This window comes from Nocardia puris (assembly GCF_003315035.1).
GTDB lineage: Bacteria > Actinomycetota > Actinomycetes > Mycobacteriales > Mycobacteriaceae > Nocardia > Nocardia puris.
In genome coordinates this window covers 1-54,999 of record NZ_QNRE01000002.1, presented here as the reverse complement: position 1 = coordinate 54,999, position 54,999 = coordinate 1, and the positions used below count along the sequence as shown (strand labels likewise).

General features: G+C 70.5%; 59 protein-coding genes (1 of these 59 only partly in view). 20 read left to right on the top strand and 39 right to left on the bottom strand.

The features are described 5' to 3' along the window. On the bottom strand, positions 1 to 740 hold the 5' portion of the coding sequence (gene glpK / locus DFR74_RS05810; RefSeq protein WP_067512127.1) for a glycerol kinase GlpK. The gene continues 775 nt to the left of window position 1, outside the view; 740 of the gene's 1,515 nt are visible here — the first part of the coding sequence; it begins with the start codon at positions 738 to 740; its stop codon lies off the left edge, out of view. A 132-nt stretch (positions 741 to 872) separates the two neighbouring features. On the opposite strand from glpK (DFR74_RS05810), the gene DFR74_RS05805 reads away from it, so the two are divergent. From DFR74_RS05805 to DFR74_RS05795, 3 genes are all read left to right on the top strand, one after another. Next, positions 873 to 1,640 (top strand): IclR family transcriptional regulator, encoded by a 768-nt coding sequence (locus tag DFR74_RS05805; protein WP_067512129.1) that lies wholly within the window; start codon positions 873 to 875, stop codon positions 1,638 to 1,640. Further along, a complete protein-coding gene (glpK, locus tag DFR74_RS05800) occupies positions 1,637 to 3,151 on the top strand; it encodes a glycerol kinase GlpK (RefSeq protein WP_067512131.1) in 1,515 nt (504 codons plus the stop codon). The genes DFR74_RS05805 and glpK (DFR74_RS05800) overlap by 4 nt, the downstream gene beginning before the upstream one ends. Positions 3,152 to 3,293: 142 nt before the next feature. Beyond that, positions 3,294 to 3,674 (top strand): DUF1304 domain-containing protein, encoded by a 381-nt coding sequence (locus DFR74_RS05795; RefSeq protein ID WP_067512133.1) that lies wholly within the window; start codon positions 3,294 to 3,296, stop codon positions 3,672 to 3,674. A gap of 83 nt (positions 3,675 to 3,757) precedes the next feature. Here the strand turns inward: DFR74_RS05795 and DFR74_RS05790 are convergent, their stop codons facing one another. From DFR74_RS05790 to DFR74_RS05765, 6 genes are read right to left on the bottom strand one after another with little or no spacing between them, the layout of a single operon-like run. Then, positions 3,758 to 4,981 (bottom strand): cytochrome P450 family protein, encoded by a 1,224-nt coding sequence (locus DFR74_RS05790; protein WP_067512135.1) that lies wholly within the window; start codon positions 4,979 to 4,981, stop codon positions 3,758 to 3,760. A 10-nt stretch (positions 4,982 to 4,991) separates the two neighbouring features. Then, positions 4,992 to 6,248 (bottom strand): cytochrome P450, encoded by a 1,257-nt coding sequence (locus DFR74_RS05785; RefSeq protein WP_067512136.1) that lies wholly within the window; start codon positions 6,246 to 6,248, stop codon positions 4,992 to 4,994. Then, positions 6,245 to 6,850 (bottom strand): GTP-binding protein, encoded by a 606-nt coding sequence (locus DFR74_RS05780; protein ID WP_067512138.1) that lies wholly within the window; start codon positions 6,848 to 6,850, stop codon positions 6,245 to 6,247. The genes DFR74_RS05785 and DFR74_RS05780 overlap by 4 nt, the downstream gene beginning before the upstream one ends. Then, entirely contained in the window at positions 6,825 to 7,175 is a 351-nt protein-coding gene (locus tag DFR74_RS05775) for a DUF742 domain-containing protein (RefSeq protein ID WP_067512140.1), read from the bottom strand. Before DFR74_RS05775 ends, DFR74_RS05780 begins: the two co-directional genes overlap by 26 nt. Further along, positions 7,172 to 7,603: a roadblock/LC7 domain-containing protein gene (locus DFR74_RS05770; protein ID WP_067512142.1), complete on the bottom strand. Its 432-nt coding sequence runs from the start codon at positions 7,601 to 7,603 to the stop codon at positions 7,172 to 7,174. Before DFR74_RS05770 ends, DFR74_RS05775 begins: the two co-directional genes overlap by 4 nt. Further along, the gene (locus tag DFR74_RS05765; protein ID WP_067512144.1) at positions 7,603 to 9,018 is read right to left on the bottom strand and encodes an ATP-binding protein; all 1,416 of its coding nucleotides are present in this window, start codon (positions 9,016 to 9,018) and stop codon (positions 7,603 to 7,605) included. The genes DFR74_RS05770 and DFR74_RS05765 overlap by 1 nt, the downstream gene beginning before the upstream one ends. A gap of 466 nt (positions 9,019 to 9,484) precedes the next feature. Between DFR74_RS05765 and pepN the strand changes: the two genes are divergently transcribed. Further along, positions 9,485 to 11,974: an aminopeptidase N gene (gene pepN / locus DFR74_RS05760; protein WP_113974983.1), complete on the top strand. Its 2,490-nt coding sequence runs from the start codon at positions 9,485 to 9,487 to the stop codon at positions 11,972 to 11,974. Positions 11,975 to 12,142: 168 nt separating this feature from the next. Here pepN and DFR74_RS05755 read toward each other — a convergent pair whose 3' ends face one another. From DFR74_RS05755 to DFR74_RS05745, 3 genes are all read right to left on the bottom strand, one after another. Next, positions 12,143 to 12,691 carry a YceI family protein gene (locus DFR74_RS05755; protein ID WP_067514631.1) on the bottom strand — a complete coding sequence of 183 codons (549 nt, stop codon included), beginning with the start codon at positions 12,689 to 12,691 and terminating at the stop codon, positions 12,143 to 12,145. Between the two features lie 73 nt (positions 12,692 to 12,764). Beyond that, a complete protein-coding gene (locus DFR74_RS05750) occupies positions 12,765 to 13,388 on the bottom strand; it encodes an FMN reductase (RefSeq protein WP_067514629.1) in 624 nt (207 codons plus the stop codon). A 2-nt stretch (positions 13,389 to 13,390) separates the two neighbouring features. Continuing rightward, entirely contained in the window at positions 13,391 to 14,476 is a 1,086-nt protein-coding gene (locus tag DFR74_RS05745; RefSeq protein ID WP_067514627.1) for an LLM class flavin-dependent oxidoreductase, read from the bottom strand. Positions 14,477 to 14,616: 140 nt separating this feature from the next. Between DFR74_RS05745 and DFR74_RS05740 the strand changes: the two genes are divergently transcribed. Further along, positions 14,617 to 15,048, top strand: a complete 432-nt coding sequence (locus DFR74_RS05740) for a type II toxin-antitoxin system Rv0910 family toxin (RefSeq protein WP_067514625.1) — start codon at positions 14,617 to 14,619, stop codon at positions 15,046 to 15,048. Positions 15,049 to 15,108: 60 nt separating this feature from the next. Here DFR74_RS05740 and DFR74_RS05735 read toward each other — a convergent pair whose 3' ends face one another. The 10 genes from DFR74_RS05735 to DFR74_RS05690 all read right to left on the bottom strand — a co-directional run bounded on the left by DFR74_RS05735 (position 15,109) and on the right by DFR74_RS05690 (position 20,874). Next, a complete protein-coding gene (locus DFR74_RS05735) occupies positions 15,109 to 16,641 on the bottom strand; it encodes a DHA2 family efflux MFS transporter permease subunit (protein ID WP_195124101.1) in 1,533 nt (510 codons plus the stop codon). Positions 16,642 to 16,782: 141 nt separating this feature from the next. Then, positions 16,783 to 17,358 carry an Asp23/Gls24 family envelope stress response protein gene (locus DFR74_RS05730; protein ID WP_067514623.1) on the bottom strand — a complete coding sequence of 192 codons (576 nt, stop codon included), beginning with the start codon at positions 17,356 to 17,358 and terminating at the stop codon, positions 16,783 to 16,785. Further along, on the bottom strand, positions 17,355 to 17,894 hold the full coding sequence (locus tag DFR74_RS05725) for a DUF6286 domain-containing protein (RefSeq protein ID WP_067514621.1): 540 nt from the start codon (positions 17,892 to 17,894) through the stop codon (positions 17,355 to 17,357). Before DFR74_RS05725 ends, DFR74_RS05730 begins: the two co-directional genes overlap by 4 nt. Then, positions 17,891 to 18,220, bottom strand: a complete 330-nt coding sequence (locus DFR74_RS05720; RefSeq protein WP_067514620.1) for an Asp23/Gls24 family envelope stress response protein — start codon at positions 18,218 to 18,220, stop codon at positions 17,891 to 17,893. Before DFR74_RS05720 ends, DFR74_RS05725 begins: the two co-directional genes overlap by 4 nt. Then, positions 18,217 to 18,405, bottom strand: a complete 189-nt coding sequence (locus DFR74_RS05715; RefSeq protein WP_067514618.1) for a hypothetical protein — start codon at positions 18,403 to 18,405, stop codon at positions 18,217 to 18,219. Before DFR74_RS05715 ends, DFR74_RS05720 begins: the two co-directional genes overlap by 4 nt. A gap of 33 nt (positions 18,406 to 18,438) precedes the next feature. Then, positions 18,439 to 18,930: an Asp23/Gls24 family envelope stress response protein gene (locus DFR74_RS05710; RefSeq protein ID WP_067514616.1), complete on the bottom strand. Its 492-nt coding sequence runs from the start codon at positions 18,928 to 18,930 to the stop codon at positions 18,439 to 18,441. A 108-nt stretch (positions 18,931 to 19,038) separates the two neighbouring features. After that, a complete protein-coding gene (locus DFR74_RS05705) occupies positions 19,039 to 19,353 on the bottom strand; it encodes a hypothetical protein (RefSeq protein ID WP_067514614.1) in 315 nt (104 codons plus the stop codon). After that, positions 19,353 to 19,724 carry an Asp23/Gls24 family envelope stress response protein gene (locus DFR74_RS05700; RefSeq protein ID WP_067514612.1) on the bottom strand — a complete coding sequence of 124 codons (372 nt, stop codon included), beginning with the start codon at positions 19,722 to 19,724 and terminating at the stop codon, positions 19,353 to 19,355. Before DFR74_RS05700 ends, DFR74_RS05705 begins: the two co-directional genes overlap by 1 nt. Further along, positions 19,721 to 20,317: an Asp23/Gls24 family envelope stress response protein gene (locus DFR74_RS05695; RefSeq protein WP_067514610.1), complete on the bottom strand. Its 597-nt coding sequence runs from the start codon at positions 20,315 to 20,317 to the stop codon at positions 19,721 to 19,723. The genes DFR74_RS05700 and DFR74_RS05695 overlap by 4 nt, the downstream gene beginning before the upstream one ends. Continuing rightward, positions 20,308 to 20,874, bottom strand: coding sequence for an RNA polymerase sigma factor (locus DFR74_RS05690; protein ID WP_084538249.1), 567 nt, complete (start codon positions 20,872 to 20,874; stop codon positions 20,308 to 20,310). The genes DFR74_RS05695 and DFR74_RS05690 overlap by 10 nt, the downstream gene beginning before the upstream one ends. Positions 20,875 to 21,046: 172 nt before the next feature. Here DFR74_RS05690 and DFR74_RS05685 point away from each other — a divergent pair, with 172 nt between their 5' ends. The 3 genes from DFR74_RS05685 (at position 21,047) to DFR74_RS05675 (ending at position 23,363) form a co-directional block, all read left to right on the top strand. After that, a complete protein-coding gene (locus DFR74_RS05685; protein ID WP_067514633.1) occupies positions 21,047 to 21,253 on the top strand; it encodes a CsbD family protein in 207 nt (68 codons plus the stop codon). 334 nt (positions 21,254 to 21,587) lie between these two features. After that, positions 21,588 to 22,151 carry a hypothetical protein gene (locus DFR74_RS05680; RefSeq protein ID WP_067514609.1) on the top strand — a complete coding sequence of 188 codons (564 nt, stop codon included), beginning with the start codon at positions 21,588 to 21,590 and terminating at the stop codon, positions 22,149 to 22,151. A gap of 171 nt (positions 22,152 to 22,322) precedes the next feature. After that, positions 22,323 to 23,363 carry an acyl-CoA dehydrogenase family protein gene (locus DFR74_RS05675; protein WP_233444432.1) on the top strand — a complete coding sequence of 347 codons (1,041 nt, stop codon included), beginning with the start codon at positions 22,323 to 22,325 and terminating at the stop codon, positions 23,361 to 23,363. A gap of 277 nt (positions 23,364 to 23,640) precedes the next feature. Here the strand turns inward: DFR74_RS05675 and DFR74_RS05670 are convergent, their stop codons facing one another. Further along, positions 23,641 to 25,014 (bottom strand): WS/DGAT/MGAT family O-acyltransferase, encoded by a 1,374-nt coding sequence (locus DFR74_RS05670; protein ID WP_067514447.1) that lies wholly within the window; start codon positions 25,012 to 25,014, stop codon positions 23,641 to 23,643. A gap of 196 nt (positions 25,015 to 25,210) precedes the next feature. Here DFR74_RS05670 and pip point away from each other — a divergent pair, with 196 nt between their 5' ends. Together pip and DFR74_RS05660 are read left to right on the top strand one after the other, a co-directional pair. Then, positions 25,211 to 26,188 carry a prolyl aminopeptidase gene (gene pip, locus DFR74_RS05665; protein ID WP_067514445.1) on the top strand — a complete coding sequence of 326 codons (978 nt, stop codon included), beginning with the start codon at positions 25,211 to 25,213 and terminating at the stop codon, positions 26,186 to 26,188. Between the two features lie 609 nt (positions 26,189 to 26,797). After that, the gene (locus tag DFR74_RS05660; RefSeq protein ID WP_407675261.1) at positions 26,798 to 27,985 is read left to right on the top strand and encodes a lipase family protein; all 1,188 of its coding nucleotides are present in this window, start codon (positions 26,798 to 26,800) and stop codon (positions 27,983 to 27,985) included. A 469-nt stretch (positions 27,986 to 28,454) separates the two neighbouring features. On the opposite strand, the gene DFR74_RS05655 is transcribed toward DFR74_RS05660, so the two are convergent. The 3 genes from DFR74_RS05655 to DFR74_RS05645 form a co-directional block, all read right to left on the bottom strand. After that, positions 28,455 to 29,228: a DUF262 domain-containing protein gene (locus DFR74_RS05655; protein ID WP_232331937.1), complete on the bottom strand. Its 774-nt coding sequence runs from the start codon at positions 29,226 to 29,228 to the stop codon at positions 28,455 to 28,457. Further along, positions 29,225 to 29,497 (bottom strand): hypothetical protein, encoded by a 273-nt coding sequence (locus tag DFR74_RS05650; protein WP_147265744.1) that lies wholly within the window; start codon positions 29,495 to 29,497, stop codon positions 29,225 to 29,227. The genes DFR74_RS05655 and DFR74_RS05650 overlap by 4 nt, the downstream gene beginning before the upstream one ends. A gap of 171 nt (positions 29,498 to 29,668) precedes the next feature. Further along, on the bottom strand, positions 29,669 to 30,337 hold the full coding sequence (locus DFR74_RS05645; RefSeq protein WP_067514449.1) for a class I SAM-dependent methyltransferase: 669 nt from the start codon (positions 30,335 to 30,337) through the stop codon (positions 29,669 to 29,671). 74 nt (positions 30,338 to 30,411) lie between these two features. Between DFR74_RS05645 and DFR74_RS05640 the strand changes: the two genes are divergently transcribed. Further along, positions 30,412 to 31,332: a helix-turn-helix transcriptional regulator gene (locus tag DFR74_RS05640; protein ID WP_067514441.1), complete on the top strand. Its 921-nt coding sequence runs from the start codon at positions 30,412 to 30,414 to the stop codon at positions 31,330 to 31,332. Between the two features lie 371 nt (positions 31,333 to 31,703). Here the strand turns inward: DFR74_RS05640 and DFR74_RS36965 are convergent, their stop codons facing one another. Continuing rightward, the gene (locus tag DFR74_RS36965; protein WP_067514438.1) at positions 31,704 to 32,246 is read right to left on the bottom strand and encodes a helix-hairpin-helix domain-containing protein; all 543 of its coding nucleotides are present in this window, start codon (positions 32,244 to 32,246) and stop codon (positions 31,704 to 31,706) included. 152 nt (positions 32,247 to 32,398) lie between these two features. On the opposite strand from DFR74_RS36965, the gene DFR74_RS35840 reads away from it, so the two are divergent. After that, positions 32,399 to 32,566 carry a hypothetical protein gene (locus DFR74_RS35840; RefSeq protein ID WP_170160705.1) on the top strand — a complete coding sequence of 56 codons (168 nt, stop codon included), beginning with the start codon at positions 32,399 to 32,401 and terminating at the stop codon, positions 32,564 to 32,566. Between the two features lie 4 nt (positions 32,567 to 32,570). Here DFR74_RS35840 and DFR74_RS05625 read toward each other — a convergent pair whose 3' ends face one another. The 3 genes from DFR74_RS05625 to DFR74_RS05615 form a co-directional block, all read right to left on the bottom strand. After that, positions 32,571 to 33,014 carry a hypothetical protein gene (locus DFR74_RS05625; RefSeq protein WP_067514436.1) on the bottom strand — a complete coding sequence of 148 codons (444 nt, stop codon included), beginning with the start codon at positions 33,012 to 33,014 and terminating at the stop codon, positions 32,571 to 32,573. A 212-nt stretch (positions 33,015 to 33,226) separates the two neighbouring features. Next, positions 33,227 to 34,039: an RNA polymerase sigma factor SigF gene (locus tag DFR74_RS05620; protein ID WP_067514434.1), complete on the bottom strand. Its 813-nt coding sequence runs from the start codon at positions 34,037 to 34,039 to the stop codon at positions 33,227 to 33,229. A gap of 221 nt (positions 34,040 to 34,260) precedes the next feature. Further along, a complete protein-coding gene (locus DFR74_RS05615; protein WP_067514432.1) occupies positions 34,261 to 35,994 on the bottom strand; it encodes a hypothetical protein in 1,734 nt (577 codons plus the stop codon). 226 nt (positions 35,995 to 36,220) lie between these two features. On the opposite strand from DFR74_RS05615, the gene DFR74_RS05610 reads away from it, so the two are divergent. Then, complete coding sequence (locus DFR74_RS05610) at positions 36,221 to 36,619, top strand: hypothetical protein (RefSeq protein ID WP_067514430.1); 399 nt, start codon at positions 36,221 to 36,223, stop codon at positions 36,617 to 36,619. Between the two features lie 37 nt (positions 36,620 to 36,656). Here DFR74_RS05610 and DFR74_RS05605 read toward each other — a convergent pair whose 3' ends face one another. Then, positions 36,657 to 37,103, bottom strand: a complete 447-nt coding sequence (locus DFR74_RS05605; protein ID WP_170160704.1) for a DUF4254 domain-containing protein — start codon at positions 37,101 to 37,103, stop codon at positions 36,657 to 36,659. 352 nt (positions 37,104 to 37,455) lie between these two features. Between DFR74_RS05605 and DFR74_RS05595 the strand changes: the two genes are divergently transcribed. Then, positions 37,456 to 38,304 (top strand): universal stress protein, encoded by an 849-nt coding sequence (locus DFR74_RS05595; RefSeq protein ID WP_067514427.1) that lies wholly within the window; start codon positions 37,456 to 37,458, stop codon positions 38,302 to 38,304. A gap of 10 nt (positions 38,305 to 38,314) precedes the next feature. Here the strand turns inward: DFR74_RS05595 and DFR74_RS05590 are convergent, their stop codons facing one another. Further along, positions 38,315 to 38,569 carry a cold shock domain-containing protein gene (locus tag DFR74_RS05590; RefSeq protein ID WP_067514425.1) on the bottom strand — a complete coding sequence of 85 codons (255 nt, stop codon included), beginning with the start codon at positions 38,567 to 38,569 and terminating at the stop codon, positions 38,315 to 38,317. Positions 38,570 to 38,672: 103 nt separating this feature from the next. Further along, on the bottom strand, positions 38,673 to 39,080 hold the full coding sequence (locus DFR74_RS05585; protein WP_067514423.1) for a RidA family protein: 408 nt from the start codon (positions 39,078 to 39,080) through the stop codon (positions 38,673 to 38,675). A gap of 77 nt (positions 39,081 to 39,157) precedes the next feature. Here DFR74_RS05585 and DFR74_RS05580 point away from each other — a divergent pair, with 77 nt between their 5' ends. Beyond that, positions 39,158 to 39,796, top strand: coding sequence for a TetR/AcrR family transcriptional regulator (locus DFR74_RS05580; protein WP_067514421.1), 639 nt, complete (start codon positions 39,158 to 39,160; stop codon positions 39,794 to 39,796). A 19-nt stretch (positions 39,797 to 39,815) separates the two neighbouring features. On the opposite strand, the gene ptsP is transcribed toward DFR74_RS05580, so the two are convergent. Next, on the bottom strand, positions 39,816 to 41,501 hold the full coding sequence (gene ptsP / locus DFR74_RS05575; protein ID WP_113974981.1) for a phosphoenolpyruvate--protein phosphotransferase: 1,686 nt from the start codon (positions 41,499 to 41,501) through the stop codon (positions 39,816 to 39,818). Between the two features lie 143 nt (positions 41,502 to 41,644). Between ptsP and DFR74_RS05570 the strand changes: the two genes are divergently transcribed. The 5 genes from DFR74_RS05570 to DFR74_RS05550 all read left to right on the top strand — a co-directional run bounded on the left by DFR74_RS05570 (position 41,645) and on the right by DFR74_RS05550 (position 47,786). After that, positions 41,645 to 42,412: a DeoR/GlpR family DNA-binding transcription regulator gene (locus DFR74_RS05570; protein WP_067514879.1), complete on the top strand. Its 768-nt coding sequence runs from the start codon at positions 41,645 to 41,647 to the stop codon at positions 42,410 to 42,412. Continuing rightward, positions 42,409 to 43,359: a 1-phosphofructokinase family hexose kinase gene (locus tag DFR74_RS05565; protein WP_113974980.1), complete on the top strand. Its 951-nt coding sequence runs from the start codon at positions 42,409 to 42,411 to the stop codon at positions 43,357 to 43,359. Before DFR74_RS05570 ends, DFR74_RS05565 begins: the two co-directional genes overlap by 4 nt. A gap of 88 nt (positions 43,360 to 43,447) precedes the next feature. Further along, positions 43,448 to 45,448 (top strand): PTS fructose transporter subunit IIABC, encoded by a 2,001-nt coding sequence (locus DFR74_RS05560; protein ID WP_067514586.1) that lies wholly within the window; start codon positions 43,448 to 43,450, stop codon positions 45,446 to 45,448. 33 nt (positions 45,449 to 45,481) lie between these two features. After that, the gene (locus DFR74_RS05555; RefSeq protein WP_067514588.1) at positions 45,482 to 45,739 is read left to right on the top strand and encodes an HPr family phosphocarrier protein; all 258 of its coding nucleotides are present in this window, start codon (positions 45,482 to 45,484) and stop codon (positions 45,737 to 45,739) included. A gap of 817 nt (positions 45,740 to 46,556) precedes the next feature. After that, complete coding sequence (locus DFR74_RS05550) at positions 46,557 to 47,786, top strand: serine hydrolase domain-containing protein (RefSeq protein WP_232331947.1); 1,230 nt, start codon at positions 46,557 to 46,559, stop codon at positions 47,784 to 47,786. A gap of 102 nt (positions 47,787 to 47,888) precedes the next feature. Here the strand turns inward: DFR74_RS05550 and DFR74_RS05545 are convergent, their stop codons facing one another. The 7 genes from DFR74_RS05545 to DFR74_RS05515 are packed head-to-tail and all read right to left on the bottom strand — an operon-like array spanning position 47,889 to position 54,924. Next, positions 47,889 to 48,848 (bottom strand): MlaD family protein, encoded by a 960-nt coding sequence (locus tag DFR74_RS05545; RefSeq protein WP_067514591.1) that lies wholly within the window; start codon positions 48,846 to 48,848, stop codon positions 47,889 to 47,891. After that, positions 48,845 to 49,900, bottom strand: coding sequence for an MlaD family protein (locus DFR74_RS05540; protein ID WP_084538248.1), 1,056 nt, complete (start codon positions 49,898 to 49,900; stop codon positions 48,845 to 48,847). The genes DFR74_RS05545 and DFR74_RS05540 overlap by 4 nt, the downstream gene beginning before the upstream one ends. A 5-nt stretch (positions 49,901 to 49,905) precedes the next feature. After that, positions 49,906 to 51,033, bottom strand: a complete 1,128-nt coding sequence (locus tag DFR74_RS05535) for an MlaD family protein (protein WP_232331948.1) — start codon at positions 51,031 to 51,033, stop codon at positions 49,906 to 49,908. Continuing rightward, positions 51,003 to 52,040 (bottom strand): MCE family protein, encoded by a 1,038-nt coding sequence (locus DFR74_RS05530; RefSeq protein ID WP_228788426.1) that lies wholly within the window; start codon positions 52,038 to 52,040, stop codon positions 51,003 to 51,005. Before DFR74_RS05530 ends, DFR74_RS05535 begins: the two co-directional genes overlap by 31 nt. Beyond that, positions 52,028 to 53,032, bottom strand: coding sequence for an MlaD family protein (locus DFR74_RS05525; protein ID WP_067514595.1), 1,005 nt, complete (start codon positions 53,030 to 53,032; stop codon positions 52,028 to 52,030). Before DFR74_RS05525 ends, DFR74_RS05530 begins: the two co-directional genes overlap by 13 nt. Continuing rightward, a complete protein-coding gene (locus DFR74_RS05520; RefSeq protein WP_067514597.1) occupies positions 53,029 to 54,057 on the bottom strand; it encodes an MlaD family protein in 1,029 nt (342 codons plus the stop codon). Before DFR74_RS05520 ends, DFR74_RS05525 begins: the two co-directional genes overlap by 4 nt. Before the next feature lie 3 nt (positions 54,058 to 54,060). Further along, on the bottom strand, positions 54,061 to 54,924 hold the full coding sequence (locus tag DFR74_RS05515; protein ID WP_113974979.1) for an ABC transporter permease: 864 nt from the start codon (positions 54,922 to 54,924) through the stop codon (positions 54,061 to 54,063). Positions 54,925 to 54,999: the final 75 nt, after the last annotated feature.

The following is a 54,999-nucleotide window of genomic DNA, read 5'->3' as shown; positions in this document are numbered from 1 at the left end:
CCCACGGCGGCGGCCAGCGCCACCTCGCCGTCGAGCGGGCCGTGGGCGGCGGTGTGCCCATAGAGATCCGGGTCCGAGGAGGGGCGGATGGAGGGCAGCATGGCGCGCGGGATGCCGAACAGCGCGAGCAATTCGTCGTCCCAGTCCAGGGTTTCGAGATCCATGAGCATGGTGCGGCTGGCGTTGGTCACATCGGTGACGTGCACACCGCCGCGCGGACCGCCCGTGAGGTTCCACAGCAGCCAGGAGTCGATGGTGCCGAACAGCGCGTCGCCGCGGTCGGCCGCCGCGCGCAGGCCCTCGACGGTGTCGAGCAGCCAGCGCAGTTTGCCGCCGGAGAAATACGGGGCGGGCGGCAGGCCGGTCCGGTGCCGGATCAGCGCGCCGGCGCGGTCCTCGAGGTCGGCGGCGATGCGGTCGGTGCGCGTGTCCTGCCAGACGATCGCGTTGTGATATGGCCTGCCGGTGCGGCGGTCCCACACGACGGTGGTCTCGCGCTGATTCGTCACGCCGAGCGCGGCGAGATCGCCCGCGCGCAGGCCGTGGGCGTTGAGCGCGGTCTGGATCACCGCCGAGGTGCGCTCCCAGATCTCCACCGGGTTGTGCTCGACCCAGCCGGGACGCGGCAGGATCTGCTCGTGCTCGAGCTGGTGGCCGGCCACCACCGCGCCCGCGCGGTCGAAGACCAGGAAGCGCGTGCTGGTGGTGCCTTGGTCGACCGCACCGATGAGGTCTGGCATGTCTCGTTCTCCATGCTGTCCGTTGCCCGGCGCGCGTGGCCGGGGCGTCGTTGCCGACAGTAGGGAGCCGCCACCGGCCCGGCAACGGGGTCCGTACGACAATGTCGAACGTTTCGGCGCTAGGGTGGTGGGGTGCCGGGTCCGATCCAGTCGATCGAGCGCGCCGCCGCGATCCTGCGCGTGGTGGCGGACGCGCCGTTCGGCGTGGGCGTGGGTGAGCTGGCGAGCGCGCTCGGCCTGCCCAAGACCACGGCGCACGGTCTGTTGCGCACCCTGCTGCGCGTCGGCTACCTCGACCAGGACCCGCGCACGGGCCGCTACCTCGTCGGCACCGCCGCCCTCGGGCTCACCGCGCCGCCGCTGGACACCAACGTGCTGCGCTCCTACGCCATGAACTGGGCCGACACCCTCGCCGCCCGCACCGGCGAGTCGGTGCGCATCGGCGCGCTGCACGGCGAGCGGGTGCGGATCGCGCACCACGTCTTCCGCCCCGGCGGCGGTCCCCAGACGTTGCGCGTCGGCGTCGACCTGCCGTTGCACGCGACCGCGCTCGGCAAGGTGCTGCTCGCCTACACTCCCGGACTCACCGAGCGCGCCGGGACCGGCGCGCTCGCCGCCTTCACGCGCCGCACGATCACCGCCCCGCGCACCTTGGCGAGCGAGATCGCCCGGGTCCGCGCGCAGGGCTACGCCGAAGACGTGGGCGAGTACTCCTTCGAACGCGCGTCGCTCGCCGCGCCCCTGCGTGACGCGGGCGGGCGCGTGGTCGGCGCGATCGGCATCGTGGGCGACCTGGACCGGCTCACCGACCCGTCGCACCGAGCCGCCCACCTCGACACCGTTCGCGCTGTCGCCCAGTCGATTTCGCGCGATCTCGCCGCCGAGCACCCCCGCCGATGAGCGCCGACACCCGCGCCCGCTACGTCCTGGCCGTCGACCAGGGCACCACTTCGAGCCGCGCGATCCTCTACGACGCGGCGGGACAACTGGTTTCGGTCGCGCAGCGCGAGCACCGGCAGCTGTATCCGGCGGCGGGGCGGGTGGAGCACGACGCCGCCGAGATCCATCGGCACGTACGGGCGCTGATCGATCGGGTGATCGCCAAGGCCGGGATCCGCGCCGAGCAGGTCGTGGCGATCGGGATCGCGAATCAGCGGGAGACGACGGTCCTGTGGGACCGCGACACGGGCGTGCCCGTCGCCAACGCGATCGTCTGGCAGGACACCCGTACCGACGAACTCGTCGCCCGCCTGGCCGAGCGCGCCGACGCCGCCGAGGTGGTCGAGCGCTGCGGCCTGCCGCTGCTCGGCTACTTCGCCGCGCCCCGGGTGCGGTGGTTGCTGGATCGCGACGATCGCCTGCGCGCCAAGGCCGCACGCGGCGAGGTGCTGTTCGGCACCATGGACAGCTGGCTCATCTGGCACCTGACGGGCGGCCCGGACGGTGGCGTGCACGTCACCGACGTCACCAACGCCGGGCGCACCATGCTCATGAACCTGCGCACCCTGGACTGGGATGACCGGCTGCTCTCGTTCTTCGGCGTCCCCCGCGCGATGCTCCCCGAGATCCGTTCCAACGCCGAGGTATACGGCCACACCGCGGCGGGCATCCCCATCGCCGCCGCGCTCGGCGATCAGCAGGCCGCGCTGTTCGGGCAGACGTGTTTCGAGGCGGGCGAGGCGAAATGCACCTACGGCACCGGCAGTTTCCTGCTCGCCAACACCGGCACCGAACCCGTGCGCTCCACCCACGGGCTGCTCACCACCGTCGCCTTCCGGATCGGTACCGCGCCCGCGCACTACGCGCTGGAGGGATCGATGGCCGCCACCGGAACTCTGGTGCAGTGGTTGCGCGACCGCCTCGGCTTGATCGACGCCGCTCCCGAGATCGAGACTCTCGCGGGCACCGTCGACGACAACGGCGGCTGCTACGTCGTGCCGGCGTTCTCCGGGCTGTTCGCGCCCCGCTGGCGCTCCGAGGCGCGCGGCGTGATCGCCGGCCTCACGTCGTATATCACCAAGGGGCACTTGGCACGCGCCGTGCTCGAGGCCACGGCCTGGCAGACCCGCGAGGTGGTCGACGCATTGAACGCCGACACCCCGTACCCGCTCGCCGAACTGCGCGTCGACGGCGGTATGACCTCCAATAATCTGCTCATGCAACAGGTTTCGGACGCGCTCGGTGTGCCCGTCGAACGCCCGCTCTACTCGGAGACGGTCTCGCTGGGCGCGGCCTACGCGGCGGGACTGGCGGTCGGCCTCTGGCCCGATATGCCCGGCCTGCGCCGCAACCGCCACACCGCGAGCCGCTGGCTGCCCACCGTGCCCGAGTCCCGGCGCGACCGCGAATACCGCCGCTGGTCCCGAGCCGCCGAACTCACCTACAACTGGAACGAGCCTGACGAACCGTGAAGGCGCCCCGCCGACGCGGCGCCCCCGAACAGGCCGAGCCGTTGGCGAGCCCGGCGCGGCACCCGGCGCGTCGCGTTCGTCCCGGCTACCGTGCTGACCAGACCCGCCCGCACCGCCGGGCACCCCCGCGCGAGGAGGCGCCGTGCTCACCGTCGTCCAGATCCTGGCCGTGCTGGCCGCACTCCTGCACGGCTACATCTTCCTGCTCGAGTCCGTGCGGTTCGCCGACCCGAAGGTCTCACGCGGGCTGTTCGGCGTCGCCGAAGCCGATCTGCCCGCCGTGCGTCCCTGGGCCTTCAACCAGGGCTGGTACAACCTGTTCCTCGGCGTCGGGGCGCTCGTCGGTGCGATCCTGTTGCGCCCCAACCCGGATGCGGGATGGGCGCTGGTGATTCTGTCCTGCGGGTCGATGCTGGCCGCGGCGCTGGTCCTGGTCGCCACCGATCGCCGTATGATCAAGGCCGCCGCCAGTCAGGGCACCCTCCCCGGCCTGACCCTGCTGGCGAGCCTCACCCAACTCTGACGCCTCCGCCACGTCACCGAATGCCGACAGCGCCCCCGAAGATGCTCCGGGGGCGCTGTTCTCGGATCAAGCCTGGCGAAACCCTACGGGTTCAGCAACACCGGCAGGTGGCGGTGCCCGTTGGAGATGAAGCTCGGCACCGAGCCCAGATCGGCGTTCTCGTCGGCCAGCCGCATGTTCGGGAACCGGTCGAAGATCGCGGGCAGCGAGACCGCCGCCTCCAGCCGCGCCAGCGGCGCGCCGAGGCAGTGGTGCGCACCGTGCCCGAAGGCCAAGTGCTCCTTGGAGATCCGGTGCACGTCGAACTCGTCGGCGGTGTCGCCGTGCAGCTTCGGGTCCCGGTTGGCGGCCGCGTAGGAGGCGAGGATGGGGTCGCCCTTGGCGATGCGCACGCCCGAGACCTCGATGTCGTCCACGGCGAACCGCAGCGGCAGGTGCGCGACCGGCGCCTCGAAGCGCAGCGACTCCTCGATGAGGTCGGTCCAGGCGACCTGGCCCGACACCACGGCGGCCCGCTGCTCGGGGCGCGTCAGCAGTGCGTGGATCGCCTGATCCAGCAGGTTGACAGTGGTCTCGTGCCCGGCGCTGATCACCAGCAGCAGCGTGTCGATCAGTTCCTGCTCGGTGAGCTGGGTGCCGTCCTCCTCGTCGCGGTGCGAGACGAGCAGGCTGGTCATGTCGTCCCCCGGGTGCTCGCGCCGGAAGGCCACGAGTTCGCCCAGGATGCGGTACATCTCCATGTAGTTGGCCTGTGACTGCTCCGGCGTGAGGGAGGTGTCGAAGATGCCGTCGACACAGGTGCGCAGCCCGGCGTTCAGCGACTCCGGCACGCCCATCAGCTCCGAAATCACCTGGATGGGAAGCGGATACGCGAAACCCTCGCGCAGGTCGACCGGTTGGCCCTCGGGGGCGGCGGCGAGTTCGTCGAGCAGCGCGGCGGTGATCGCCTGCACCCGTTCGCGCATCGCCTCCGTGCGGCGGTGCGTGAACGCGGGGGCGACGAGCTTGCGCAGGCGGCGGTGATCGGCACCGTAGGCGGTGAACATGTTGTTCACCGCCACCCATAGGAACAGCGGCCAGTCCTGCGGGATCTCGCCGTTGATGAAGGCGGGCCAGTGCTGGCGCGCGTCCTTGGACACGCGCGAATCCACCAGCAGGCTCTTCAGCAGTTCGGCATCGCTCACCGACCAGGCACGCACTCCGCCGGGCAACTCCACCAGGGTCACCGGGCCGCGTTCACGCAGGCGCGCCGATTCACCCTGGATGTCGGCGCCGGTGGGATCGAGGACAAGGGGCTGGCTGTCCATCGGGTACTCCTTAATACACGTTCAGCGGAGGGGATTTCGGGAAGGTGACCGGAAGGGACACCAAGGCTCGATGGAAAGGTCCCGGCCGCCAGGTCAACTGGTCGACCGGGACCGCGAGACGCATCTCGGGCAGCGCGTCGAGCAGCTGGTCGATCGCGTCCTGCGCGATCAGATAGGCCGCCGACTTCGCCGGGCAGGAGTGCGGGCCCGCGCTCCACGCCAGATGCGAACGGTTGTCGGTGTATTCGCCCGCGTCGATGGCGGGATCGTTATTGCAGGCGGACATGCTGATGACCACCGGCTGGTGCGCGGGCAGCCACACGCCGTCGATGAGGATCGGCTGGCGCGGGTAGCTCACGCAGTAGTTGGCCATGGGCGGGTCGGTGAACAGCACCTCGTCCAGCGCGTCGCGGGTGGACAGGCTGCCGCCCAACAGGTTTCCGGCGAACCGGTCGTCGGTGAGCATGAGCAGCAGGGCGTTCACGATCAGGTTCTGCTGGGGTTCGATGCCCGCGCCGTAGAGGGTGACGAGCTGGTGGATCATCTCCACGTCGTCGAGCCCGACCGCGTGCTGGATCAGCCGCGAGGTGATGTCGTCGCCGGGCTGAGTGCGCTTGCGGGTGGTGAGGTCGAGCAGCGCGTCGGTGAGCATCGCGTTGCCCTTGTCGGCGTTGACGCCCTCGAAGATCGCGGCCATGCCGGTGGCCACCTGCTGGCCGATATCGCCTGGGCAGCCCAGCATTTCGTTGAGCACGGCGAAGGTGAGCGGGAAGGCGTACTGGCTGATCAGATCGGCCGCGCCGTCGGTGCAGAACGCGTTGATGAGCGGGACGGCGACGCGCTCGATGGTGGCGTGCATGGCGTGCAGATCCACCTCGCCGATGGCCGACACGTTCGCCTGCCGGTACCGGGTGTGGTCCAGGCCCGCGCTGCGCAGCGCGTTGGGCCGCCATTCCAGCATCGGCAGGATGGGGCACTCGCCCGGCACGTTCTTCTGCCAGTTGCGCGGATCGGCGGGAAAGTGCTCGGGGTCGTTGAGGATTCGCACGGCCGTGTGGTAGCCGATCACCAGGGTCGCGGGGATTCCCGGCGAGAGATCGACCGGCACCAGCGGGCCGTACCGGCGGCGCATCTGCCGGTAGGCGCGATGCGGGTCGGCGGCGAATTCCTCGGTGTAGAGCGGCACCCGGGGGCCGTCGGTGTCGATCGGCGAACTGTGCGGAACGGGGCAGACACCGGCGGAGGCCGTATGCGAGGGCGTGGTCAAAGTCGTGACTCCAGACGGTGGAACAGGAATTCGACGAGCGTGATGAGCGAGTGCAGGCAGGTGCCGCGGTTGCGGGCGTCCAGCGAGGTGAGCGGGGTGTCGGCGGTCAGGTCGAGCGCGTCGCGCACTTCCTCGAGCGGATACCGCTTGGCGCCGTCGAATTCGTTGACCGCCACCGAGTACGGCACGCCGCGCTCCTCGAGCACCGAGAGGACTTCGTCGGCCTTCTCGATGCGCCGGGTGTCGACCAGCACCAGCGCGCCCAGCGCGCCGCGAGCCAGTTCCTCCCACAGCGGCACGAACCGCTGTTGTCCCGGTGTACCGAAAAGATACAGTGCCAGTTGAGGATTCAGCGTGATACGCCCGAAATCCATGGCCACGGTGGTCTGCGTCTTCTCCGGCAGGCCCGCCATATCGTCCACGCCGATGCTGGCCTCGGTGATGGTCTCCTCGGTGCGCAGCGGCTTGATCTCGGAGACGCTGCTGACGAACGTGGTCTTGCCGACGCCGAAGTTGCCCGCCACCAACAGTTTCACCGACCGGGTGACGGTCTCCGGCACATAGTCGACGACGCGCTCAGGCCGAGAGAGCACGGAGCCCATTGAGTACCTCCTCCAACAGGGCGATCTCCGGCACGGTCTCGGCCGGTGTCGGCGTGCTCAGGTGCCCGCCGTCCATGAGATCGGAGACGACGATCTTCACCACCGAGGGCGGCAGATCCAGGTAGGCCGCGATCTCGGCGATCGAGAGCACGCCGCGCCCGCCGCACAGACCCAGTACCCGGCGCGCGTCCGGCCCGAGACCGGGTGCGGGGGGCAGCGCCGCGGCCACCAGCGTGACCAGATCCAGGTCGCGGGTCGCGCGGGAGCGCCCGCCGGTGCGCACATAGGCCCGAACCAGGTCGGGGTCGCGCCGGGACCTGGTCATGACCGGTCGCTGTCCGACCTCTGCCCCGACAGGCTGCCTAGCTCGTGCCCGACCCGGCCGGCCAGTTCGTTCATCCGGTGCGCGATGAGGGCCACGTCGATATCGGCCGTCGTCGAAACACCCAGCAGCGCACCCTCGCCCGCGGCGGTGATGAAGATCATCCCGTCGTCGTACTCGGTCACGTTCTGGCGCAGCCCGGTGCCGGGGCCGCCGCAGAACTCGCCCAGCGCCTTGCCGAGCGAGCGCAGCCCCGAGGCGGCGGCGGAGAACCGCTCGGCGTCGTCGCGGGCGATGCCCTTGGAGTGGGCGATGCGCAGTCCGTCGTCGGACAGCAGCACCGCGAAACGGACGCCGGGGATGTTCAGGTCTTCGAGAAGCCAGCCGAGCTTGTTGCTGCTGTCGGCCACGGCCGTGTTCGGGGTGCCCATCAACGTGTTCCTTCCGTGTTGTCGGCGGCGGCGCGGCCGCTCTTGGAACCGGTGTGCCATGCGGCGGCGATGTCGGGTCGTGCGAGCGCGGGCTGGGAACCGGTGTCGGTGCGCGCGACGACCGGGGGCGCCACTTCGCGGCGACGGCGTTTGGGCAACCCACCCTCGGTGATCTCGTGGGCGACGGGCTCGCTCTCGGCCTGCGCCACGGCCACCGCGACGGGTTCGCGGACCGGCGCGGGTTCCGGGGCGGGCGCGCTCTCGCGGATCGGCGCGGCCTCGCGGGCCGGTGCCTCCGCCGGGGTGGCGGGCGTGCCCGCGGTCGAGTCCACCGGGGCCAGCAGGGCCTCCGGGATGTACACCATGGCGCGCATGCCTCCGTAGGCGTTGGGCCCGTCGATGAAGACGGTGAACCCGTAGCGTCGCGCCAGCGCCGCGGCGCCCGGGAAACCCACCTTCGGGGACGGGCCGAGCTGGTGGATGTCGATGGGGCGCTCGCCCGCGAGGATCTGCCTGGCCTCCTCCATCTGCTCGGGGCTCATCCGCACGCCGGCGTCGTCGATGATGACGGTGACGCCGTGGTGCCCCTCCTGGAAACTGATGTCCACGAAGGAGGTCGGCGGCGAGTAGCGCAGGGCGTTGTCCAGCAGGGTCGCCAGCGTGTGCACGAGCGGCTCCACGGCGCGCGAGACCACCACCCGCTCCGACTGGTTGGTGCGCACCCGCAGGTAGTCGCGCACGCGGCCGGTCGCGCCGCCCACCACGTCGGTGAGCGTCTGGGCGGGCCAGCGGCGGCCGGGCAGGCCGCCGCAGACGATCACGTACGACTGGGCCTGGCGGATCATCTGCTGGACGGTGTGGTCGATGCGGGTGAGCGTGGCGTACACCTCGTCGTCGCGGTGGGCGCGCAGCGCGCCGCTGACCACCTGGCTGACGTCGGCGCCGAGGCTCACCACGGAGGTGCCGAAGGAGCGCACCGCGCCGCTGGTGGCGTCGCGGGCGGCGGCGGCGATCTCCTCGCGGACCGCGTCCTCGGCGGCCCGGACCGCCTGGCGCGTCCGGTTCTCGGCGTCCAGCGCGACCTGCTCCGCGGTCTCGTTGCGCAGCAGGCGCAGGTCCTCGGCGTGCCGCTCGGCGATCCACTGCAGGAAGCCCGCCAGCCGCGAATTCTCCAGTCCGGCGGGCACTTCCACGGCGACGGTGGTCGTCTCGTGGCGCCGCGCGGCCTCGGTGATCGCGGGCAGCGTGTGGGTGGCGAAGTGGTCGAGCGCCTCCTCACGCCGGTCGCGATCGGCCGCGAGTGCATCGGCCCGCGCGCGCTCCCGGCGCATGGCGTTCATCGCGAACAGCACCACCGCCAGCACGAGCGCGGCGGCGAGGATCCAGGAAAGAAGTACGGCGATATCCAGATTCATCAGTTCTCTCGTGGTCGACGGGATCGAGTCCTCCCCCGATATCCCGCCCCCCTACGGCCCCCGCCTGAACCAGCACCCTGCCACCACAGATCTCCGTCTCGCCTGCCACGATGTCCGATCGTGTGAAGCCTGATCGGAATCAGTACCACGCCGACGGACCCGTGCCGCATCCTCTCGAGGCTCACCCGCACGCCTCACGATGCAGCGGGACGGTGATCGATGTATCGATCACCGGACCGATCGTCACCCACCCGACCGGCCGGGAACCCGGCGACTCGCCAACCCTAGCAGCATCACAGCGAAGTCTCATCGTATCCCGCTGAACCGCTGCGCTTTTCGCTGTGACCTGCACGAACGCCACAGCCCGGCAAGGGGGCTGGCCACCGGGGGCGGCCGTCGCGGCGAACCCGCGCGGAACGGCCGGGGCGCACCGCGACGCGCCGGGGCGGCTGGCAGGATCGAGGGGATGAGCACCGAGAATCTGACCCGTGCCGAGGCGGCCGCGCGATCGGCCGCCGTGACCGTCCGCGGCTATCGCGTGGAGCTCGACGTCTCCGATGCGCCGGACCCGGACCGCCCCGGTTTCGCGACCACCACGACCGTCGAGTTCGACGCCACCACCGACCGGACGTGGCTGGACTTTCTCGGCCCGGCGGTGGAAGCGGTGACGGTCAACGGCCGCGAGGTGCCGGTCGAGTACGACGGGGCCAGGATCGCGCTCGGCAGTCTGGCCGCGTCGAACGTGGTGACGGTCCGGGCCACCGGCGCCTACAGCCGCTCGGGCGAGGGCCTGCACCGCTTCCTGGACCCGGCCGACGGGCAGACCTACCTCTACACCCAATACGAGCCCGCCGACGCGCGCCGCGTGTTCGCGTGCTTCGAACAGCCGGACCTGAAGGCGCCGTTCACGTTCGTGGTGACGGCGCCGCGCGGCTGGGAGGTGCTGTCGAACCGGCCCGCCGAGGCGGTGGCGGCCGAGGGCGAGCGGCAGACGGTGACGTTCTCCCCCACGCTGCCCCTCTCCACCTACATCACGGCGGTGGCCGCCGGGCCGTATCACCGCGTCGAATCCTCTTGGCGGCGGGACGATCTGGTGGTGCCGCTGGGTGTGCTGTGCCGCGCCTCGCTGGCGAAGTACCTGGACGCGGACACGATCCTCGAGGTCACGACCCAGGGGCTCGACTTCTTCGCCGAGCACTTCGACTACCCCTACCCGTGGGGGAAGTACGACCAGGTGTTCGTGCCCGAATACAACCTGGGCGCGATGGAGAATCCCGGCCTGGTGACCTTCACCGAGGAGTACGTCTTCCGCGGCGCGGCTACCGCCGCGCAGTACGAGGGCCGGGCCAACACGATCCTGCACGAGATGGCGCACATGTGGTTCGGCGACCTCGTCACGATGACGTGGTGGGACGACCTGTGGCTCAAGGAGTCCTTCGCCGACTACATGGGCGCCCTGGCCAACGCCGAGGCCACCCGGTGGCGCGACGCGTGGGTCGCGTTCGCGAATCGCCGTAAGGCGTGGGCGTATTCGCAGGATCAGCTGCCCACGACCCACCCCATCGTGGCCGACATCCCCGATCTGGAGGCCGCGAAGCTGAACTTCGACGGCATCACCTACGCCAAGGGCGCGAGCGTGCTCAAGCAGCTGGTCGCGTGGGTCGGGCGCGACGAGTTCTTCGCGGGCTCCCGGCGATACTTCCGCAAGCACGCGTTCGGGAACACAACGCTGGCCGATCTGCTGACCGAGCTGTCGGCGGAGTCGGGACGCGACTTGGAGCAGTGGGCGCGGGCCTGGTTGCAGATGTCCGGGATGTCGACGATCTCGCTCGAGGACGGCGCGATCATGCAGACCGACCCGCGCCCGCACCGGTTGGCCGTAGGGCTCTACGACTTCGACACGGCGGGCGATCTGGTGCGCCGCGACCGCGTGGAGCTGGACCTGGTCGGCGAGCGCACGCCGGTCGCCCTCGCGCCCGCGCCCCTGATCCTGCTCAACGACGGCGATCTCACCTACGCGAAGATCCGCCTGGACGCCAATTCCCTTGCCACGGTGGAGGGTTCCCTCGACCGGGTGACCGATCCGCTGGCGCGCGGGCTGCTCTGGTCGGCGCTGTGGAACGCGGTGCGCGACGGGGTGCTCGACCCGTCCCGGTATCTGGCGATGGCCCGGCGCTTCGCCCCCGCCGAATCGAATATGGCGCTGCTGACCGCGGTGCTGGCGAACGCGTCGTTCACCATCGCGCACTATCTGCCCGGCGCGGCCCGCGACCGGTGGCGCGGCGACTGGCTCGAATCCTGCTGGGCCGCCCTGCATTCGGCCGCACCCGGCTCGGGCGCGCAGCTGGCCTGGGCGCGTGCGACGGCGACCGCCGCGACCGTCGACGGGCGGCACGCCACCGAGATCCGCGACATCCTGCTCGAGCGCGCACCGGCGCCCGACGGGCTCGCGCTCGATCCCGACCTGCGCTGGTCGCTGTGGCGGGCGCTGGCCGCGACCGGGGCCGCCGACGCCGCGGATCTCGACGCCGAACTCGCCCGCGACGACACGTCGTCGGGCCGCACCGCCCGGCTCGAAGCGCTGGCGGCGCGACCGGACGCCCGGGTGAAAGCCGAAGCGTGGTCGTCGGCACTCGAGGACACCGCACTGTCCAACGACCACCTCGACGCGGTGATCGACGGCTTCCGGGCCGGCGCGCGCCGCGACCTGCTCGCGCCCTACGACGGCGAGTACTTCGCGAACCTGCGCACGGTGTGGGCGCGGCGCAGTATCGAGATCGCGCGGCGCATCGTGCTCGGCCTGTTCCCCACGACGGAGTCGCTCGCGCCCGTCGACGACTGGCTCGCGGCGAACGAGGACGCGCCGGGAGCGCTGCGGCGCTTGGTGATCGAACAGCGCGACCACCTCGCGCGGGATCTGCGCGTGCGCCGCATCGAGTGGCCGGAGACCGAATAGCGGCGTCGGCGGTTCACTCGCGGGATACTCGGCGCGGCCGCCCATCTCGTGTCAGGTCAGGATGCGTCCGGCCCGGGACGAAACGCCGCCCACGGCGACACCCGACAAACGCGCGAAACGCCGCAGCGCCGGATCGTGTTCCGGCGCACGGCATCTCGGCGTTGCGGGTCAGTCCTGGCGGACGACCTCGATCTCGAGGCTCAGGGTGATCTTGTCGCCGATCACCGTGCCGCCGTCGGGCAGCGGCATGTCGATGTCGAGCCCGAACTCCTTGCGGCTCACCACGGTCTTGGCCTCGAAACCCGCGACGGTGCCCTGTCCCATGCCCGGGTTCACGCCCAGGAACTCGACCTCGAGCGACACCGGCTTGGTGTTGCCGCGCACCGTGAAATCGCCGTCCACCACGAAGTCGTCGCCGGAGACGCGGAAGCCGGTGGACTTGAACGTCATCACCGGGAACTGCTCGGCGTGGAAGAAGTCGGCGGTGCGCAGGTGGGCGTCGCGCTGGTCGTTGTCGGTGGTCAGCGAGTTCACCCGGATCTCGGCCTCGGCCGAGGCGGTGCCGTCCTCGTCGATGACGAGCTTGCCGTCGAAATCGGTGAAGCGGCCGCGGACCTTGCTCACCATGAGGTGGCGTACCGCGAAGCCGACGCTCGAGTGGGCGGGGTCGATGACCCAGGTACCGGCGGTGAGTCCGTTGGCGATTCCGGTCGTCATGGTCGATTCTCCTTTGTTGGTAGAACTTTCAATCATCGGGTGATACGTGGGCGACATCGTCGGCGCCCGGGGGTCAGTCCAGGCCGCGGCCGCTGAGCAGTTGCTCGAACGGCACCGGCTCGCCGTAGGGGTCGGGCGGGCGCACCGCGGAGCGGGCGGCGAGCATCTCGGTGAATTCCTCCCCGGCCCTGGCGATCCGCTGGTCCAGCGCGTCGGCCGCGCCACCGGCGCCCCAGTCCTCCGAGGCCGCGTACACGGCCGTCGGCGCGACCACGGTGCGCAGGTAGACGAACATCGGCCGCAGCGCGTGTTCCAGGGCCAGCGAATGCCGTTCGGTGCCACCGGTCGCGCCGAGCAGCACCGGCATGCCGACCAGCGAATCCGGTTCCAGCACATCGAAGAACGACTTGAACAGGCCGCTGTAGGAGGCGTTGAAGATCGGCGTCACCGCGATCAGCCCGTCGGCGCCGACCACCCGGTCGAGGGTCTTGCGCAGCGCGGGCGACGGGAACCCGGTCACCAGGTTATTGGCCAGATCGTGGGCGTGGTCGCGCAATTCGACCACGTCGAAGCGCACCCGCCGGTCCCGCTGGGTGAGGAAACGTTCGGTGGCGGCGGCGAGCCGGTCGGCCAGCAGCCGGGTGGACGAGGGCTGCGAGAGCCCGCCCGACACCACCGCGATCCGCGTCTCGGTCATCATCACACCACCTCCGCTTCCCGCGCCGCCAGCAGCGAGGCATGGGTGGGCGCGTCGGGCACACCGGGTGCGCGCCGCGCCTCGAATTCCTTGCGCAGCACCGGAATCACCTCCGAACCGAGCAGATCCAGCTGCTCCAGCACGGTTTTCAGCGGCAGGCCCGCGTGATCGACCAGGAACAGCTGGCGCTGGTAGTCGCCGAAGTGCTCGCGGAAGGTGAGGGTCTTGTCGATGGCCTCCTGCGGGCTGCCGACGGTGAGCGGCGTCTGCTCGGTGAACTCCTCCAGCGAGGGGCCGTGCCCGTAGACGGGCGCGTTGTCGAAGTAGGGGCGGAACTCGCGCACCGCGTCCTGGGAGTTCTTGCGCAGGAAGACCTGCCCGCCGAGGCCGACGATCGCCTGATCGGCCGAACCGTGGCCGTAGTGCTCGTAGCGCCGCCGGTACAGCTCGATGAGCCGCTGGAAGTGCTCCTTGGGCCAGAAGATGTTGTTGGCGAAGAAACCGTCACCGTAGTAGGCGGCCTGTTCGGCGATCTCGGGGCTGCGGATGGAACCGTGCCACACGAACGGGGGCACGCCGTCGAGCGGGCGCGGGGTGGCGGTGAACGACTGGAGCGGGGTGCGGAACTTGCCCTCCCAGTCCACCACGTCCTCGCGCCAGAGCCGGTGCAGCAGGTGGTAGTTCTCGATGGCGAGCGGGATGCCGTCGCGGATGTCCCGGCCGAACCAGGGGTAAACCGGACCGGTGTTGCCGCGGCCGAGCATCAGGTCCACCCGGCCGTCGGCCAGGTGCTGGAGCATCGCGAAATCCTCGGCGATCTTCACCGGATCGTTGGTGGTGATCAGCGTGGTCGCGGTGGACAGCAGGATACGGTCGGTGCGCCCGGCGATGTAGCCGAGCATGGTCGTGGGCGAGGACGGGACGAACGGCGGGTTGTGGTGCTCGCCGGTGGCGAAGACGTCGAGCCCGACTTCCTCGGCCTTCTGCGCGATCGCCACCATCGCCTTGATCCGCTCGGCCTCGCTGGGCGTGCGGCCGTTCGTGGGGTCGGTGGTGACATCACCGACGGAGAAGATTCCGAACTGCACGAGGCCTCCTCGGCTAATTGGTTGACTTGGCAACCATAACAACCGGGGCGCCCCCGTGGGTATTCCACGGTGACGCGGCTCACATAGTGGGACGCGATGCGGAGCGAGGCGGGACTGGCGGTACCGGATACCATCCGCGCATGGCAAAGGTAAAGGTCTCCGTCGACGTTCCGATCCCCCCGGCGGAGGCGTGGTCGCACACCGCGAATCTGGCCGAGCTCGATCGGTGGCTCACCATGCACGAGGCGTGGCGCGGCGAGGTGCCCGCGACGCTCACGCCGGGCACCGAGCTGGTCGGCGTGGCCACGGTGAAGGGCATGCGCAACCGGGTCACCTGGAAGGTGCAGACGGCCGACGCGCCGAGCAAGCTGGTGCTGAAGGGCTCCGGCAAGGGCGGCACCAAGTTCACGCTCGGCCTGCTGGTCGCGCCGAAGGGTGCGGGCTCGGAGGTGACGGTCGACCTCGAACTCGGCGGCGCGCCGCTGTTCGGCCCGATCGGCTCGGGCGTCGCGCGGGCGGTGAAGGGTGATATCGAGAAGTCGCTGGAGAAGTTCGTCGCGCTCTACGGCTGAGCGCCGGTGACGAGTCGGGGGCCGTGGCGATCTCGCCACGGCCCCCGTTCGGTGCCTCCGTCAGTGCACCAGCACCTTCGTGTCGGCGCCCTCCGGGATCGGCGGCTTGGTGCGCGGCAGGAAGAACGCCGGGATCAAGGTCAGCACGATGAGCACGACCGCCACCACGTACGTGTCGGCGAACGCGTCGGCCGCCTGGGCGAGACCGATCGCCACCGCCTCCGGTCCGAGCTGCTGCGCGATGGCCGGATCGATGTTCGACGCGATCGCGGGACCGGCCAGCATCTGGTCCTTGAGCAGGTTGGCCAGCACCACCGAGATGGTCGCGGTGCCGATGGAACCGGCGGTCTGGTTGACGATGTTCATCAGCGTCGACCCGCGCGCCACCTGCTCGTGGGTCAGCGTCTGGATGGCGGCGGTCATGATCGGCATCATGGTGCAGCCCATGCCCAGACCGGTGACGAACAGCGCCGCGCACATCACCCAGTAGGAGCTGTCCGAGGTCAGCTGCGTGAAGTACAGCATGCCCACCGAGAGCAGGGCGACGCCGAACAACACGATCTTGCCCGGTCCGATCTTGTCGACCAGGCGACCCGCGATCGGCATGGTGAGCATCGCGCCCAGACCCTGCGGCGCGATGAGCAGACCCGCCGCGAGCGCGGTCTCCCCGCGCACCTGCTGGAGGTAGGACGGCAGCAGCAGGCCGGAGCCGAAGAACGCGATGGCGAACAGCATCATGGTGAGCACCGAGAACGTCATCGCGCGGTTGCGGAACAGCCGCAGGTCGATCAGCGGGTGCTTGGTGTTGAGCGCGTGGAAGACGAACCCGATGAGCAACAGCGCGCCCACGACGATCGGGATGATCACCTTCTTGGTGGCGGCCGTGCCCTCCTCCGGGATGATCGAGACGCCGTAGAGCAGCAGCGCCAGGCCCGGCGAGGCGAGCAGCATGCCGACGAAGTCGAACGATTCCGAGGGGTGCGGATCGTCGGCGGGCAGGATGATCCAGGCCGCGGCGATCGCGATCACGCCGATGGGCAGGTTGATGAGGAAGACCCAGTGCCAGCTGAACGCGTCGATCAGCCAGCCGCCCAGGATCGGGCCGCTGATCGGGCCCAGCAGCATCGGCACGCCGAGCACGGCCATCACGCGCCCGACCCGGTGCGGGCCCGCCGCGTGGGTCATGATCGTCATGCCCAGCGGCATGAGCATGCCGCCGCCGATGCCCTGCACGACGCGGAACGCGATGAGCGACTCGATGTTCCAGGCCGCGCTGCACAGCACCGAGCCGATCACGAACAGCAGCAGCGCGGTGACGTAGAGGCGTTTGGTGCCGAACCGGTCGGCCGCCCACCCGGTGAGCGGGATGACCGTGGCGAGGGCGAGGGTGTAGCCGGTGACCGTCCACGCGGCCATCGCGGGACTGGTGCCGAACTCGTTCTGGAAGGTCGGCAGGGCGACGATGACGACCGTGATGTCCAGGATCGACATGATCGCGCCCAGCACGACCACGCCCGCCACCTTGAACACACCCGCGTCCAGCTTGTCGGAGGCCGGGTCCGGGCCCGCCTTGATATCCGGAGGTTGGTTCACCGGATAAGACTGGCACTAGTTGTCCCGGATGACCAACCGATACTTTTCGGGGAGCGACGCAACGGTGCTCGCGGACCGGATTTCCGCGCGATCGGCCGCTCGGCCCGGCGGGTCTGGTGCCGGGTCGAGCGGCCGCGTTCGCTACGCCAGGTGGCGCTTGCCCCGCCCCTGGGCGAGGTCCAGCTCCAAGGTGACCGGGATGGCGGTCACCTCGAGGGCTTCGCGCAGGCGGGCGACCGCGTGGCCGAGGATCCGCTTGCGCAGTTCCGCGATATCGGCGAAGGTCTCGGCGGTGACGGTCAGGTGCAGTTCCGGCGCGTCGCCGGGGCCGGAGAGCCACGCGGCGGCCGAACGGACGCCGGGGTAGCTCTCGATGTCGTCGGCGACGGCGTCGGCGGCCGTCCCGGATTCCAGGGTCGTTGTACCGGTTCCCGTATCGGTGCCGACGCGCCACACCTCCGTTTTCGGCATCCGGAACAACTGCGCGAAAAGCCAGCGCAGGCACAGCAATCCGAGCACCACCGCGCCGGCGATGGTCACCCACAGCACCCACGTGGGCGGCCCGCCGGTGCCCGGCACCAGGGGTGCGTCGGAGTCGACCCAGCCGAGTCGCCCGTAGTGCGCGACCAGTGCCAGCACACCCGCCGCGATCAGCGCGGCGCCCACGAGTCCGATCAGGCCGCGGTTCAGCTTGGCCGGACGATTGATCGCGCTCATTGCACACCTCGCTTACGGCTCGCGTGCACGCTGGCGCGCACCCGCCGCACGGGTTGCGGCCCGATCTCCTGCACCCGTCGGGTGAGCAGATCGCACACGGCATCCGCCATGCCTTCGGACTGCGCCCGGTCGGTGTGGGCCGAAACCTTCACGCCCTTGCGCTTCACCTTGATCCGCGCCTTGCGCACGCCGTCCATCCCGGTCGCGGTCTCCTGCAACGCGGTGCGCAGGCCGCTGCGCGTGACGCCACCGCGCAGCCCTTGCTCCTCCGCGAGCGGCAGCAACAGCGCGCGTCCGGGCAGCACGGCCACCGCCAGCAGCAGCAGACCGACCACCACGGCCGCGATGCCCGCGATCAGTACGGGCACCTCGTTCCAGGTGATGCCGTGCAGTTCGGTGGCGATCCGATCGTAGGAGACGTACTCGCGCGTCCCCGCCAAGCGCTGGCCCGCCCACACCCCCACCGCGACGCACCCGGCCAGCAGGAGCAGCGCGAGCAGGGCGGCGGGCACCGCTCGGCGGGGCCTGCGGATCACCGCACCCTCCGTTCGACGACGGCGGATTCGCTGACCAGCGCGCCGATCACGATGTCCACCCCGGTCACCGCCAACCCGGTGAGTTCGGTGGTGCGGCGCAGCACGTGCGCGCGGCACGCGTCGGCCACCCGCCCCACCGGGGCGGGGTAGACGACCGGGATCCGCAGATCCAGCGCCGTGCGATCGCCGGTGACCCGCGCCTCGGCGTCGACGTCACGCCCCACACCGGCCACCTCGCGGGCCGCCTGCGCCGCGATGCGACGCACGGCACGGCCCGCGACGGTGGTGAGGCCGGGCAGCTCCGCTGCGGCGGCCGCGGTGGTCATCGCCTGCTCCGGCGCTGCGTGGAGCGCACCAGACCGGACAGGTCGAGCTCACCGTCGAACCAGCGCCCGACGAGCAGTCCCAGCGCCCCGAACACCAGGACGATGGCGAAGGCGCCGAATCCGCCGAACGCCGCGGCGAAGCCGAGCGCGAGGCCGACGGCCAGACAGATCGTTGTCGCGTTCACAACGGACTCCTCTCCCAGCGGATGGGTGGGTGGTTACTGCACCCGGCCGGTCGGGGCGGCGGTGGTGGCGTCGTCATCGTCGTCGCCCGGGATGTAGACGTCGTTGACGTTGATATTGACCTCGACCACCTCGAGCCCGGTCATCTGCTCGATCGCGGTGATCACGTTGCGGCGCACCGTGCGCGCCAGTTCGGCGATGGCGACGCCGTACTCGACGACGATCTCCAGGTCGACGGCGGCCTGCGTCTCGCCGACCTCCACCGAGACGCCCTGGCCGATGCTGGCCGACGCGCCGGGGATGCGGTCGCGGATCGCGCCGAACGCGCGCGCCGCGCCGCCGCCGAGGTCGTGCACGCCCCGCACTTCCCGGGCGGCGAGGCCGGCGACCTTCTGGACCACCACGTCGGCGATGGTGGTGGTGCCCTGGTCGGTAACCAGGTCATTGCGCTTCTTGGCGGGGGCGTTCGGCGCCGCCGCGGCCGCCGTGTTCTTCGAGGTGTCCTTCTCGGTGGTCGCCGTGGTCATGGTTCCTCCTGATTTCCGTTGTGGTGCAGTGGATATCGGACCTACATCTCTGTCGACACCGGCCGTGCCGCTTTCGTCACGCATCGGTTGTGTGAACTGAGTTACCCACTATTCGCCGTCGAACGCGGCCGCGTCGAGTTCGGTGACCACCAAGCGCAGCGGGGCCGCGGCCAGCGCGGTGCCCGCCAGCGCGTCGCGGACCGCCTTCTCGGCCAGGACCAGCAGCGGCGGCAACGGCAACACCGCCGCGATCACCCGGACCTCCACCGCGTCGGCCGCGAGATCCACGGCGTAGCGGCGGGTGTCCCACGGCCACCAGGCCGGGTCCTCGGCGCCCAGCGGCGTGGCGGGCCGCAGCCCCGCCACGTCGTCGAGTGCGGCCAGGACCGCGTCCGCGAGCACGGACGTCTCGTCCCGCCGCATCACGCCTCCGGCTCGATATCGAGGATCGTCACCGTCACCGCGTCGATCTCCTGTCCCGTCTGCTCGGCGACCACCCTGGTCACCTCCCGCTGCACCGCCGCGCCCACCTCGGCGGCGTGGGTGTCGGCCGCCAGCACCACGTCCACCTCCACCAGTATCGCGCCGGCTGCGGTGCGTCGGGCCCGGACGCCTTCCGCCGCAGCGGGTTCCGTGCCCGCGAGGCGTTGCCGTCCGGCCCGGACGAAGGTGCCGACCAGTCCGCGCACACCGGGCTCGAGCCGCACCACGCCCGGCGCCGCCGCGGCCGCGCGCGCCGCGACGGCCGCGATCACCGCGGGTTCGACCACCGTGACGGTGACCGGCGCCGTCATCGGCGGTCCTCCTTCGGCTTCCGGTACACATCGGTGACGGTGACGTCCAGGCGCGCGGCCACCAAGCCGATGCGCGCGGCCAGCGCGGCGCGCACCCGCTCCCGCACCAGCGGCACCACCTCGTCGACCTGCGTTCCCGGAAAGCCCACGGCCACCGCGATTTCCACATCGGCCAGCAGCTCGCCGTCCGGTCCTTCGCCGACCGTGCGCACGGCGCAGTGCCGGGCGTGGACGCCGGGCACGGTGTCGGCGGCGTAGCGCAGCACGGCCGCGACCGCCTGTTCGCTCACCTCGACCCCACCGGGCTCGTCGGTGGGCAGGGCCAGGGTGCGTCCGCGCCGCGCCTCCGCGCGGACCGCCGACATGATGCGCGTGACGAGGTCCGGTGGCGGCTCCTCCGGTTCCTCGATCAACTCCCTGGTCGCGGACCGCAGGGCGCGCAGGCTCTCGCGCGCGGCCCGGCAGTGCGGGCACGCGCGCTCGTGCTCGTCGCCCAGGCCCGCCTCGACCGCGTCCAGCCGCCGCCACACCCGCTCCAGGTCGCGGCCGCACGGCAGCAGGTACTCCCGCTCGGTCGTGTCGTTCACCGCCATGGCTGCATCACCTCGAACAATTGGGCGCGTGCGCGGGCGATGCGCCCGCGCACGGCGGTCGTGTTGGTCTCGACGATCTCGGCGATCTCCTCGTAGGACAGGCCGTGCACTTCGCGCAGCAACCAGCAGGCGCGCTGTTCGGGCGTGAGCCGCGTCAGCGCCTCGGTGAGCGCTTCCAGCTGCGAACTGATCTGCACGGCGTGGTCGGGCCGGGTGTCGGCGCGCGGCGATTCGGCCGTGTCCAGGTCCACGTCGACCTGGGGCCTGCGCGCCCGGATGACGTTCAGGCAGCGATTGGTGGTCATGCGGTACAGCCAGCCGACGAACGCCTCCGCATCGTGCAGTTGGTCCAGTCGCCGCCACGCGTTCAGGAACACCTCCTGCACCACGTCCTCGGCGTCGGCGCGATCGGCGAGCATCCGCACCGCCAACCGGTACATGGGCGCCTGATAACGCACCACGAGTCGCTCGTAGGAGCGCATGTCGCCGTCGCGGGCCCGCTCCACCAGCGTGACCTCGTCGGGCGTCACGGACGCCTCCGCATCGATCGCCGTCACAGCACCTCCTCCACCGCTCGTAGTACCGACACCGTGGCGCACCGAACGTCACGCGGAATTATCCGTGACCGGTGTCTCATCGTTTGCCACGTGAGCTTTCCGCGCGTCGCGGTGTCTGTATCGGTTGTACGCCCGGAAACGCCGGGTGTGCCGATACGAGGAGGAGGACGCGATGTCGTTCAGCGACAAGGTCGGCAACAAGGTGGACGATCTCGGCGGCAAGGCCAAGGAAGCCGCGGGCAACGCGACCGGCGACGAGGATCTGCGCAACGAGGGCAAGGCCGATCAGGCGACCTCGGCGATCAAGGGCGCGGTCGAGGACGTCAAGGACGCGGTCGGCGACGCCGTCGACAAGGTGAAGAAGACTTTCGATCGGTGATAGCCGGGCGGTAGCGCCGTAGCGGCGCACCCCGGCACCGCTCCGCGGAGCGGCACGAAAAGACCACGCCTGGCTGCCGCGAGCCAGGCGGGCGGGGCGGGACCATCCTCAGGGATGGTCCCGCCTTTGTGCGTTCGGGGGCATCCCTTCAGCTACCAACCAGCAACGCGAATGTCCGCGCGACACACCGGAATACGACGCGCCGGGTTGTGATCACGAATGCGGGAAACCCTCCCCGCGACGGCGAGTGGAAGCGAGAATGATAGCGGCCGACTACCGGCCTCCTGGGGACGCATCGGCTGTCTTGCCCGAACGAAACACGTAGGGAAACACGATGAGAGTCAAGAAATTCACCGCCACCGCCGTGCTCGCGATCGGGGCCACCGGACTCGCGGCCGGCGCCGTCCACGCCCAGCCCTCCTCCCCCGCCGACGCGCCCGTGAGCGTGCACGGCGTGGACCGGGGCGTCACCTACGCCGCCGCACCCACCGCGAACGGGACGGGCATCGTCACCACCGTCACGGGTGGCGCGTTCTCCGTGAGTGGTGACGCCAAGGCCGTCACCCTCACCGACGCCGCGGGGCAGGTCGTGGCCACGCTGCCGCTCGGATTCCACGCGCACGGCCAGACCTTCGGCCTGTCGCCGGCGATCACCGACGCGGGCCGCACGCTCACGCTCACGCCGGTGAACGCGCCCGCCGCGACCACCCAGCACCTGGCGCAGATCGCCGAACCCGACGACACCGTCGCCCGCAAGCAGTACAACGCGGGCATCGGGGCGCTCATCGGCGCGGGGATCGGGGCCGTGATCGGCTTCTTCCTCGGCGGCGTCGGCGCCCTGGTGACCGTGCCGATCGGCGCGGGGATCGGAGCGCTCATCGGTTTCGCCACGCCGTGATCGACGGAAAGCGCACCGCCGCAGCCGTTCCGATGCGGCGGTGCGTGTCGTTCCTGGATAGGGTCGGCCGCCGACCCGAACGACGACGGGGCGCGACCAGCCGCGCGCACCTGCGATGCGCGGAATCGATCGCACCCCCACAGCCACCGAAGTAAGGTTAGGCTCACCTCCATGGTGACGGCGAACGTGGACGACGTACATCCGATGATCCGGCGGGCGCGGGAGATCGCCGATAACGTGCTGTTCCCGGCCGCGGGCGAGGTGGATCGCCGCGGCGAGGTGCCGGGTGAGCACTGGGAACTGCTGGCCCGCGAGGGTTTCTACGGACTGGCGGCGTCGGCGGGCACCGGGGAGCTCGGCGTCCCGGAGATCGTCGAGATCCTGGAGACCCTGTCCGGCGGCTGTCTGTCCACCACTTTCGTGTGGATGCAGCACAACGGCGCGGTGCTGGGGCTCGCCGGAACGGAGAACACCGCGCTGCGCGACCGGTACTTCGACGGGCTGGTGCGCGGTGCGATCCGCGCGGGCGTCGCGTTCGCGGGTGCGGTCTCGAATCCGGCGAAGCTGTTCGCCCGCGAGGTCGACGGCGGGTACCTGCTCAACGGCGACGCGCCGTTCGTCAGCGGCTGGGGTGTGGTCGACCTGCTGCAAGTGTCGGCGCGCGACGACAGTTCGGGCACCGATCTCGTGGTGAACGGCTTGGTCGACGCCGCGACCGGGGACGGATTGTCCGCGCACACCCTTGAATTGGTGGCCGGGCAGGCCACGAGCACCGTGCGCCTGAAGTTCGAGGACTACCTGCTGCCCGCCGACCGCGTCACCGGCACCGCCCCCTACAGCGATTTCCTGTCCTACCAGGCGTTCGGCTCCCGGCTCAACGGCTGCGTCGCCTGCGGTGTCGCGGGGCGCGCGATCCGGCTGCTGCGCGAAGCCGGACAGGAGACGGCCGCGGCCGCGCTCGGCAAGCGCCTCGACGCCGCCCGCTCGGCCCTCGACGCCGCACTCGCCGCCCCCGACACCATGCCCGCCGCGCGGGCGGCCGCCGCCGACGTGGCATTGCAGGCGGCGGGCGCGCTGGTAGCCGCGGTCGGCGCGCCCGCCCTGCTCGCCGGCCACACCGCCCAGCGCCTCGTGCGCGAGGCCACCTTCACCCTCGTCGCGGCCAGCAGACCGGACATGCGCGAGCACCTCCTGACCCTGCTCGCGGACTAGATCGTCTACACGGCGCGCATCAGGCGGCGCTGGTGAGCTCGGCGCCATCGGAACGCAGGGGCGTCGTGACCGATCCACACGGCGATGCCGAGCAGTTCGATCGTCTATCACGCGCCGACCTGTCGAAGGGCAAGCCGATGGACGGGTCCGCACCGGCCCGCTCGTGGGGACGGTGAGCGCGAGCGTGCTCTCCTACGGCAGGCGCAGCCGGAGGCCCAGGGTCCCCGGGTTTCGCCAGACTCACTCGCGGTACTCCGCGCGGGGCCGAGAAACCGCGCTACCCGGTCGCGACGCCGACCGCGTCCTCGAGTTCGCTCAGTCCCTCCTCCAGGTGGAGCAGGAGGCGCTGGAGGTGGGGGACGGAGCGGCGGCAGCCGACGATGCCGAAGTCGAGGTTGCCCGCGTTGTCGGCGAGGGTGATGTTGAGGGCTTGGCCGTCCAGGGCGATGGACAGCGGGTAGTTGCCGTCGAGGCGGGCGCCCTGCCAGTACATGGGTTCGCGTGGGCCGGGGACGTTGGAGATCACCAGGTTGAACGGCGGTTTGGTCGCGTTCACGAAGCCGGGCACGGCGGCCAGCGCCAGCGGGGACATCGTCACCGCCGACAGGGCGAGCGCCTGGGCGCGCGGCAGCTGGGCGAAGATCTCCTTGCCCGAGCGCATGGACGAGTTGATCAGGGCGAGCCGGTGGATGGGGTCGGCGACGTCGGTGGCCAGGTTGCACAGGATCGCGCCGACCATGTTGCCGCCCGCGTCGGCCTCGTGCTCGGAACGCAGCGAGACCGGCACCATCGCGATCAACGGATCGTCGGGCAGGGCGTCGCGCTCGAGCAGGTAGGCGCGCAGGGCGGCCGAGCACATGGCGAGCACCACGTCGTTGATCGTCACGCCGGTCGCCTGTTTGACCGCCCGGATCCGTTCGCGGGGCCAGGATTGCGCGGCGCACCGCCGCGCGCCGCCGATCGGCACGTTGAACATGCTGCGCGGCGCCGCCGAGCGCAGCACGCCCTGGCTCTCGTCCAGTGCGGCGCGCGCCAGGGCCAGTGTGCCGGGCGCCATCCCGGCGACACCGCGCACGGCGCGCCTGATCGCGCCGAAAGGCGAAGCGCCGCCGTTGGATTCGACCGCGTCGCGCGGCGGGCGGCGCAGCGTCCACGGCACCTTGATCTCGCCGTCCGGTTCCGTGGACAGCGATCGGATCAGCAGCCGCTGCGCGGAGATGCCGTCGATCAGCGCGTGGTGCAGTTTGGTGTAGATCGCGAACCGGCCGTCGGCCAGCCCCTCGACGATGTGCTGTTCCCAGAGCGGGCGGTGCCGGTCCAGCAGGCCGCTGTGCAGCAGCGAGGTGAGTTCCAGCAGTTCCCGGATACGGCACGGCTGCGGTAGCGCGGACCTGCGCACGTGGTAGTCCATATCGATGTCGCGGTCGTAGCTCCACGAGAGGCTCGAGATGCCGCCGAACAGCCGGCCCGGCCGTTTCCGGAACGTGGGTTGCGGATCGTCTGCCGCCGCCAGCGTCTCGTACAGGGTGTGCACGAAATCCGGGCCGGCGCCCGCGGGCGGGTCGAACAGCTGGAGCGCGCCGACATGCATCGGATGCTCCCGCGACTCCCCCAGCAGGAACACGGCGTCGGCCGGTGCGATCAACTCCATACCCAGGGCCTCCTCGCCGAGCGCGCACCGCCCTGCCCGGACCAGGTCCTGGCACCGCCACGGCGCGATTCCTACCGGGAGTATTTCAGAAATGCGCGGGCGGGTGGGCGGTTGCCGAATATCAGCTGAGGTGGGTGGTCCGGCGGTGTCACCGGCGTGCCAGTGTCCGGTGCGCGGGCCCGGCATAATCGGTGCCGTGTCGTCCGATGCCGCTCCCCCGCAACCGTTTCCGCCCGTCGACCCGTACGAGGAGGGCCTGTTGGACGTCGGCGACGGTCAACGGGTGTATTGGTCGGTGAGCGGGAATCCGGAAGGTGTGCCCGCACTCCTCGTGCACGGCGGGCCCGGGAGCGGGTCGAGCCCGGGCAGCCGGCGGGGGTTCGATCCGCGGGTGTACCGGATCGTGCAGTTCGATCAGCGGGGGTGCGGACGGAGCGAGCCGCACGCGTCCGATGTGCGAGTGAGCTTGGCGCACAACACGACCGAGCACCTGATCGCCGACATAGAGGCGCTGCGTACGCATCTCGGGATCGAGCGCTGGTTGCTGTACGGCGGATCGTGGGGTTCGACCTTGATCCTCGCCTACGCCGAGCGATTCCCGGAGCGGGTGAGCCGGATCGTGCTCGTGGGGGTTACCACCACGACGCCCGCCGAGATCGAGTGGCTCTATCGCGGGGCGGGCCTGCTGCTGCCCGACGCGTGGGAGCGCTTCCGCGATCACCTGCCGCCCGGCGAGCGCGACGGCAACCTGGTCGCCGCCTACGCGCGCCTGGTCAACCACCCGGACCCGGCCGTGCACGAGGCCGCCGCCCGCGCCTGGTGCGCGTGGGAGGACGCGGTGATCGCGCACGAATCACAGGGCAAGCCAGGGCAATACAGCGCCAAGCCCGAGGCCGCGCGGCTCGCGATGGTCCGCATCTGCACGCACTACTTCGCCCACCACGCCTGGCTCGCGGACGGCCGGCTCCTGCGCGACGCGCACCGTCTCGCCGGCATCCCCGCCACCCTCATCCACGGCCGCCTCGACCTCTCCGCCCCGCTGCGCACCGCCTGGGACCTCGCCCGCGCCTGGCCCACCGCCGACCTGAACATCATCGAGGACTCCGGCCACACCGGCAGCCCCACCCTCCGCGACACCGTCCTCACCGCCCTCCAAGCGCACAGCACCGAGTGACTGCTCACAATTAGGTCGACCGACCTACTTTTGCCGCTACCCTCGCGAAGGTCGCTGACGTAGCACCCGGGGGCCGTCATGGACGGATCGCAGTTCGCCCGCACCAAGCGGGTCATGTTGTGGACAGATCTCGGTTTCCTCGCGTACTGGCTCGCGACGGCGTTCGGCATCGTGAGCGATCTCGCATACCGTAGGGTTCGCTTTCACTTTCCGCCGTCGGCAAACCCCCGCGAATCCCGGCGTGCGGGCTCCGATTCGGGTCGTGCGCAGCCACACCGGACGGGGCGGTGTTTTGTGCGATCTCCCGAAACGGTGCGACGGCGACCTGGGAATCAATAGTGAGGTGACAGGTTCTTCGGGAGCGGGATTGTGAATGCGACCAATGTTGGTTTCGCGCTGTGCTGATCTTGATCCGGCCCGCGATATGTTTCGCGCGGATGGTGCCGTCGACCACGGCCACCGGGCAGCCCAACGAGACGGACGAAAGGATTCCGGCCTGCCGCCGTCTCGCTGCGCTCCCCGTCCCCGCTCCATCAGTCGGTGCGCCGACGCCGTCGCGGTCCCTCATCCCGCGGGTGACCGTCGGCGCTACCCCCTGCCCGAAAGAAGATCGTGTCCAGAGTCCCTCCGCGCTTCCTCCTTCTCGTCACAATCCTGTGTCTCGGGTTGATCGGCGCGCCCGCGAGCGCCGAACCCCTGTACCCGCACCAAGATCCCGACCCGTTCTTCGCCCCGCCCGCCGACCTCGGCTCCTACGCCGCCGGTGACGTGGTGCGCGCCCGCCAGATCGACACCGGCCCGTACGTGGGCACGACGGGCTGGCAGGTGGCGTTCCGCTCCACCAACTCCGGCGGCAAGCCGATCATGGCGATGACGACCGTGCTGATGCCGATCGGCGTCGACAAGCCGCCGCTGGTGTCGTACCAGGCGCTGATCAATTCGCTGGGCACCAGCTGCAATCCGTCGCGGTCACTGTTCAACGGCGAGTTGCAGGACGCGCCCGGCGCGATGCTGCCGATCGGTCGCGGCTGGGCCGTGTCGCTCCCGGATTACCTGGGCCCCAACGTCGCCTACGGCGCGGCGAAGCTGAGCGGCATGGTGACCCTCGACAGCGTGCGCGCGGTGCGGAAGGTCGCCGAGCTCGGCCTGGCCGACTCGCCCGTCGCCCTCGCGGGCTACTCCGGCGGTGGTATGGCGACGGCGTGGGCGGCGGCGCTGCAACCCACCTACGCTCCCGAACTGAAGATCACCGCCGCCGTCGCGGGCGGCATCCCGGCCGATCTCGAGCAGATGGCACTGGGTCTCGGCTTCGACCCGCATCCCGGTTTCGGCCTGGCCTTCGCCGCCGCCATGGGACTGGAGCGCGAATACCCGGAGCGCCTGCCGATCTCGGATCAGCTCAACGAGAACGGCCTGTGGTTCCGCGAATTCACCCACGACGCCTGCCGTCGCTTCCTGCTCTTCCACGGCGCGTTCCGCAGCGCCGAGCAGATGGCCGCTTCCAAGAGCCTGATGGACAGCCCGGCCGCGCGAGAAGTCCTGCGCGAGAACAGCTTGCGCCGCTACTCCGGCACGCCCACCGCCCCCACCTACCTCTGGCAGGGCCGCTACGACACCCTGACCCCGTTCGACTCCGTGGAGGAAGTGGTCCAGAAGTACTGCGCGGCAGGCGCTCCCGTGAAACTGGCCACCTACGACATCGCCGAGCACATGACCGCCGCCGTCGCCGGTTTCGCCGACGCCTGGAACTACGTCGAGTCGCGATTCAAGGGTGAGCCCGTCCCGACCAGCTGCTGAGCCGACGCCGCAGTGCCCCGTAGGTCCACCGACCTTACGGGGCATTGTCGTTCGACACGCCCCCGTCGTGCGGATCAACCCCCAGCTCGGCGCTGCGATATGCCGGTCGTAAAGTCGGCCGCCGCGCGCCGCGAAGTGGATGCGGTTGCGGACCGGTGACAACTTCGCGTGCCACTCACAGCTGATGGCGGACCCGGCGAAATCGACAGTACGCTGACGCGTGGCCTTCGCGTTTTTGTGCGTATTCGGGCTCTCGGGCGAGCAGACCACGCCTGCTTCGATCTGCATGCGTCTCTGACGCTGATCCGGACGTGATTCCTCGGCCCAGACCCGTACCGCGTGGTCGTCGAGACCGGCCAGGTTCGCGATCGCCTGACGTCGCACTTCGAGTGCGGCACCATTGAACCGCGCGATCTGTCGCCAGATGTTCTCGGCGAAAGTCGTATTCGGAAAGGGAAGGTGTTGGTGCTCAGCCTTCCTTGGCCGGTTCCAGTTGATCGAGGGTGTAGTCGGCCAGCACCACCGACCAGCTCTCGAACAGCGCCCGATTGATCGGCGACAGGCGTTCGGAGCCGTGCGGCCATTTCCGGAATGCGTGGGCACCGAACACATACGTGGCGTTGCGCATCGCCCGGACGAACTCTTCGAACCATCTGTCGATCTGCGCGGACGGTACCTGGCCTTCGGAATCGATCAACTCCGCGGTCTTGTCGAGCAGACTCTCCAGCGTGCCGTACTCGTCATAGGCTTTGATGTCGTTCAACCGGCGGAACGCGAGGAAGCGCAGCACCGCCTCGCGGTCATGCATGCGCACGTGGTTGCGAAGCACACCGCCCGTCGCCTCGGTGAACTCGTCCTGCGAGGCACACAATTTCAGCAGATCACAGCTGCGGTTCCGGCTCATGCAATGCCGGATCTCCATCGAATTGAGTGGCTCACCACCGGTGTTGATTCGTTTGAAGATGTTGTACTCGACATCGCTCGGAATCGACGGGTCGATCACGTGGACAACGATCTGAACGTTGAGGAGCCGGCGACGCAACGGTGGAGTCAGGTCCTCGAACCACAAGCCGTCCACGCCGTCCAGGTACTCCAGGTCGCTCAACGCGAAATCGCTTCTCCGAGCGAAGTTGTGGATCGTCGACAGCCGCTGGAGCCCGTCGACCACTCTCAATATCCCTTCACCATCTTCGGCGAAATAGACAGCGGGAAGAGGAATCTGAAGCAGCAGGCTCTCGATCAACCGGGACTTCTGCCATGACCGCCACACACGGTTCCGCTGAAATCCGGTGCCAGCTCCAGATCGTCGTCATCGATCATGTCGAGCACGTCGCGCAACGCGAACTGCCTGGTGGTCACCCGGATCTTCTCCGGATCCCACGGCTCGAGCTCCACCTCGGGCCGAGCGCCGAGGTCCGGCTCCACCTCCACGCCGGTGGCAGCACCCTCGAAAACCTCTTCCACCGCCCGCCCCGGTTCGAACGAAGCGCCGAATGCTCCAGTTGCCGACATGGGGCGGAGCCCAGCCGAGCGGCCACCCGGATCGGCATTTCCGAGGTGCGCCGCCACCATCACGCGCACTCTCCTGCACCCAGTGGCCGCCGCGGAACGGCAAGGTAGCGACGGACCTGCGACGGCAACGGGTCCGAGCGTGCCATCACGGTCGCACCGACCGGCGCCCGCTCACCGCCGCGTGGCGCGGTACCAGGTGATGCGGCCGAAGCGACGGAAGGCGCGGGAGGAGGTTTCCGCGCAGTCGAAACCGTTGTCGCTCAGGAGGTTCGGGATGGCGTCGCCGAGGTTCTCGGCGAGGTGGGGGTTGCGGTGCATGCGCCGGGCGACGCGGCCGTCGGTGGGGGTGGGGTGGCCGGCCACGTCCACGAGGTGCAGGCGGGCGCCGGGGCGCAGCACGCGGTGGAGTTCGGCGGCGGTGGCGCGTTTGACGTCGGAGTCCAGGTGGTGCCACATGAAGGCCGAGAGAACGCGGTCGAACGAGGCGTCCGGGAACGGGAGTTCCTGGGAGTAGGCGCGGTCGAAGCGCACGTTCTCGCGGTGCTTGCGCTTGCGTTCGGCGCGGGCGAGGGCGCGTGGGTCGGGGTCGGTGCCGACGAGGCTCGCGCCGGGTGCGGCGTCGGCCGACAGGAGGGTGAGATTTCCGGTGCCGCAGCCGATTTCGAGTACCTCGGCGCCGGGCGCGAGTTCGGCCTGGTCGACCAGCGTGCGGTGGATGCCGCGCACACCGAGCAGCCGGGTGAAGAGGTCGTAGACCGGCAGGAAGGCGTCGTGCCCCGCAGCGGGCAGATAGTCGTGCTTGTTGCCCATGGTGCGCGAGTGCGGAGAATTCTTCGTCATGGAAACCATGGTGATAGCCAGATCAGAGCCATAGTTGGTCGATTCTCGACAGTAGTAGGACTATCTTTGGTTCCATGTCCAGCTTCGCGCAGCCGGTCCGGTTCGAGGCGGGCGTGCCGGTGTACAAGTACCCGGTCGAGCCGGACGCGCCGCCGTTGCGGCTGGTGCGCTTCACGCCGCACACCCGGCCGGCGGACGGGCGCCCGCATATCCACGACTTCCCGCTGTTGCTGTACGTGTGGCGCGACGGCGGGGAGCTGCGGCATCGCGCGGGCGAGCGACCGATGCGCGCCGGCGACGTGCACGTCATCGCGCCCGGCGCGGTGGTGGACGGCACCGGCGTCGCCACCTACGAGGGCGTGTACGGACTGTTCTTCGATCCAGGCGTGTTCGGCGGACCGGCGCAGGCGCTGTGGCCGGCGTGGCGAACCCATCCCCTGCTGTTCCCGTTCATCCACGGCACGCCGGGCGGCATCCTCTCCCTCCGCGTGCCGGAGAGTCGGCAACCGATGTGGCGCAACACCTTCGAGTCCATCGAGGACGAGTTGTCCGCGCGCCGGACGGGGTACCGGGAGGCGGCCGTCGCCCTGCTCAGGCTGCTCCTCGTCGACGTGGGCCGCCTCACCGCCGATGTGGTCGAGGAGCTGCGCCGCCACAACGAACCGCTGCTGGCGGCGGTCTTCGACGTGATCGAAACCCGCTTCCCCCAGCAGCTCTCGCTGCGCGACGTGGCCGACGCGGTCGGCCTCACCCCCGCCTACCTCACCACCGTCGTCCGCAAACGCACCGGCCGCACCGTTCAGTCCTGGATCGTCGAACGCCGCATGACCGGAGCGCGACACCTGCTCACCGACACCGACCTACCCGTCAACGACATCGCCCGCCGCGTCGGCCTCCCCGACCCGGCATACTTCACCCGCGTCTTCCGCCGCGAACACGGTCGCACACCGCGAGCCTGGCGGGAACGCTCGGCACTCGACCTCGGCGACGAATAGCCGCATCGCGTCACGTATTCCGAGCGAGCTCCCCCGCACGGCCGCAACTGTGCGCGAACCACCGGTTCGACACCGAGCCGACTTCGCGTGAGTTCCGGCGTCGCTACACCGGGTGCGCCCGCAGACAGTCCGGGCACCGTACATTCCCGTCCGGAATCGCATCGGCCCAGGAGCGCCCGTGTGGAAGGATGCGATCCGCGTTGCCGCACACCGCCTTTCCGGTACCCGCGGCGACGGCATGCGCGATGGGCGGACCGTCGATGGTGAACCGGTATTGCGAATACGGACGGTCCGCGTCCGGAGGGATATCCGGGTCGTGTTCGACCCGGACGTTCCCGAAGAACCACATCTCATACTCCATGCACTCCCCCTCAGGACTCGGCGGCGAACGCCAGACCGCGTTCAGCGAGCGCTTCACCCAGAATCCGCACGGCTTTCGGCCCGACGCCGTGCAGGGCGAGCAGATCGGCTTCCGAGCGCGCGGACACCGCCGCGAGGGTGGAGAGTTCGGCGGTGCGGAGCGCGCGGGTGGCGGCCTTGCCGATGGATGGCGGGAGGTCGCCGGAAGTCGCGGCACCCGAGGTGATCGAATCCAGTTCGGCAGCCAGGCTTTTCGGCGCGCGATACTTCCATGCGGCCATCACCAGCGCCCACAGGTGCTGGCCATCGGCGTCGCGCAGCGGAATCTCCGCGCCGATCGTGCGGCCCGCGTGAGTCAGGGGGCGGGCATCGGCGTATCGCTCCACCGCCGGGCCCACGTCGCCCGCGGGCAGCCGCAGCCGGACGGTGCCGTCGGCGGTGAGCGATACGAACTCCTTGTTCCGCACCGAGAACACCACCGCACCGGCACGGCTGCTCTCCTCGACCTCCGGAAAGGTGGAGGCCGCCTTGCGCAGGACCGCTCGCGTCGTCATACCCCGATGCTAGGACCCGCTACCGACATCGCCACCCCCTGAGGCGAGCGGAACCACCCTGAGACCGTGTCCTCCCCAGGGATGACACCCGGTGGACGGATTTCCCCCGCGCGGGCGACGCGCGGGCGCCCGCGCGCGGACCATGCTTGACCATGCTCTTCCACCGCCTCACCCGCCGCGGACTGCCGCTCGGCGCCGCGATCACCACCGCCGCGGCACTCGGCACCGGGCACCCGCGTCCGGCTCCCGCACCGCAGCCCGCGCCACCACTCCGACGCGCGGACGCCCGCGCACCGCACCGCACCGGACCGCAACGCTGACCGTTCAGCGCAGCGGTGCGGTGGTGGTGTTCGAGCGCCCGACGTATTCGTCGTTGATCAGGTGATACGCGTGCCCCAGATCGGTGAGCGCCCGCCGCCAGTACGAATCCGCTTCGCCGCCCGCGGGATTGCCGGTGAGGGTGAGCAGCACCTCGGTGGCGCCGGCGGACCGGGCGGCGGCGTCGAGCAGCACCGGCGCGGGATCCACCGTGGCATCCTCGGCCAGCGCGTCGATGCGGTCGTGCAACCAGCGCGCGTCGGTGCGCGCCTGATCGGTCGACCGGCCCGGTACGGCGGCGCGCTGTAGCTCGCCGGTCACCACGCGGTGCACCATGTCCAGCAGCCGGGCGTGTTCGGCCGCCGGGTCCAGGGGCCTTGCCGGATCGGGCCACGGCTCGGGCTGGATGTGCAGGATGGCGAGGACGGCCCGCAATTGCGCGATGGTCACCACGGTCTCGTCCCCTCACCAGTGAACGTGCTCGTCACCGTCCACCCCCTCCTCGCGACCGGACACGTGCGCGTGCGTACCGAGCGCGAATAGTGTTTGCCAGGACTTCACTGAACGAGGCCAAACTATACAAACTTCGGCCCCGCGTCTCGGGAATCAACCCGATCAGCACCCGGCGGAACACGGCGGGGTCCCCTGCGGGCGGGCATCGCTCAGGCCGCCGCGCGCATCTCCCGGCCGAGGGCCTGCTCCCGCAGGGTCGCCAGCGTCTTGGACAGGATGCGCGACACCTGCATCTGGGACACGCCGAGCCGGTCGGCGATCTGGCTCTGCGTCTTCGTCTCGAAGAAGCGCATGACGAGCACGCGGCGTTCGCGTTCGGGCAGCCGCGCGATCAGCGGGCGCACCGCCATCGCGTCCTCCAGCAGCCGGTAGCAGGGCTCTTCGGCGCCCAGGGTGGCGACCGCGGCGGGCGCGGTGCCCTCGTCGGATTCGCGGGTGCCCACGTCGAGCGAGGTGCTCTGGTAGGCGTTGCCGGCGATGAGCGCCTGGGTGATCTCCTCGAGGTCCACCTTCAGCTCCTCGGCCAGTTCGCGCGCGGTGGGCATGCGACCCAGGCGCTGCGAGAGGGTCTCCGTGGCGGGGCCGATCTGCTGGCGCACCTCTTTGAGGCGGCGCGGCACCCGCACCGACCAGGTGCGGTCGCGGAAGTGGCGGCGCACCTCGCCCATGATCGTGGGCACGGCGAAGGCCAGGAAGGAGTTGCCGCGCGCGACGTCGAAGCGATCCACGGCCTGCACCAAGCCGAGCCTGGCGATTTGGTGCAGGTCGTCGAACGCCTCGCCGCGCCCGGCGAAGCGCCGCGCGACGTGTTCGGCCAGCGGCAGGCAGATCCGCACGATCTCCTCGCGCAGTCCGGCGCGGTGCGGGTCGCGCTCGTCGAGCGCGGCGAGCTTCTCGAACCACGGTTCGACCGACTCGTAGGTGTCATCGCTCACGGTGGTTTCCGTCGATTCGCGATTCATCCGAAGGACCTCGTTTCCACTGAATTCGACTTCCCCCGGGATACCCGGCCGGGCCGTTACCGAAACGTGATCAGAGGTTCGTTATCGGGCGAAACGGACACCGGAGCGCCCACTACCTGCGCGAACACCGGCTCAAAATTTTTGCGACCCCACGGTTTCATACCGCCGAAACGGGCGATGCCCCGCGATTCGGGGTACCGAACCACGGGGCATCGCACCGGTCACCGTTTGCCGCTGCGGGCCCGCCTGCGCGCCTCCTGCATTTCCTGGAGTTCGCGCTCGAGCGCGTCGGCGATGCGGAACTGTCCGGTGTCGTAGATGCCGGTGGAGCGCACCACCTCGTGGTAGGCGCCACCCGGATCCGGCGGCGGCACCGTGCGCTCCTTGCCCGCGCGCGCCGGTTCGGCCGGGGCCTCGCGGCCGGGCGCCTCCGTCCGCGCGGTCTTCGCCGCGGACGTGCGAGCGGACACCTTCGTGACGGTATCCTCCGCGCGAGGAGCGGGTTCGGGCGTCACCGCGGCGCGGGTCGCGACCTTCGCGGCGGGCTTCGGCGCGGAGCGCACGGGTTCGGTCACCGCCGCCGAAACAGGCTCGGGCGCCGCGGACTTCACCGGGGTGGGTTCGAACACCTTCTCTGGCACCGGCTTCGCAGTGATCGGTTCGGGCGCGATCGGTTCGGGCGCTACCGGTTTCGGCGCGGCGGGCTTCGGGGTGGCCGCGACGGGCTCGGCGGCCGCCGCAACACGCTTCGCGGCCGGCGCGACGGACTTCGCGGTCTTCGAGGCGGCGACGGGCTTCGGCGTGGCCGATTTCGCGGCCACCGTCTTCACGCTCTTCGCCGCCACCGTCCGCACCGGCTCGGGGTCCACGAATTCGGGCTCCACCGGCTCACTCTCGGCGACGGTCGGCCGGGTGGCGGCCGAAACCCGGCGCGGCTCTTCGGCTTCCACCTCGCGCCGCCCGGATTCGGCTGCCACGACGCGCTTCTCGGCGACCGGCGCCGGGTCGGGCACCTCTTCGGCGAAGTCCTCGACGGCGTCGTCGACCTCGTCCGGCACCTCCTCGTCGAGCACCTCGACGTGATCCTCGGCCGCGGCGAGCGCCTGGCGCGGTTCGGGTGGCGCGACGAGTTCCGGCGGCGGGGTCGGCCGTAACGAGATCAGCCTGCGCCGGATCTCCTCGGCCGGGTCGGGCAGATCGCGAATCTGCTCGGTGGCGCGGGCGATGGCCAAACCGTAACGGGCGCTTGCCGCGTCGTGGATGAGCAGCGCCACGCCGATCATCACCGGCGCGATGGCATGCGTGCCGACCTCGTACCACTCCCCCGCGCGCACATACGGGTAGGTGTTCAGACCGACCGTCAGGCCCAGCAGCGCGATCTCGGCCGCGGCGACCTGGCCGCGGTTGTCCATGACGCCCCACTCGGCCACCTTGTTGGTGCCGATCATGATGATGATCAGGCAGACGCTGATCATGCCCTCGAGCAGGTAGCTGAACCAGAACAGCGGATCGCTGGGCCCGCCCGGCGCGATGTTCTGCTGCACGTTGACCGCCGACCACAGCATGCCCGCGCCGACCACGCCGGCCAGTGCCCGCAGCGACCACGCGCGATGCCGGTAGAGGGAGGCCAGTTTGGCGTGGGGGCTGGATTCGCGCCGCTGAGCGGCGATCGCCTTGCGGGCGACCAGCAAATCTCGCATATCGGCCTTCGCGATCTCCTCCGCGGTGAGCCTGGACCGGTCCGAGGCGGACGCGGCGGCCTGCACCTCTTTCCAGCGCTGCGCGCGTTCCTGCTCCCTGATCCGTTCGGCGAGTTCGCGCTCGGCGTGGAGTTCGTCCTCCGACAGCGCCTCGGTCAGGGCCGGGTCGAATTGGTAGGCGAGCCGGCCGCGTGCCTTCTCGACCCGGCGCGCCAGCTGCGTGACCTCGTCCTCGATGGGGTGCTCGATGGTCACAACGACCTCCGCCCCGGGAGATCCGATGGCAGGCAAGTGATCACGAGTGTGAGCAGCACCCCACATTCATAGTCCATGGGGGCGTGTCGGCAAAACTGTAGGTTTGCCGAATTTCGAATCGCCCCGGCGCGTCGGCCCCGCCGGACCCCGCGAACGGCACGCGAGGGTGAAACGATGCGTCCCGCGAGACCGACAGAGGGGTTGACAGACGGAAAGGGGCTCCACCATGGTCCGACGTGTTCTCGGCGGTGCTTTCGCCACGGCGCTCGCCGCCACCGCCCTCACCCTGGCGGCGGGTACGGCCGAGGCCCGTCCCGCCGACTGCCGCACCACCAACACCGGCACCGGCGGCACTTCCGAATGTTTCGGCGGCGACGGCAGGCACCGCGTCCAGGTCGACTGCTTCGGCCTCACCGGTCTGGCCATCGCCCAGGGCATCACGTTGCCCTGGATCGGCGGCTGGAGCCAGCTCGGCCCCGTCTCCCCGGTCGGCACCCCCTCCCACCAACCCTGCGCGGGCGGCGGCATCCCCTGGGAACTCGGCGTCTCCACCGACGTCCGCGGCCTCTGCGAATCCCGCGACCCCAGCTGGCCCGAACACTACGTCCACTGGCTCCCCTGCTGAAGGTCGCAGATGATCCTGCCGCGCAACGACTTCCGCGTCAGTCGAGGTCCACGCCGGGGAGGCGGCGCGTGCCGGTGCGGATTTCGGCGATGAGATCGTCGTAGGCCCAGCTCAATTCGTGGAGGCGCTGCTGGGAGTCGGCGAGGCGGTCGTCGCAGCCGCGGGCCAGGGCCAGGTAGGTGAGGACGGCGAGTTGGGCGAGGCGGTCGACGACGGTGCCGACGCTTTCGGTGTGCAGGGGCGCTTCCGGGCTCGGGGGTGGGGTGAGCAGGCCGACCCAGCGGTCGATCTCGCAGACGAGCCGGGCGCGCTGCCAATCGATATCGGACGTCTCGGCGGTGCCGGCCTCGCGCTGCTCGTGCAGCCGGGACAACTGGTGGGCGGCCGCCAGCAGCGGATCGTCCTCGTCGAGAACGCCACACACGGCCCGCAACACCAGTTCTCGTGACGGCAGCGCTGTTCCGCCGCCCTCGCTCGTCACCACCCGCACCACCGTTCTGCCGACCGACGACCCCGACATCGCACCTGCACTCCACGTATACGCGCCGCCTGCGTCCGGCGGCGAACCTCGCGTCGACTCCCCCTGACATTCGTCCCAGGAGTCGCGCTGGATAGGTCCCCGGCGCGCGCATCCCCATTGCCGCCCAGTCACTTCCGGCCGCGCGGCCACCTGCGGCGTGTCGGCCGGAAGCGACCTCCGGCCGGGGCGTACGATGTGAGGTCACGTCCGACGGCCCGTCCCCCGGCGGGCCCGTGGTTCGCCAGAAGCGGAGGTGATCGCCAGTGGCCGACCGGATCCGCGTCCGCCCACTCGACCGTTCCACTCCGGTGCGCCCGTGCTGAGGGCGCCGGTCGTCGTCGGCATCGACGCCTCGGAGGATGCCCTGCACGCCACCCGGTGGGCGGCGATTGACGCGGCGCTGCACGACGTCCCGCTGCGCATCGTGTGCGCGGTCGGCGAGCCCGACGAGGCCGACGCCGAGGAGTTGCGCGCCCACCGCGAGCGCTACCTGGAGAACGCGCGCGACGCGCTGGCGATCGCCGCGGAGGTGGCGACGGCCGCCGCCGAACCGATCACCGAGATCGAGGTGACCGCCGACCTCGTGGACGACGCCCCCATTCCCACACTGTGCGCCGCGGCGACCACGGCCCGGCTCGTAGTGGTCGGTTCCCGCGGACTGGGCGCCTACCACCGCAGCCTGCTCGGTTCGGTGAGCACCGCGCTGGCCAGGCACGCACCCGGTCCGGTCGCGATCGTCACCGGTCCGCCGCCGGACCGGACGGCTCCCGTGGTGGTGGGCGTGGACGCGTCACCCCAGAGCGCGCGGGCGGTCGCGCTCGCCTTCGACGAGGCCGCGCGCCGCGGCGTCGAACTGGTCGCCGTGCACGCGTGGACCCGCTACCTGCGCCACGCCGAGGTCGCCGACTCCCAGCGCGAGGGCGCGCGACTCCTCGAGGAGAGCATCGCGCCCGCGCTCGCCGAGAACCCCGAGGTGCGGGTGCGGCGGGTGGTGGCCGAGGACCGCCCGGCGCGGCGGCTGCTCACCGAATCGGCGCACGCGCAGCTCGTGGTGGTGGGCAGTCACGGCAAGGGCGGGTTCGCGGGGATGACGCTCGGCTCGACGTCGCAAGCCCTGTTGCACAGCATCGACTGCCCGCTCATCATCGCCCGCCCGGAGCACTGAGACCGAAGGCTCAGGCGGCGATCCGCCCGGACGCGGCGGACACGCGCACCGCGGCCGCCTCCGATCGGTGCCGGGACCGGAGGAACTCCACCCGCTGACCCTCGACGAGGGTGCGGTAGCCGGCCATCTCGATGCACGAGAAGTCGACGTAGACGAGGGCGCGCGGGTCCCCGTCGGCGGTGATGAATCCGAAACCCTTCGGTGCGTCGAACCACGCGACCGTGCCGCGTGACCAGCTCACCGTTCCCGACCGTGCCGGCGTCATGGGCTCACCTCCGGTTGCGGGCCGCCCCGGTTCGAGCAGCCGGTGCCAGCGGGTTTCCCACTCACCGGAGATTGAAACAAAAATAGCCTCTGACCTGGGGTGATCAGTCCAGCACCGCGGTGGCCTCCACCTCGACCAGCAGATCGGGCTCGCCGAGCGCGGCGACGCCGAGCAGGGTGATCGGTTTGACCGGGTCCACGCCCAGTTTCGCGGCGGCGCGCGCGACGCCCTCGCCGAGCAGCGGGTACTTCTCGGCGTTCCAGTCGACCACGTAGATGGTGAGTTTGGCGACGTCGTCGAACGAGCCGCCGACCTCGGCCAGCGCGGTCGCCACGTTCAGGTACGCCTGCTCCACCTGGGCGGCGAAATCGCCCTCGCCGACCTTGTTGCCCTCGGCGTCGCGGGCGACCTGCCCGGCCAGGAACACCAGCCGCGACCCCTGCGCGATCGAAAGCTGGCGGTACACATCGGGTTTCGGCAATCCCTCGGGATTGACCAGGGTGACGGCCATGACCGCTCCTTCATGTCGGATCGATCCGCTTCACGCGGCTCGTTCTATAGCATAGCTATGTTATGTATCATCGGTCCATGCCTCGGGCGAGAAATCCGGAGATCCGCGCGCTGCTGCTGGAGCGGGCCGCGGCGATGTTGCGGCGTCGCGAGGCGGTCACCCTGCGCGGGCTGGTCGCGGGCACGACGGTGTCGACCATGGCCGTCTACACCTACTTCGACGGCATGGACGGGCTGTGGAAAGCGTTGCGGCAGGAGGGTTTCGTGCGCCTCTCGGCGAAACTGAGCGAGGTGCCCGAGACCGCCGATCCGGTGCGCGATCTGGCCGCGCTGGGGGCCGCGTATCTGGACAACGCACTGGAGAATCCGGACCTGTACCGCGTGATGTTCGACGCGGGTTTCGAATTGGAGGACACGGCGGCCGCCGACGCGAGCTTGCACAAGCTCGTGGTCGCGGTCGGCCGGGCGACGGCGGCCGGACGATTCCGCGAGGACGTGGACGCGCTCGAACTCGCCACGCAGACCTGGGTGGTCGGCCACGGCCTGGCCTCGCTCACCGCCACCGGCCCGCTCCCCCACGAGGCGCTCGGACTCGCGGTGCCGATGCTCACGGCCCTGTTCGTCGCGGCGGGCGACGATCCGGAGTGCAGCCGGGCATCGGTGGAGTCGGGGTGGGTGCTCGGCGCGACGGCCGACGCTCACCCGCCTGGAGGGTGAGCGACCGGGCGTCGAACCGTCAGTCCCCGAACAGGATTCGGCGCGCCACCGCCCGCGCCTCTTCCGGCGTGGTGGTCGACAGCACCGCTTCCCCCGCGCGGCGGCAGGCGTCCTGCGTCACCGTGGCCAGCGTCGCCCCGACGGCGGCGACGGCCGGCGCCGCGGCCGACAGCGACGTGACGCCCAAACCGGTGAGGACGCAAGCCAATACGGGATCGGCGGCGGCCTCGCCGCAGACGCCGACCGGCTTGCCCTCGGCGCGTCCGGCCGCCGCCGTGCGGGCGACGAGTGCGAGCACGGCGGGCTGCCACGGATCGGTGAGCGCCGCCAGCTCGGGCGACATGCGGTCGGCCGCCATCGTGTACTGGGCCAGGTCGTTGGTGCCGATCGAGACGAAATCGACGCGGGCCAGGATCGCCTCGGCCAGCAGGGCGGCGGCGGGCACCTCGATCATCACGCCCGCCACCAGATTCCGCGCCCGCGCCCGCGCGGCGAAATCCTCGGCCTCGGCCGGGGTCGCGATCATCGGGGCCATCACCCACGGCCGGGCGGTCCGGCCGGCGCCGGCGGCCGCGACGGCGTCGAGCTGGCGGTCCAATATCCCGGCGTCGCGGGCGGCGATACGGATGCCGCGCACGCCCAGGGCCGGGTTGGCCTCGTCGGGGTGGGTGGCGAAGCGCAGCGGCTTGTCCGACCCGGCGTCGAGCGTGCGCACCACCACCTTCCCGTCGGGGTAGGCGTCGAGGACCTCGCGGTAGATCGCCTCCTGTTCGGCCACGGTGGGTTCGGAATCCCGGTCCAGGAAACACAATTCGGTGCGAAACAGGCCGATGCCCTCGGCGGCGGTCTCCCCCGCCGCGCGGGCGCCCGCCCCGTCCTGCACGTTCGCCAGCACCTCCACCCGGTGGCCGTCGGAGGTGGCCCCGGGCCCGGTCCACGCGGCGTTGCGCACGACGATCGCGCGATACTCCGCGACGAGGCGCGCGGCCTCGCGCGGGTCGGGCCCGACGGTCACCGAGCCCGCGCCGCCGTCCACCAGGACCTCGGCCCCCACGGGCACGTCGTCGAGCCCGGCGACGCCGACCACGCAGGGGATGCCGAGCTGGCGGGCGATGATGGCGGTGTGGCTGGTCGCGCCGCCGAGCGAGGTGGCGATGCCGACGACCAGCGCGGGATCGAGCCCGGCGGTGTCGGCGGGGGCCAGATCCTCGGCCAGCAGCACGGACGGCCGCTCGGGCGTGGGCACGCCGGGCTCGGGCGCGCCCGCCAGCTCCGCCACCACGCGGTCGCACACGTCGCGCAGGTCGGTGACGCGTTCGGCCATCAGGCCGCCGAGGCGGGTGAACAGCGTGGCGAACTCCTCGGTGGCGGCCGACGCGGCGGCCGGGGCCGGGTCGCCCGCGTCGATGCGTTTGCGCGCGGCCGCGAGCCAGCCCGGATCGGCGGCCATCGCGGCGTTCGCGGCGAGCACCTCGGCGGCGGCTCCGCTCGCGGCGGCGGCCCGTTCCCGCAGGCGGGCGGCGACGGTGGCGGCCGCGGCGCGCAGGGCCTCCGCCTCGGCGTCGCGATCGGATTCCGGAATCGGGCCCGTTCGGACATCCGCGGACACGCGGGGCGCGGGCCGCACGACCGGGCCCACGGCGATGCCCGCGACCGCCGGAATACCGGTCAGCACCATCTCCACCTGCTGAGATTCCATCGTCATCGTTCTCCTCCACACCGCTGTCGAGCGAGCCGGGCGGTCATGCGACCACATCACCGTTGTGATCCAGACTACGCCAAACCCTTGACAAAGCAACACACACGGGCATAAAACAACATGAAACAACATCTACCTCGGAGGCTCGGATGTACGCGGAGGAACGGCAACAGGCCATCGCCACCCTGGTGGGCCACCGTGGCCGCATTGCGGTCGCCGAACTCGCCGAGCTCTACGGCGTCACCACCGAGACCGTGCGCCGCGACCTCGCCGTCCTCGACCGCATGGGCCTGGTGCGCCGCGTGCACGGGGGCGCGGTGCCCGCCGCCGCGCTCACCGCGATCGAACTCGGCACCACCGAGCGCGAGCACTCGCAGACCGCGGAGAAGGAGCGCATCGCCAAAGCGGCGCTGGACTACCTGCCACCCACCGGCGGCAGCGTCCTGTTCGACGCGGGCACCACCACCGCGCGCATCGCGGCGCTGCTGCCCGCCGATCGTGACCTGGTCGCCGTCACGAACTCGATCCCGATCGCCGCTCGGCTCGGCGCGCACACCGGCATGCAGTTGCACCTGCTCGGCGGCCGGGTCCGCGGCGTCACGCAGGCCGCGGTCGGCCCGGAGACGCTGCGCATGATCGCCGACCTGCGGGTGGACACCCTGTTCCTGGGCACCAACGCGCTCACCACCGCGCACGGCCTGTCCACCCCCGATTTCGACGAGGCCGCCGTCAAGCGCGCGATGGTCGCGGGGGCGCACCGCGTGGTGGTGGTCGCCGACTCCACAAAGATCGGGCGCGAGGATTTCGTGCGCTTCGCTTCGATCGACGAGGTCGACGTGCTGGTCACCGATTCGGGGCTGCCGTCCTCGGTGCACAGCGAACTGGAACAGTGCGGCATCGAGGTGGTGGCGGCATGATCGTCACCCTCACCGCCAATCCCAGCATCGACCGCACGGTCACGCTGTCCGAACCGCTGCGGCGCGGGGCCGTGCACCGCGCGACCACGGTCAGCACCCACCCGGGCGGCAAGGGTGTGAACGTGTCGCGCGTGGTCGCGGCCGCGGGCGCCGCAACGGTGGCGGTGCTGCCGGGCAACGCGGGCGACCCGCTGCCCCGCGCGCTGACCGACGCGGGCATCGACCACCGTCTGGTCCCGTCCGACGGGCCGGTCCGGGTGAACCTCACCCTCGCCGAACTCGACGGCACCACGACGAAGATCAACGAACCTGGCGCGACCCTGGACGCCGAGCGCCTGGACGAACTCGCCGCAACACTCGAGACGCTGGCCGGCACGGCCGAGTGGGTGGTGCTCTCCGGCTCCCTGCCGCCCGGCGTCGATCCGGCCTGGTACGTCTCGCTGGTGCGCCGCCTGCGCGGCACGCGCGTGGCCGTAGACACCTCCGACGCCCCGCTGCGCGCGATGGCCGGCGAGTTCGACCGTGCCGCACCGGATCTCCTCAAGCCCAACGCCGAGGAGCTCGCGCAGCTCACCGGCGGCGACCCGCACGCGCTGGAGGACCCGGCCGCCGCCGCCCGCGCCGCGCTCGCCCTCGTGTCACGCGGGGTCGGCGCCGTGCTGGCGACGCTGGGCGGCGCGGGCGCGGTGCTCGCCGACGCGCACGGCGCCTGGTACGCCACCGCGCCCGCCATCACCCCGCGCAGCACCGTGGGCGCGGGCGATTCGGCGCTGGCCGGGTACCTGCTCGCCGATCTGGCGGGCGCGGGTCCCGCCGACCGGCTCCGCCACGCCGTCGCCTACGGCAGCGCCGCCGCCGCGCTGCCGGGCACGGAACTGCCCGCACCGCGCCACACCGACCCCGGCGCCGTTTCCGTGACGGCGCTTCATCCCCTGCCCCACCTCTGAAGGACACTGCCATGAGCGAACGCAGAGAGCGAATCATGTGCCAGCGTGCGTCACGCATGCCGAAGCCGAGCGCTAGCGAGGCGCAGACATGAGCGATCCGATCATCACCGCCGATCTCGTGACGCTCGACGCCGATCTCGGCGCCACGAAAGACTCGGTCATCACCGCGCTCGCCGCGCGGCTGACCGAGGCCGGACGCGCCGGGGACGCGTCCGCGCTCACCGCCGCCGCCCTGGCGCGCGAGGCGCAATCGGCGACCGGGCTACCCGGCGGGATCGCCATCCCGCACTGCCGCGCCGAGACCGTCACCGCCGCCTCGCTGGGCTTCGCCCGGCTGGCGCCGAAGGTCGATTTCGGGGCGCCCGACGGCCCGGCCGATCTGGTCTTCCTGATCGCCGCGCCGGAAGGGGCGGGGGCCGAGCACATGAAGCTGCTGTCGAGCCTGGCGCGGGCGCTGGTCCGTCCCGAATTCGTGAGCCAGTTGCGTGCGGCGGCAGTACCTTCCGAGATTGTCGCGCTGGTGGAGGGCGTGATCGCGCCCGCTCCGGCGCCCGCGCAGGCCGCGGCGCCCGTTGCCGAGCCCGCCGAAAAGGCCGCCACCACAACGACTCCGGCCACGGAACGCACGGTCGTCGCGGTCACCGCCTGCCCGACCGGCATCGCCCACACCTACATGGCCGCCGACTCCCTCGTCGCCGCCGGCTCGCGCGCGGGCGTGAAAGTCCTGGTGGAGACCCAGGGTTCGAGCGGGAGCACGCCCCTGCCCGCCGACGCCATCGCCTCCGCCGACGCGGTCGTGTTCGCCACCGACGTGGGCGTGCGGGGCCGCGAACGGTTCGCGGGCAAACCCGTCATCGAGTCCGGCGTCAAACGCGCCATCAACGAACCCGACGCCATGATCGCCGAGGCCGTGCGGGCGAGCGAGAACCCTTCGGCGGCCAAGGTTTCCGGCGACGCGCCGGCCGAGGGCGAGGAGGGCGCCGAGACCCTCGGCTGGGGCACGCGCCTGCGGCAGGTCCTGCTCACGGGCGTGAGCTACATGATCCCGTTCGTCGCGGCGGGCGGCCTGCTCATCGCGCTCGGCTTCCTGCTCGGCGGTTACGAGATCTCCGAATCCGCGGGCACCATCGTGCTGGACAATTCGCTCACCGAGCTGCCCGCGGGCGGGCTGGCCACCTACTTCGGCGCGGTGCTGTTCCAGCTCGGATCCCTGGCCTTCGGCTTCCTGGTGCCCGCGCTGGCCGGCTACATCGCCTTCGCGATCGCCGACCGGCCCGGTCTCGCACCGGGATTCACGGCGGGCGCGGTCGCGGTGTTCGTCGGCGCGGGCTTCCTCGGCGGCCTGGTGGGCGGTCTCATCGCCGGAATCACGGCGCTGTGGATCGCGCGACGGCCGGTGCCGCAGTGGGCGCGCGGGCTGATGCCGGTGGTCGTGGTGCCGCTGTTCGCCTCGCTGATCGTCGGCGTGATCATGTTCGCGCTGCTCGGCAAGCCGCTGGCGGCCGTCACCAGCGGGCTCACCGACTGGCTGAACGGGCTGTCGGGCACCTCGGCGGTCGCGCTCGGCGTCATCCTCGGCCTGATGATGTGCTTCGACCTGGGCGGCCCGGTCAACAAGGCGGCCTACGCCTTCGCCGTCGCAGGCCTGTCGGTCACCGATCCGGCCACCCTGAAGATCATGGCGGCCGTGATGGCCGCGGGCATGGTGCCGCCGCTGGCCATGGCGCTGTCCACCCTGCTGCGCCCCAAGCTGTACACGCCGGCCGAGCGGGAGAACGGCAAGGCCGCCTGGCTGCTGGGCGCATCGTTCATCTCCGAGGGCGCCATCCCCTTCGCCGCCGCCGACCCGCTGCGGGTGATCCCGTCGATGATGGCGGGCGGCGCGGTGACCGGGGCGCTGATCATGGCCACCGGCACCACCCTCAGCGCGCCGCACGGCGGCATCTTCGTCTTCTTCGCGGTCGGCGGCATCGCCTGGTTCGTGCTGGCCCTGGCGGCGGGCACACTGGTCGGCGCGCTGTGCGTCACCGCCGCCAAGGAGTTCGCCAAGCCCCGCCCGGTCGCGCAGCCCGCGCTCACCACCGTCTGACCCCGCCCACCCCGCAACCCACAGGAGAACACCATGCCGAGCACCACCGTCACCGTCGGCTCGTCCATCGGACTGCATGCCCGTCCGGCCGCGCTCATCGCCGAAGCCGCCACCGCCGCGGGGGTCCCCGTGACCCTGTCGCTCGTCGGCGGCGAACCCGTCGACGCCAACTCGGCGCTGATGATCATGACGCTGGGCGCCACCCAGGGCACCGAGGTCGTCGTCGCCAGCGATGATCAGGCCGCCCTGGACAAGATCGCCGAGCTGGTCGCCGCCGACCTCGACGCCTGACCCACCCCCGCGAGCCCCGCCGCCTCCGCCCTGGGGCGGCGGGGCCTTCTCGTTTCGCCCTCTCCCGCCTCTCCTCGGGCCGCACTGGATCGGTTTCCTCGGCACCCGAGGTCCTGAGCCCGACCGGCGTCAAGGTGACCTTCGAGCGGCGATCTGCAGGCCGGGCAGGGCCACCCAGCGAATCCGCCTGCAATCGCGGTGATCGTAAGGACTTCTTGGACGATCCGGCGCCGAACACGGCCGCGCCGACCAGGAACCGGTCCTCGCGGAAGCTCGCGATCACCAAGTGCTCGGTGCTCCAGCCGACCGCCTTGGCGGCGAGCACCATGGTGTTGCCGTTGACCAGGGCCGACCCCACGGCCACCGCCGTCGCGCCGGGGTGGCGCAGGCAGCCGCGCGTCATGATCGCCAGGCCGGAGCGCAGGGTGCGTCCGTCGCGTCGCGTGTCGTCGGCCCCCGCCAGCGGTGCGCCCCTGCCGAAACTCATCGGACTCGACACCCGGAGGTCGATCTGTCCCCGCTCGCCACCATGCCTCCTCCGGATCGTCGATCCGAGCATCGGCCAGTGTCATTACCTTCGGCAACGACCCGGATCAGCATGATTCCAATCCCTGACCGATTTGTCCGATATCGCGCGGTGTCCGGTGACGAATCGGGGGCCACATCGTTCGTGCCCGGAGTGCGAATTCGCCGATCCGGGCGTTTTCTGTGACTTCGAGGTTCAGGAATAGCCGGTATGTTCCGTATCGTTGAACGAGGATCGGGTCCCGAAAACAGAACCCGATCGCTGGTCAACGGTGACTTGTGAGGTGTGATCGTGGTGTCGAAACCTGTGGAAAGCCCCGAGGGCGGACCGATTGTCCACGGCGTCGCCGACGCGCGCTACGAGCGTGTCGTCACGGCGTTCTCCCGCCTGTTCGGCCAGAACCGCGGCGGCGGCGCCCTCGCCGTCTACCGGCACGGCGAGCCGCTGCTCGACATCTGGACCGGCACCGCCGACAACACCGGCGAAACCCCGTGGACGGAGAACACGGCCGCGCTGTCGTACTCCACCTCCAAGGGCATCACTTCGACCGTGATCCACCTGCTGGCCGCGCGCGGGCTCATCGACTACCAGGCGCCGGTGGCGGAGTACTGGCCCGAGTTCGGCGCGAACGGCAAGAAGTCGATCACCGTCGCCGAGATGATGAGCCACCGCGCGGGCCTGTCCCGGGTGGGTCCGCTGGCCAAGAACCTCGAGGAAATGCTCGACCATCACCTGATGGAGGAGCGCCTCGCCGCCGCCAAACCCGACCGCTTCCGCGGCCTGCCCGCCTACCACGCGATCAGCTTCGGCTGGCTGGCCGCGGGCTTGGCGCGCGCGGTGACCGGCAAGGGCATGGGCGAGCTGTACCACACCGAACTGGCCGAACCGCTGGGCGTGGACGGCCTGCACTTGGGCACCCCGCCCCCGACTTCCCCGACCACGGTGGCCGGATCGCACGGTTCGCCGGTGCCGTTCGGCATCCCGCGCGCCGAGGACGTGCTGCGCGCCGCGTCGCTGGGACCGGTGCCCGGCCTCGGTTTCGTGCGCGCGATCTACACCCCCGGCGTCGGCAACCTGTCGTCCGGTGAGGCCCCCGCCATCCTCCGCGGGGAGATGCCCGGCGCCAACGGCGTGTTCACCGCGCGCGGCATCGCGGCCGTGTACAGCCTGCTGGCCGGTGAGAACCCGCGGATCTCGCGGGGCCGCGTGCGGGCGCTGTCGCGTATCCAGACCATCCTGCCCGACCGCAACCTGTTCCTGCCGATGGGCTGGCGGCTCGGCTACCACTCGCTGCCGGTGTTGGGCGCGCCCCGCGCGTTCGGGCACATCGGTTTCGTCGGGTCGGCCGGCTGGGCCGATCCGGAGAGCGGCCTGTCGGTCGGGTTCGTGCACAACTGGCTGCCCGAGGCCGCGCGGCTGCCCCGCGACCAGTTCATCATCGCGAGGCTGTTGACGCCGATCGTGAAGTCGGCGGCGAGCGAGGCGGACGCGGGTCCGGCGGATCTGCGCAAGGCCGGTTGAGTTGCGTGTGAGGGCCCGGCGAGCGCCGGGCCCTCACAGCATCGACCGATGGATCGAGATTACCTGCGCACACCAAGGTTTCCCGCTCCTCGACCGTCCGGCTCATTTGACGTTCAGTCGGATATGCACCGCGCCTTCGGGTTCGGTGGCCTGCAACGCCTGACTGATCAGCGCGCTGATATCGACCTGCGGGATCGAATACACGGCGGCGTCGGCCAGCGGTTGCAGCATGGGCGCCAGCGGCGCGAGATCCGGTCCCACCACGTCGATCCAGGCCTTCAGCCGCTGGAGGAACGGCACCAGCCCGTTGCCCTCCAAGTACATCTCCGGGGATTCGCCCGTGCGGGCGAGCCGGCCGACGGCTTCGGCGATCTCGTCCACCCGGCGGCCGAACTCGATGAAATCCGGTGTCGCCGCGCGGAAGGCAGGGTCGGCCCACGACATATCGGTCGCGATCGACTGGAGATCGGTGAGCATGGTGCCGATGGCGGGTGAGCGGCTCATGATCACGGCGGCGAGCAGATCGGTGGAGCGCGCCAGGCCGGGCGTGATCGATTCGGTGCCCTCCAGCGCGAGGCCGAAGGTCTGGATGAACTCGCCGATCGCTTCCGGGTCGAGCTGGTTCATCGCCTGCGTCACCAGCCGCGCGACTTCCGGGGTGGAGATAGGTGCCTGGATCCGAAGCCCTTGCAACACTTGACCATCCGACACGACAGGCCCGCCGCCCGAGGTGGGCCGGAATTCGATATAGGGCTCGCCGAGCGCCGACAGCGCCTCGATGGTGATATCGCTGTCCACCGGCAGATCACTGTCGCGGCCGACCCGGAACTCGACCCGCACCTCCCCGGCGCCGCGCCGCACGCCGGTCACCTCCCCGACCTCGACACCCCGGTACAGGATCGGTGAACCCGTTTCCAGCCCACTGGAATTGGGCAGCACCAGCGTGGCGTGCACGTCCTCGCGCAGCGGGTCGACCCGCACCACGCCGAAGGTGAGGTACGCGATCCCGAGCACCGTGATGAGGCCGATGGCCGAGAAGGACAGCGCCGACGACAGTTTCACCGCACCGCTCCGATCATGCGCAGTGTCCGGACGATCTGATCCACCTGATCGTCGGTGGACACCTGCCCGTCGGTGGACACACCGACCACGTTCACCTTCGGCCCGCGCTCGACGAACGGGACGATGCGATCCCGGATCAGGGCCACCAGCGCGTTCAGGTTCGACGGCGCGTCCAGGTCCAGCGGCCGGGAGGTGAAGGCCAGCGGCACGAACGCGCGCGCCGCCGCGTCACCGGACTGCGCCAGCGGGGCCAGCCACACCAGCGAGTGCGCGACATTGCCCAGCGCGCCGAGCACGCCGACCACGTTGACGATGGACTCCACCGAGGCCGAGATCTGTTGCACGGCGGGCTCGGTCAGCATCTCCGCGGTGCGCTCCCCCATCCCGTGCACCACGGCGGCATCGGTGCTCAACCCGTTCAGGAAGGCGTCCACCTCGGCCAGGTTGGCCGCCAGGTCCAACGCGTTCGCGCCGACCACGCCCGAGATGCGCGCCGTCTCCTTCGAATCCGGCGGCAGCACCGCGTTCAGGCTGTTGATGATGTCCTGGAACTGGCCGATCGCGCCGCCCTGGACGAAGGTGGCGATGCCCGCCATGGTGTCCTCGATCTGGGTGGCGGGAATGGTCTGGGCGCGCGGGAGCGTGTCACCGTCGGCGAGCGTGTCGGCGAACCCGTCGGGCGGGGTGAGCAGCGCGATGTGGATGTCGCCGAGCACCGTCTCCTGCCGCAGCTGCGCGATCGTGGTGCGCGGCAACCGCACCGAGTCCTCGATCTCGGTGTCCACCATCACGTATCCGCCGCCACCGGAGGCCTCGCCCGGGTCCACGACCGACACCTTCGTCACCGTGCCGACCTGCGCGCCGTTGGCCATCACCCGGGCGCGCGCGGGCAGGTTCAGCGCGTTCGCGAACTCGATGCGCACCTGATAGGTCGGGCCCGAGACACCGGCGCCCGGCACCGGGACCGACGAAGGATCGAACGCGCAGCCACCGGTCAGCAACACCGCCGTGAGCAGCATCGCCCCCGCGCCGCGCCGCAGTCGCCGGGTCATACCCATCACCTCGCCCCCGTCATCGCCAGCACCCACTGCGCGAGGTCGACCTGGGGCCTGCCGTCCGCGCCGGGCGCACACCGCCCCGGCGAGACCGCGTTGATCAGCGCGCACATCTGGTTCGCATCCTGTTCGGGTAGCGCCACCCGCGGCGGCGCGTAGGTCAGTCCCGGCGCACCGGGCCCGGCGACGGTGGTGAACGCACCGGTCAGCGCCGGTATCTTGGTGATGATGTCGCGCAGCGCGTCGACGTTGTCGCCCAGCAGCCGCACCAGCGGCACCGCCGCGTCCAGCACGTCCAGGATCGGATCGCCGAACAGCGTGGTGATGTCGTTGAGCATCGGCAACAGCTTCTGGAAGCTGTCGATGATCTCCACCGTCCGGTTGAACAGCTCGTTGTTCACGTTGTCCAGCACGTCCGACAGGCGCAGCATCATGGACTTGATATCGCCCCAGCGCCCCGCCACCGTGCTCGACAGCGCGGCCAGCGAATCGAGCAGCCCGGCCAGGTGCCCGATGGCGGCGTCCGGGGAGTGCAGCGCGGTGCCGAGTTTGCGGATGATCTCGTTGAGCTGCGGCCCGGTGCCCGCGGTCGCCGAGTTCAGCGCGCCGATGCCGCGCGCGAGCGCGTTCTGCTCGGAGTCCTGCGGACCGAGGAGTTCGCTGGAGAGTTCGGCGAGCGCGCCCAGGGTTTCGGTGAGGCTCTTGGGCGTCAGCGTTTTGGTGATGCACTCCGCAGGGTCGCGCAGTTGTTCGGAGGGGTCGACGTTCACCAGCGCCAGGTCGCGGTCGGCGACCACGGTGTCGGACACGGTGGTCGCCGAGGCGGCGGCCGGCAGGGAATAGGCGGCGTCGACGGTGAATTCGACGCGCACGTGCTCCGGCGACGGCGTGATGGCGGTGACCTCGCCGACCGGCATGCCGCGCATCGTCACGTGATTGCCCACGTACAAGCCGATGGTGTCGGGCATGAGCGCGCAATAGGTTTCGGTCTTCTTGAACGGCTGGAACGCGACGACGTAGCCCACCACGACCAGCACACCGATCGCGAGCGCACCCGCCACCGACATGAATCCGCGGGATCCGAGGAAACGCAGCAACATCAGCAGACCCTCCCCGGCACCGGCACGCACACACCCTCGGGCACCTCGATCGTCGCGCCCGAATGATCCACGCGCACACCGCCTTCGGGCGGCAAGTACGTCCCGACACGTTCGCCGAGCGCGTGCACGTCGTCGATCAGCGGCTGCAACTGCTGCCCGAGCCGCTCCAGCTCCGGAACCGCCGCCGCGAGTTGCTGGGCCATCGGCTTCAGCGTCGTCTCCCACGCCGGTTGCAGCGCGGCGAGCCTGCTGATCACCCGATCCAGTGCTTCGACGGCGGTACGCACCTCGGTGCGCTTGTCGGCGAGCACCGTCTCCAGCACGTTGATCCGCTCGACCAACCTGCCCAGCTCCCCCTTGGCCTGGTACACCGCGCCCAGGTATTCGTCGGCGAGCGCGATCGCCCGCGACACGTCGGCGCGCTGCTGATCCAGCACATCCACGAAATGCTCGACGCCGTCGAGCGTGCGGCGCAAGCTGTCGGGGCTGGCCTCGAGCGAGTCGGCCATGGCGGTCAGATTGTCGCGCAACGTGTTTCCGTCGATCTCGCGCAGCGGCTGGGCGGCGTCCTGGAAGGCCTGGACGAGGCTGTAGGGCAGGCGGATCCGGTCGGCGGTGATCATCCGGTCGCCGAGCGGCTCCTCGCCCGCCGGGAACAGCGCCACGTAGTGCCCGCCCACGATGGTGAGCATGCGGATGTCGAGGGAGGTCTCGCTGCCGAGGAACACCGACGAGTCCACCGAGAACGTCATCAGCACCCGTTCCGGTTGCAGCTCCAGCGATTCCACCTTGCCGACCGAGATGCCGGCCAGGCGCACATCGTCGCCGACCCGCACCGACTGCGCTTCGGTGAGCTCCGCGGTATAGGTCTCGCGCCCGAACGGCACCGTGTACAGCACCGCCACCGCGACCATGCCGAGCACCACGAGCACCGCGCCGAGAATGCCGAGCCGCAGATCGTGGCGCAGCTTCGCCTGCTCTGTGCGGCGGGGGCGATCACCGCCGAAGGCCTTGCGCACCTTGGTCATCGGTTGCATACCGACACCTTCTGCCCCGCGACGAGCACCGCGAACGCGGCGGGCAGCTCGGCCGAGCCCCGGCTGCACGAGAGCTCGGTGCCGGTCTTGGCGGGCAGCGACTCCCGCAAGCCCGCGATCAGTCCGGGCAGGCTGCTCAGGATCTCCACCAACTCCTGCGGATTCGGGAACAGCTTCCGAACGATGTTGTCCACGTCGGGGTTCGCGTCCTCGGTCAACCCCAGCGTCGCCAGCAGCGAATCGACGGGATCGAGCACCGGCGGCGCGGTGAGCGCGAAGTCGATGAGGCCCTCGACCTTGATCTGCAACGAGGTGAACACGTCGGCGACCTTGCCCAGCAGGGTGACCAGATGCGGTGAGCGCCCGCCGATCTGGTCGGAGATCTCGGCCAGATTGCGCATCAGCACCGAGATCACCTGCTGGCGATCGGTGGCGTAGGTGCTCAGCATGCCGATGGCGTCCAGCGCCGGGCCGATGCCGGTGCCGTCGCCCTCGATGACGGCGAGCATGCTCTCCCCGAACTGGTTCAGCGATTCTGGGGAGAGCGTCGCCAGCACCGGCTTCAGCCCGTTGAACAGACCGGTCACGTCGAAGGACGGGATGCTGCGGTCGGTGCCGATGGTCGAACCCGCGGGCGTGCGCCCGGTGGGCGTGCTCTCCTGCTGGAGATCGACATACCGCTGCCCCGTGAGGTTCTGGTAGCGGATGGCGAAGCGGCTGTTCTCGTAGACGGGCGAGGACCGGCGCACCGTGATGCCGACGCGCGCCTGGTTCCCGTCGAGGTCGATGGACTCGACCTTGCCCACCTGCACGCCGAACATGCGCACGTCGTCGCCGGTCTTCAGGCCGTTCGCGTCGGTGAACAGCACGTCGTAGGAGTCGGAGGCACCGCCCACCGGCCGTTGGATCGCACTGATGATCAACACCAGCACACCCACCATCGCGGCGGCGAACACGGCGAGCCGCCACGCCGCTCCGCGCACCGAGGTCATCGCACACCTCCACCGAGAACCGGGGCCAGCACGGGGAAACCGTTCAGGTCCACATCGACATTGAGCACGGGGCCGTCCGGCGTGTCCGGCATCGCCGCGCGCAGCCGGTCGATCAGCGCGCGCAGTTCCGCGCTGGACCGCTGCGGGTCCGACACGGTGCCCGCGGCCGCGTTCAGGATCGGCGCCAGCAGCGCCGTGTAGCCGCCGAATCCGGCGTCGGCGCTGTACATCGCGTTCTCCAGCGACGGGAAGATGTCCTCGATCACGGCCGTGATGGTGGCGTCGATATCGGGCCGGTCCTCGCGCAGCGTCTGGATCCGGTACACCTGATCGATCACCTGCAGGACCGCACCGATGAACACGCCGCCCCCGTCCAGCGCGCGCCCGTACTGGCCGAGCTGCAACGACATCGGCAGCGTCTGGACGTCGGCGACCGTGCGCGACAGCACCACCATCGACTGCAACAGCGGGGTGTAGGCGCGGATGTCGCCCGCCAGCTGCGCGAGCACCGACGCCAACTGCGGGGTGAGCACTTCGCCGCTCACCTGCGAGAGGCTGCGCAGCAGACTGCCCATCGTGGCGTCGTAGGCGCGATCGGCCTGCCCGCCGGTCATATCGATGACCTTGCCCGAGCGCAGCGGCGCACCGCCCGAGCCCGGCCGCAGCGCGATCTCGCTGATACCGAACAGGTTTCCGGTCGCGTAGTCGACGCGCAGGCTGTCGTCCAACCCCTCGAGCAGGTCGGGGTCGAGCAGCAGACTGATCCGCTGCGTGCCCGCCTCGGCGGGCGCGACCTCGGTGACCTCACCGACCAATACGCCGTCGGCGCGGACCAGCGTCCCGGCGACGATGCCGTCGCCGATCTGCTCGGTGTGCAAGGCCAGGCGCATGCCCTCCTCATCACGGGTACCGCTGTACACGCGCCAGCCGACGATCACGAGCGCCAGCACGAGCAGCAGCGCGAGTGCGGTGCGCGTCGACTGCTTCTTGTCGATCGCGACACCGGGCATTCCGTAACTCGGCATCCCCTACCCCGGGAAAGTGATCGCGGTGCTGAAGCCCCACAGCACGATGGACAGGACCATGTCGACGGCGATGATCGCCACGAAGCTGGCGCGCACCGCCCTTCCGGACGCGATGCCGACCCCCTCGGGACCACCGGTGGCGAAAAAGCCGAAGTAGCAATGGATCAGGATGACCACGGTGCCGAAGATGGCGACCTTGATCACCGCGGCGATCACGTCGAATCCGGACACGAACTGGAAGAAGTAGTGGTCGTAGACGCCCGCGGACTGGCCGTGCACGAGCGTGATCACACCGCGACAGGCCAGGTAGGCCAGGATCAGCGCGATCAGGAAGGTCGGCACGATCGCGATGGCGCCGGCGATCACGCGGGTGGTCACCACGAACGGCACCGACCTCAGGCCCAGCGCCTCGAGGGCGTCGATCTCCTCGGAGATGCGCATCGACCCGATCTCCGCCGTCATCCGGCAGCCGGCCTGCGCCGCGAAGCCGACCGCCGCGGCGATGGGCGCGAGTTCACGGGTGGTGGCGAAGGCCGAGATCAGGCCGGTGACCGGACCCATGCCGAGCATGTCGAGGGTCGCGAAGGATTCGACGGCCACCGAGGCGCCCATGACCAGGCCGAGCACGATCATCATCGGCACGGTGCCGCCGCCGACGATCACCGAGCCGCGGCCCCAGGTCATGTTGGTGATGGCGCGCATGGTCTCGGCGCGGTAGTGGGTGACGGTCAGCGGAATCGCGCTGAGGGTCTGCCAGATGAACGCCGCGGTGAAGCCCAGTGATTCGAGGGGATGCCAGGACGCGAGCGCGCGCGCCTTGCGCACGACCTTGCCGAAACCGCCTGGAACGTAAGGGGATACGGCCATCACGCCAACCTCGTCGGCAAGAACATCGCCGTCACCTGCGTCAACAACAAATTCACGCACACGATCGACACCACC

Bases quoted from the DNA above. Each gene is read 5' to 3' on its own strand.
- glpK (WP_067512131.1), top strand. From the start codon at position 1,637: ATGAGCGCCGACACCCGCGCCCGCTACGTCCTGGCCGTCGACCAGGGC.
- DFR74_RS05790 (WP_067512135.1), bottom strand. From the start codon at position 4,981: ATGGACAGCCAGCCCCTTGTCCTCGATCCCACCGGCGCCGACATCCAG.
- DFR74_RS05780 (WP_067512138.1), bottom strand. From the start codon at position 6,850: ATGGGCTCCGTGCTCTCTCGGCCTGAGCGCGTCGTCGACTATGTGCCG.
- DFR74_RS05775 (WP_067512140.1), bottom strand. From the start codon at position 7,175: ATGACCAGGTCCCGGCGCGACCCCGACCTGGTTCGGGCCTATGTGCGC.
- DFR74_RS05770 (WP_067512142.1), bottom strand. From the start codon at position 7,603: ATGGGCACCCCGAACACGGCCGTGGCCGACAGCAGCAACAAGCTCGGC.
- DFR74_RS05765 (WP_067512144.1), bottom strand. From the start codon at position 9,018: ATGAATCTGGATATCGCCGTACTTCTTTCCTGGATCCTCGCCGCCGCG.
- pepN (WP_113974983.1), top strand. From the start codon at position 9,485: ATGAGCACCGAGAATCTGACCCGTGCCGAGGCGGCCGCGCGATCGGCC.
- DFR74_RS05755 (WP_067514631.1), bottom strand. From the start codon at position 12,691: ATGACGACCGGAATCGCCAACGGACTCACCGCCGGTACCTGGGTCATC.
- DFR74_RS05750 (WP_067514629.1), bottom strand. From the start codon at position 13,388: ATGACCGAGACGCGGATCGCGGTGGTGTCGGGCGGGCTCTCGCAGCCC.
- DFR74_RS05740 (WP_067514625.1), top strand. From the start codon at position 14,617: ATGGCAAAGGTAAAGGTCTCCGTCGACGTTCCGATCCCCCCGGCGGAG.
- DFR74_RS05730 (WP_067514623.1), bottom strand. From the start codon at position 17,358: ATGAGCGCGATCAATCGTCCGGCCAAGCTGAACCGCGGCCTGATCGGA.
- DFR74_RS05720 (WP_067514620.1), bottom strand. From the start codon at position 18,220: ATGACCACCGCGGCCGCCGCAGCGGAGCTGCCCGGCCTCACCACCGTC.
- DFR74_RS05710 (WP_067514616.1), bottom strand. From the start codon at position 18,930: ATGACCACGGCGACCACCGAGAAGGACACCTCGAAGAACACGGCGGCC.
- DFR74_RS05705 (WP_067514614.1), bottom strand. From the start codon at position 19,353: ATGCGGCGGGACGAGACGTCCGTGCTCGCGGACGCGGTCCTGGCCGCA.
- DFR74_RS05700 (WP_067514612.1), bottom strand. From the start codon at position 19,724: ATGACGGCGCCGGTCACCGTCACGGTGGTCGAACCCGCGGTGATCGCG.
- DFR74_RS05695 (WP_067514610.1), bottom strand. From the start codon at position 20,317: ATGGCGGTGAACGACACGACCGAGCGGGAGTACCTGCTGCCGTGCGGC.
- DFR74_RS05685 (WP_067514633.1), top strand. From the start codon at position 21,047: ATGTCGTTCAGCGACAAGGTCGGCAACAAGGTGGACGATCTCGGCGGC.
- DFR74_RS05680 (WP_067514609.1), top strand. From the start codon at position 21,588: ATGAGAGTCAAGAAATTCACCGCCACCGCCGTGCTCGCGATCGGGGCC.
- DFR74_RS05675 (WP_233444432.1), top strand. From the start codon at position 22,323: ATGGTGACGGCGAACGTGGACGACGTACATCCGATGATCCGGCGGGCG.
- DFR74_RS05670 (WP_067514447.1), bottom strand. From the start codon at position 25,014: ATGGAGTTGATCGCACCGGCCGACGCCGTGTTCCTGCTGGGGGAGTCG.
- DFR74_RS05650 (WP_147265744.1), bottom strand. From the start codon at position 29,497: ATGTCGGCAACTGGAGCATTCGGCGCTTCGTTCGAACCGGGGCGGGCG.
- DFR74_RS05645 (WP_067514449.1), bottom strand. From the start codon at position 30,337: ATGACGAAGAATTCTCCGCACTCGCGCACCATGGGCAACAAGCACGAC.
- DFR74_RS05640 (WP_067514441.1), top strand. From the start codon at position 30,412: ATGTCCAGCTTCGCGCAGCCGGTCCGGTTCGAGGCGGGCGTGCCGGTG.
- DFR74_RS36965 (WP_067514438.1), bottom strand. From the start codon at position 32,246: ATGACGACGCGAGCGGTCCTGCGCAAGGCGGCCTCCACCTTTCCGGAG.
- DFR74_RS35840 (WP_170160705.1), top strand. From the start codon at position 32,399: ATGCTCTTCCACCGCCTCACCCGCCGCGGACTGCCGCTCGGCGCCGCG.
- DFR74_RS05620 (WP_067514434.1), bottom strand. From the start codon at position 34,039: ATGAATCGCGAATCGACGGAAACCACCGTGAGCGATGACACCTACGAG.
- DFR74_RS05610 (WP_067514430.1), top strand. From the start codon at position 36,221: ATGGTCCGACGTGTTCTCGGCGGTGCTTTCGCCACGGCGCTCGCCGCC.
- DFR74_RS05590 (WP_067514425.1), bottom strand. From the start codon at position 38,569: ATGACGCCGGCACGGTCGGGAACGGTGAGCTGGTCACGCGGCACGGTC.
- DFR74_RS05585 (WP_067514423.1), bottom strand. From the start codon at position 39,080: ATGGCCGTCACCCTGGTCAATCCCGAGGGATTGCCGAAACCCGATGTG.
- DFR74_RS05580 (WP_067514421.1), top strand. From the start codon at position 39,158: ATGCCTCGGGCGAGAAATCCGGAGATCCGCGCGCTGCTGCTGGAGCGG.
- ptsP (WP_113974981.1), bottom strand. From the start codon at position 41,501: ATGACGATGGAATCTCAGCAGGTGGAGATGGTGCTGACCGGTATTCCG.
- DFR74_RS05570 (WP_067514879.1), top strand. From the start codon at position 41,645: ATGTACGCGGAGGAACGGCAACAGGCCATCGCCACCCTGGTGGGCCAC.
- DFR74_RS05565 (WP_113974980.1), top strand. From the start codon at position 42,409: ATGATCGTCACCCTCACCGCCAATCCCAGCATCGACCGCACGGTCACG.
- DFR74_RS05560 (WP_067514586.1), top strand. From the start codon at position 43,448: ATGAGCGATCCGATCATCACCGCCGATCTCGTGACGCTCGACGCCGAT.
- DFR74_RS05555 (WP_067514588.1), top strand. From the start codon at position 45,482: ATGCCGAGCACCACCGTCACCGTCGGCTCGTCCATCGGACTGCATGCC.
- DFR74_RS05540 (WP_084538248.1), bottom strand. From the start codon at position 49,900: ATGACCCGGCGACTGCGGCGCGGCGCGGGGGCGATGCTGCTCACGGCG.
- DFR74_RS05530 (WP_228788426.1), bottom strand. From the start codon at position 52,040: ATGCAACCGATGACCAAGGTGCGCAAGGCCTTCGGCGGTGATCGCCCC.
- DFR74_RS05525 (WP_067514595.1), bottom strand. From the start codon at position 53,032: ATGACCTCGGTGCGCGGAGCGGCGTGGCGGCTCGCCGTGTTCGCCGCC.
- DFR74_RS05520 (WP_067514597.1), bottom strand. From the start codon at position 54,057: ATGCCGAGTTACGGAATGCCCGGTGTCGCGATCGACAAGAAGCAGTCG.
- DFR74_RS05515 (WP_113974979.1), bottom strand. From the start codon at position 54,924: ATGGCCGTATCCCCTTACGTTCCAGGCGGTTTCGGCAAGGTCGTGCGC.